The 48,795-nt window shown below is 70.0% G+C and carries 51 protein-coding genes and 1 pseudogene; 33 read left to right on the forward strand and 19 right to left on the reverse strand.

All coding sequences use genetic code 11. The features are described from left to right. Positions 1-196 (reverse strand): annotated as a pseudogene (locus MOX02_RS21530) (phasin family protein); the annotation flags it as partial. 1,209 nt (positions 197-1,405) lie between these two features. Here MOX02_RS21530 and pqqA point away from each other — a divergent pair. From pqqA to MOX02_RS31435, 3 genes are all read left to right on the forward strand, one after another. Beyond that, positions 1,406-1,495: a pyrroloquinoline quinone precursor peptide PqqA gene (gene pqqA / locus MOX02_RS21535; RefSeq protein ID WP_147027854.1), complete on the forward strand. Its 90-nt coding sequence runs from the start codon at positions 1,406-1,408 to the stop codon at positions 1,493-1,495. A 185-nt stretch (positions 1,496-1,680) separates the two neighbouring features. Further along, on the forward strand, positions 1,681-1,914 hold the full coding sequence (locus MOX02_RS21540) for a DUF6894 family protein (RefSeq protein ID WP_147027855.1): 234 nt from the start codon (positions 1,681-1,683) through the stop codon (positions 1,912-1,914). Between the two features lie 83 nt (positions 1,915-1,997). Then, a complete protein-coding gene (locus tag MOX02_RS31435; protein WP_170267950.1) occupies positions 1,998-2,225 on the forward strand; it encodes a hypothetical protein in 228 nt (75 codons plus the stop codon). Positions 2,226-3,114: 889 nt separating this feature from the next. On the opposite strand, the gene MOX02_RS21550 is transcribed toward MOX02_RS31435, so the two are convergent. Next, complete coding sequence (locus MOX02_RS21550) at positions 3,115-3,363, reverse strand: hypothetical protein (RefSeq protein ID WP_147027856.1); 249 nt, start codon at positions 3,361-3,363, stop codon at positions 3,115-3,117. Positions 3,364-3,757: 394 nt separating this feature from the next. Here MOX02_RS21550 and MOX02_RS21555 point away from each other — a divergent pair, with 394 nt between their 5' ends. The 5 genes from MOX02_RS21555 to MOX02_RS21580 all read left to right on the forward strand — a co-directional run bounded on the left by MOX02_RS21555 (position 3,758) and on the right by MOX02_RS21580 (position 7,125). Beyond that, entirely contained in the window at positions 3,758-3,967 is a 210-nt protein-coding gene (locus MOX02_RS21555; protein ID WP_109887670.1) for a cold-shock protein, read from the forward strand. 105 nt (positions 3,968-4,072) lie between these two features. Further along, entirely contained in the window at positions 4,073-4,435 is a 363-nt protein-coding gene (locus MOX02_RS21560; protein WP_238178677.1) for a DUF6481 family protein, read from the forward strand. Positions 4,436-5,141: 706 nt separating this feature from the next. After that, positions 5,142-5,390, forward strand: coding sequence for a hypothetical protein (locus MOX02_RS21570; RefSeq protein WP_238178675.1), 249 nt, complete (start codon positions 5,142-5,144; stop codon positions 5,388-5,390). 206 nt (positions 5,391-5,596) lie between these two features. Beyond that, entirely contained in the window at positions 5,597-6,760 is a 1,164-nt protein-coding gene (locus tag MOX02_RS21575; protein WP_147027859.1) for a sensor histidine kinase, read from the forward strand. Between the two features lie 101 nt (positions 6,761-6,861). Beyond that, the gene (locus MOX02_RS21580; RefSeq protein ID WP_147027860.1) at positions 6,862-7,125 is read left to right on the forward strand and encodes a hypothetical protein; all 264 of its coding nucleotides are present in this window, start codon (positions 6,862-6,864) and stop codon (positions 7,123-7,125) included. Positions 7,126-7,623: 498 nt separating this feature from the next. Here MOX02_RS21580 and MOX02_RS21585 read toward each other — a convergent pair whose 3' ends face one another. From MOX02_RS21585 to MOX02_RS21605, 5 genes are all read right to left on the reverse strand, one after another. Continuing rightward, entirely contained in the window at positions 7,624-8,208 is a 585-nt protein-coding gene (locus MOX02_RS21585) for a hemerythrin domain-containing protein (protein ID WP_147027861.1), read from the reverse strand. Between the two features lie 83 nt (positions 8,209-8,291). Then, positions 8,292-8,876: an NAD(P)H-dependent oxidoreductase gene (locus MOX02_RS21590; RefSeq protein ID WP_147027862.1), complete on the reverse strand. Its 585-nt coding sequence runs from the start codon at positions 8,874-8,876 to the stop codon at positions 8,292-8,294. 25 nt (positions 8,877-8,901) lie between these two features. Next, positions 8,902-10,149 (reverse strand): lytic murein transglycosylase, encoded by a 1,248-nt coding sequence (locus MOX02_RS21595; protein WP_373866774.1) that lies wholly within the window; start codon positions 10,147-10,149, stop codon positions 8,902-8,904. A 31-nt stretch (positions 10,150-10,180) separates the two neighbouring features. Further along, positions 10,181-11,344, reverse strand: coding sequence for a glycosyltransferase family 61 protein (locus tag MOX02_RS21600; RefSeq protein WP_147027864.1), 1,164 nt, complete (start codon positions 11,342-11,344; stop codon positions 10,181-10,183). 140 nt (positions 11,345-11,484) lie between these two features. Next, entirely contained in the window at positions 11,485-11,787 is a 303-nt protein-coding gene (locus MOX02_RS21605; protein ID WP_147027865.1) for a hypothetical protein, read from the reverse strand. 360 nt (positions 11,788-12,147) lie between these two features. On the opposite strand from MOX02_RS21605, the gene MOX02_RS21610 reads away from it, so the two are divergent. Together MOX02_RS21610 and MOX02_RS21615 are read left to right on the forward strand one after the other, a co-directional pair. Further along, entirely contained in the window at positions 12,148-12,753 is a 606-nt protein-coding gene (locus tag MOX02_RS21610) for a sulfite oxidase-like oxidoreductase (protein ID WP_147027866.1), read from the forward strand. Next, a complete protein-coding gene (locus MOX02_RS21615) occupies positions 12,746-13,465 on the forward strand; it encodes a ferredoxin reductase (protein ID WP_147027867.1) in 720 nt (239 codons plus the stop codon). The genes MOX02_RS21610 and MOX02_RS21615 overlap by 8 nt, the downstream gene beginning before the upstream one ends. Before the next feature lie 5 nt (positions 13,466-13,470). Here the strand turns inward: MOX02_RS21615 and MOX02_RS21620 are convergent, their stop codons facing one another. Beyond that, positions 13,471-14,565 (reverse strand): calcium:cation antiporter, encoded by a 1,095-nt coding sequence (locus MOX02_RS21620; RefSeq protein ID WP_147027868.1) that lies wholly within the window; start codon positions 14,563-14,565, stop codon positions 13,471-13,473. A 279-nt stretch (positions 14,566-14,844) separates the two neighbouring features. Between MOX02_RS21620 and MOX02_RS21625 the strand changes: the two genes are divergently transcribed. The 13 genes from MOX02_RS21625 to MOX02_RS21685 all read left to right on the forward strand — a co-directional run bounded on the left by MOX02_RS21625 (position 14,845) and on the right by MOX02_RS21685 (position 29,361). Further along, the gene (locus MOX02_RS21625) at positions 14,845-16,557 is read left to right on the forward strand and encodes a DEAD/DEAH box helicase (protein ID WP_147027869.1); all 1,713 of its coding nucleotides are present in this window, start codon (positions 14,845-14,847) and stop codon (positions 16,555-16,557) included. 409 nt (positions 16,558-16,966) lie between these two features. Next, on the forward strand, positions 16,967-18,079 hold the full coding sequence (locus MOX02_RS21630) for an NAD-dependent epimerase/dehydratase family protein (RefSeq protein ID WP_147027870.1): 1,113 nt from the start codon (positions 16,967-16,969) through the stop codon (positions 18,077-18,079). After that, positions 18,076-19,182: an SDR family NAD(P)-dependent oxidoreductase gene (locus MOX02_RS21635; protein WP_210250396.1), complete on the forward strand. Its 1,107-nt coding sequence runs from the start codon at positions 18,076-18,078 to the stop codon at positions 19,180-19,182. Before MOX02_RS21630 ends, MOX02_RS21635 begins: the two co-directional genes overlap by 4 nt. Then, a complete protein-coding gene (locus tag MOX02_RS21640) occupies positions 19,179-20,471 on the forward strand; it encodes a TIGR04295 family B12-binding domain-containing radical SAM protein (protein WP_147027871.1) in 1,293 nt (430 codons plus the stop codon). The genes MOX02_RS21635 and MOX02_RS21640 overlap by 4 nt, the downstream gene beginning before the upstream one ends. Beyond that, positions 20,462-21,577, forward strand: coding sequence for a glycosyltransferase family 4 protein (locus tag MOX02_RS21645; protein WP_147027872.1), 1,116 nt, complete (start codon positions 20,462-20,464; stop codon positions 21,575-21,577). The genes MOX02_RS21640 and MOX02_RS21645 overlap by 10 nt, the downstream gene beginning before the upstream one ends. Beyond that, complete coding sequence (locus MOX02_RS21650; protein ID WP_147027873.1) at positions 21,574-22,683, forward strand: CgeB family protein; 1,110 nt, start codon at positions 21,574-21,576, stop codon at positions 22,681-22,683. The genes MOX02_RS21645 and MOX02_RS21650 overlap by 4 nt, the downstream gene beginning before the upstream one ends. Beyond that, the gene (locus MOX02_RS21655) at positions 22,680-23,786 is read left to right on the forward strand and encodes a CgeB family protein (RefSeq protein WP_147027874.1); all 1,107 of its coding nucleotides are present in this window, start codon (positions 22,680-22,682) and stop codon (positions 23,784-23,786) included. The genes MOX02_RS21650 and MOX02_RS21655 overlap by 4 nt, the downstream gene beginning before the upstream one ends. Continuing rightward, on the forward strand, positions 23,786-24,895 hold the full coding sequence (locus MOX02_RS21660) for a CgeB family protein (protein WP_373866775.1): 1,110 nt from the start codon (positions 23,786-23,788) through the stop codon (positions 24,893-24,895). Before MOX02_RS21655 ends, MOX02_RS21660 begins: the two co-directional genes overlap by 1 nt. A 15-nt stretch (positions 24,896-24,910) precedes the next feature. Next, positions 24,911-25,957, forward strand: a complete 1,047-nt coding sequence (locus MOX02_RS21665; RefSeq protein ID WP_147027876.1) for a UDP-glucuronic acid decarboxylase family protein — start codon at positions 24,911-24,913, stop codon at positions 25,955-25,957. Positions 25,958-25,959: 2 nt separating this feature from the next. Beyond that, the gene (locus tag MOX02_RS21670) at positions 25,960-27,063 is read left to right on the forward strand and encodes an inositol-3-phosphate synthase (RefSeq protein ID WP_147027877.1); all 1,104 of its coding nucleotides are present in this window, start codon (positions 25,960-25,962) and stop codon (positions 27,061-27,063) included. Further along, complete coding sequence (locus MOX02_RS21675) at positions 27,060-27,653, forward strand: histidine phosphatase family protein (protein WP_147027878.1); 594 nt, start codon at positions 27,060-27,062, stop codon at positions 27,651-27,653. The genes MOX02_RS21670 and MOX02_RS21675 overlap by 4 nt, the downstream gene beginning before the upstream one ends. Further along, the gene (locus tag MOX02_RS21680) at positions 27,650-28,426 is read left to right on the forward strand and encodes a TIGR04290 family methyltransferase (protein WP_147027879.1); all 777 of its coding nucleotides are present in this window, start codon (positions 27,650-27,652) and stop codon (positions 28,424-28,426) included. Before MOX02_RS21675 ends, MOX02_RS21680 begins: the two co-directional genes overlap by 4 nt. Continuing rightward, positions 28,423-29,361, forward strand: a complete 939-nt coding sequence (locus tag MOX02_RS21685) for a glycoside hydrolase 5 family protein (RefSeq protein WP_147027880.1) — start codon at positions 28,423-28,425, stop codon at positions 29,359-29,361. The genes MOX02_RS21680 and MOX02_RS21685 overlap by 4 nt, the downstream gene beginning before the upstream one ends. Before the next feature lie 51 nt (positions 29,362-29,412). Here the strand turns inward: MOX02_RS21685 and MOX02_RS21690 are convergent, their stop codons facing one another. After that, a complete protein-coding gene (locus MOX02_RS21690; protein WP_147027881.1) occupies positions 29,413-29,922 on the reverse strand; it encodes a ferritin-like domain-containing protein in 510 nt (169 codons plus the stop codon). 381 nt (positions 29,923-30,303) lie between these two features. Here MOX02_RS21690 and MOX02_RS21695 point away from each other — a divergent pair, with 381 nt between their 5' ends. The 4 genes from MOX02_RS21695 to MOX02_RS21710 all read left to right on the forward strand — a co-directional run bounded on the left by MOX02_RS21695 (position 30,304) and on the right by MOX02_RS21710 (position 33,999). Next, complete coding sequence (locus MOX02_RS21695; RefSeq protein ID WP_147027882.1) at positions 30,304-31,161, forward strand: manganese catalase family protein; 858 nt, start codon at positions 30,304-30,306, stop codon at positions 31,159-31,161. Between the two features lie 109 nt (positions 31,162-31,270). Beyond that, positions 31,271-32,272 carry an SDR family oxidoreductase gene (locus MOX02_RS21700; RefSeq protein ID WP_147027883.1) on the forward strand — a complete coding sequence of 334 codons (1,002 nt, stop codon included), beginning with the start codon at positions 31,271-31,273 and terminating at the stop codon, positions 32,270-32,272. Positions 32,273-32,442: 170 nt separating this feature from the next. Next, positions 32,443-33,012, forward strand: coding sequence for a PepSY domain-containing protein (locus MOX02_RS21705; protein ID WP_147027884.1), 570 nt, complete (start codon positions 32,443-32,445; stop codon positions 33,010-33,012). A 288-nt stretch (positions 33,013-33,300) separates the two neighbouring features. Continuing rightward, complete coding sequence (locus MOX02_RS21710) at positions 33,301-33,999, forward strand: Crp/Fnr family transcriptional regulator (protein ID WP_147027885.1); 699 nt, start codon at positions 33,301-33,303, stop codon at positions 33,997-33,999. A gap of 19 nt (positions 34,000-34,018) precedes the next feature. On the opposite strand, the gene MOX02_RS21715 is transcribed toward MOX02_RS21710, so the two are convergent. Further along, complete coding sequence (locus MOX02_RS21715) at positions 34,019-35,353, reverse strand: MFS transporter (protein ID WP_147027886.1); 1,335 nt, start codon at positions 35,351-35,353, stop codon at positions 34,019-34,021. Positions 35,354-35,644: 291 nt separating this feature from the next. Between MOX02_RS21715 and cyoA the strand changes: the two genes are divergently transcribed. The 5 genes from cyoA to MOX02_RS21740 are packed head-to-tail and all read left to right on the forward strand — an operon-like array spanning position 35,645 to position 40,644. Then, positions 35,645-36,805, forward strand: a complete 1,161-nt coding sequence (cyoA, locus tag MOX02_RS21720; RefSeq protein ID WP_147027887.1) for a ubiquinol oxidase subunit II — start codon at positions 35,645-35,647, stop codon at positions 36,803-36,805. 46 nt (positions 36,806-36,851) lie between these two features. Then, positions 36,852-38,855 (forward strand): cytochrome o ubiquinol oxidase subunit I, encoded by a 2,004-nt coding sequence (cyoB, locus tag MOX02_RS21725; protein WP_147027888.1) that lies wholly within the window; start codon positions 36,852-36,854, stop codon positions 38,853-38,855. 4 nt (positions 38,856-38,859) lie between these two features. Beyond that, positions 38,860-39,489 (forward strand): cytochrome o ubiquinol oxidase subunit III, encoded by a 630-nt coding sequence (cyoC, locus tag MOX02_RS21730; protein ID WP_147027889.1) that lies wholly within the window; start codon positions 38,860-38,862, stop codon positions 39,487-39,489. Beyond that, positions 39,486-39,887 carry a cytochrome o ubiquinol oxidase subunit IV gene (gene cyoD, locus MOX02_RS21735; RefSeq protein ID WP_147027890.1) on the forward strand — a complete coding sequence of 134 codons (402 nt, stop codon included), beginning with the start codon at positions 39,486-39,488 and terminating at the stop codon, positions 39,885-39,887. Before cyoC ends, cyoD begins: the two co-directional genes overlap by 4 nt. Positions 39,888-39,903: 16 nt before the next feature. Further along, positions 39,904-40,644, forward strand: coding sequence for an SURF1 family protein (locus MOX02_RS21740; RefSeq protein WP_373866776.1), 741 nt, complete (start codon positions 39,904-39,906; stop codon positions 40,642-40,644). Positions 40,645-40,658: 14 nt separating this feature from the next. On the opposite strand, the gene MOX02_RS31780 is transcribed toward MOX02_RS21740, so the two are convergent. The 9 genes from MOX02_RS31780 to MOX02_RS21785 form a co-directional block, all read right to left on the reverse strand. Continuing rightward, entirely contained in the window at positions 40,659-41,096 is a 438-nt protein-coding gene (locus tag MOX02_RS31780) for a hypothetical protein (protein ID WP_174804956.1), read from the reverse strand. A 92-nt stretch (positions 41,097-41,188) separates the two neighbouring features. Beyond that, positions 41,189-42,091: a type II secretion system minor pseudopilin gene (locus MOX02_RS21750; protein WP_238178664.1), complete on the reverse strand. Its 903-nt coding sequence runs from the start codon at positions 42,089-42,091 to the stop codon at positions 41,189-41,191. Next, the gene (locus MOX02_RS21755) at positions 42,088-42,681 is read right to left on the reverse strand and encodes a PulJ/GspJ family protein (RefSeq protein WP_147027891.1); all 594 of its coding nucleotides are present in this window, start codon (positions 42,679-42,681) and stop codon (positions 42,088-42,090) included. Before MOX02_RS21755 ends, MOX02_RS21750 begins: the two co-directional genes overlap by 4 nt. Beyond that, complete coding sequence (locus tag MOX02_RS21760; RefSeq protein ID WP_238178663.1) at positions 42,674-43,078, reverse strand: type II secretion system protein; 405 nt, start codon at positions 43,076-43,078, stop codon at positions 42,674-42,676. The genes MOX02_RS21755 and MOX02_RS21760 overlap by 8 nt, the downstream gene beginning before the upstream one ends. Then, complete coding sequence (locus MOX02_RS21765) at positions 43,075-43,536, reverse strand: GspH/FimT family pseudopilin (protein ID WP_238178661.1); 462 nt, start codon at positions 43,534-43,536, stop codon at positions 43,075-43,077. Before MOX02_RS21765 ends, MOX02_RS21760 begins: the two co-directional genes overlap by 4 nt. Further along, on the reverse strand, positions 43,533-44,186 hold the full coding sequence (locus tag MOX02_RS21770; protein ID WP_147027892.1) for an SCO family protein: 654 nt from the start codon (positions 44,184-44,186) through the stop codon (positions 43,533-43,535). The genes MOX02_RS21765 and MOX02_RS21770 overlap by 4 nt, the downstream gene beginning before the upstream one ends. Before the next feature lie 107 nt (positions 44,187-44,293). Beyond that, positions 44,294-45,040 carry a galactose oxidase early set domain-containing protein gene (locus MOX02_RS21775; protein ID WP_147027893.1) on the reverse strand — a complete coding sequence of 249 codons (747 nt, stop codon included), beginning with the start codon at positions 45,038-45,040 and terminating at the stop codon, positions 44,294-44,296. Next, the gene (locus tag MOX02_RS21780; RefSeq protein ID WP_147027894.1) at positions 45,016-47,289 is read right to left on the reverse strand and encodes an RICIN domain-containing protein; all 2,274 of its coding nucleotides are present in this window, start codon (positions 47,287-47,289) and stop codon (positions 45,016-45,018) included. Before MOX02_RS21780 ends, MOX02_RS21775 begins: the two co-directional genes overlap by 25 nt. 76 nt (positions 47,290-47,365) lie before the next feature. After that, positions 47,366-47,614, reverse strand: a complete 249-nt coding sequence (locus MOX02_RS21785) for a hypothetical protein (RefSeq protein WP_147027895.1) — start codon at positions 47,612-47,614, stop codon at positions 47,366-47,368. A gap of 356 nt (positions 47,615-47,970) precedes the next feature. Between MOX02_RS21785 and MOX02_RS21790 the strand changes: the two genes are divergently transcribed. Next, positions 47,971-48,795: tyrosine-type recombinase/integrase (locus tag MOX02_RS21790; protein ID WP_147027896.1), on the forward strand; the 825-nt coding region annotated here is incomplete at its 3' end.

Genomic DNA, 48,795 nt, shown 5'->3' on the forward strand with positions numbered 1-48,795 from the left:
TCCGCTGCACGATCTGCTTGGTGTTCTCGGTGGCCCGCTCGCTGAGATCGACCATCTTGTTCGCGCCGTCGCGAGCAGCATCCGCGAACTGCTTGCCCTGCTCGGCGGTCCTGTCGATGGTCGCCTTGGCCGTGTCGGCAGCCTTGCCGCTCTGATCGGACTGCTTGCTCTGGTTGGAATTCTGATTGAACGCCATCTTGGCTTCCTTCTCTGCAGGTTATGGATTCAGGGCGCTTATAAATGAGATAATAAGCACATTGATTTGAGGCGGCGAAGCAAATACCTGATAATTCCGCACTGCACCTAAGTAGTGCCATTCGATGTGCTTTCAAGTCCGGGAAATGTATTTTTCTTCGACTTAATTCTTCATAGGGTTCTTGAGCGCCACGCCTGGAGCGTAAGCTTCTGATTGCGTTGCACAATGCGAGAGCAGCTTGAGAAAACAGGGTAAGGATGGCCCGAACCAAGCCGTGATCCGCACTGCCTCTCAGAGACGCGCAAGTGCCCGGATTGCCGTCTGCGTGTGCCAGCGACCGCCCTGTGGCGTCGCGGCCTCGCGCGGTTCAGTTCAGCCACCATAGCCCGTGCGTGGGCCCAAATGCCCCGGTTTCGTTGACCTGTGTGAGCGACGAACACGGGATTGGAGGCTACGGCTCTGGAACACGAGGGAGCGGGATGATGAGCGAACCGATGCCAGTTGATGGATGTCCGCTCATGGGCCGATTGGTCCTGCTTATGGCAGAGGCCCGCCTCCCAAGAGACGCAGCAGGTCGAGAACATTTTCTAGAAGCTCTCGCCGAACTTGAAGTAGAGGCTTCGGAGGCCGACAGAGCCCCGGAAACCGTCTCAGCTATTAGAGCCGTCAGGATGTTAGTTCACATCCCGGACTGCCCGACGAGCAGGCCGCCCAGAGGGCATTAGGCAAGTCGAAGGGGAAGACTTCCACCACCCGCTCCTGTACCCAATGGCAGTTCAACGCAGAGGCTCCTCTCGCTGCTCTTAGAGCGCTGTCCATCCCTCAGCCCTGAGCGACGGCTGCAATAGCCAGAGCACCTTGCCCTTCACAGAAGTTCGGCTGGCCGCCAGTCACAAGCATCAGTTCGCAAAGGCGTCTCGGGTTTCTGGGTCTCATCACGGGGCCGTTTGCGATGATCTTGGCGGCTATTCGGCCCGCCTGAACATCGTACCGGTGACAGGCAATTCTGTTCCGGAGAAGGATCGGAACAATCTATCTTAGAGCCATACAGTTAAGCATAGGTGCGAATAACACGATAATCCTGCGATGGATTCCGCAAAACGCGCGGTTGATTTATTGCCTGAGTGGCCCATATTAAAGTGATAAGGGCGGTGTCGCCGCCTGAATTTCTTATGATCTTCTCAGGAAGATCGATTAAGGAGAAATATCATGGCCTGGTCTGTTCCCGTCGTTCAGGAAGTTTGTGTCGGCATGGAAGTCACCAGCTACGAGTCGGCTGAGATCGACACCTTCCACTAAGCCTCCACTGGGTCGTTTACCCTTCGCCAATCTGATACGTGGGAGCCGCCTCAGGGCGGCTTTTCTCGTTTCAACCACGATCGAGTGCGGAATCATTCGTCACCCAAATCGTATGGAAGTAGACAATCGTTGACCCTTCGCGCCTGTCAGGCCACGCGCTCCGGATTGCTTCTACGGAGAGCCTGGTGGCGCGCTACTTCTTCGACCTCCACGTTGATCGCGCTGTGACGCGGGACGACATAGGCACGGAATGCTCTCATCTCGGCGAGGTCCGCAAAGCGGCTCAACACCAACTGCCGAATGTCGCCCGGGACAAGATCCCCCAGGATGGCAGTCGGCGCTCGATCGTGGTGCTGGTGACCAACGAGGCTGGCGACCCCGTCTACTCGGCCTCGATCAACCAGGCAGGGCTCTGCTGATCCGCCGAGAGCGAGGACAACGGCAAGCACCTGTCCCACGCGCTCAGCGTTGAGAGTGACATCGCCACTCGGGGAATGCCGACGTGCCCGAGAAATTGGATCGCGCCCTGCTCGATGCTGCCGACCGAGACGTGAGGGAAGCCGAACGCCGCCGGAAGCAACAGGCCGCGCTTGTCGCCCAACTGGCCGAGCAGGGCGCGGATGAGGAGATCCTCCTCCTTGCGAGACGGCTGCTGCTAGAGATCGAGCGGACGATCACGATTGCCCACGCGCATCGATCGGTTCTCCGGAGCCTGATCGAGCGCGAGTAGTCCTTGAGTTCTCCGATAAAACACTCACCGGCATGTGGGAGCGCCGGCACTATCTTCGGAACGGGGGCTGGAGCACTGACTGCCAGATTCTCGCTTCCGATCGCTCTGCTAGCCGGGTTGTGCATGACGATCCCAGCCGGGAGCGTGGGCGCCGCCTGAACAGCATCGGCATCTTGCCCGAGCAGGCTCTCAATCTCACGAATCAACATCGATGGCCGGTACGGCTTGGAGACAAAGCGCGCGCCCACCGGCAGGTCGCCCGGGTCCGGGCACATCTTACCAGAGGTGAGGATGATGGCGATGGCAGGCCAGCGCTCGTGAACCAGACGAGCAAGCCGAAGCCCGTCGATGTCGCCGGGCATGCTTCAATCGGTGAACAGCACCCGCACGTCGGCTTGGGCCTCCAGCAAGGTCATGGCCTCCTGGGCATCATGTGCCTCGAACGGCCGAAAGCCTGCATCCGCCAGAATGTCGGTGGCGATCATCCGGACCAGGAGCTCGTCTTCTACAACGAGTATCCCGGGGAGCTTGTTGTCTGTTCTGGAAACCATCGCTACACCTCGACGCCCAAGACGTACCTTCGTCAGGTCGAGGGCTTCTGAGGCCCTCTGGCACGGCGATGATGGTCGCCCGGAGGAACAACCCCGGCGATGGACTGCTTGTAGAGCAGATCGCGGTTGTGCATGCAATCACGCGAGCTTGTGGGCGCATGATATCTTATAATATTGGAGCCCGGACGAGCTCGAAATACGGCTCCGAAGGCAGCTGTTAACTCGTTGATGCGCGTGAAGTTAACTCGTTGATGCGCGTGAAGAAGGGCAGGACCTTCAAAGCACGATTTCGGCCGCATGAATAAAATTGCCTGCGTCGTAGCTGATGCCTGGGTATGTCAGCCCGCCCCGGATGCGATCGACTCGATGCGCTCGGAGGCTCCTGAGGGTGCTATTGCTGCCGCTCTCTGCTTTGTTCCGATGCGATCAGCCAGCAACTGCGCCTGATCTGTCGGAATTCCATACTGCTCAGTAAGCTCCGCTCTAAGTTGAGACAGCTCTTCTGGTGTGAAGTTCTGCTCGCGCACTGCCGCCACCAGCGCATCCGTTGCAGCCATCTTTCTAAGGTCATGCTTGATCTGGACCATTGAAGGCATCGGGAGCTTGCGGCCGAATTTCATCGATCGTTGCATAGTTATTTTCTCGCCTCACAAAGATAGGTGCGGGGAGCCTCAAAGAAGTGAGCCGCGTATTGAAGGCTCTCAGCTTTGTGGCTTCTAAAAGAGAAATCCAGAGAAATGACATCGTTCCATGACATCCGTCAGCCAGGAACTTTTCTTTTTTCTAAGATCGCCTTCGCACGGTTGTAATTGTTCCCTTGATCGCATAGATAACAGGTATCGAACTTCGGCCAGATATCCGGCTGCGCCGCCAGCTTGGGCGCGTGATCTGCATTTCTCCCCTATTTCGACGACGAGCGACCGAGCGCGTGTCTGCATGCGCTTGGCACATCTTATTGCCTAGGAAGATACGGACATACCTATGAGCATCGGCACTGTGAAGTGGTTCAACGGAACCAAGGGTTTTGGCTTCATCCAGCCTGAGGACGGAAGCAAGGACGTGTTCGTCCACATCTCGGCCGTCGAGCGCGCCGGCATGCAGACCCTCGATGAAGGCCAGAAGGTCTCGTACGAGATGGAGACGGATCGTCGGTCGGGGAAGCAGGCGGCCGGCAACCTGAAGGCCGCGTGAGGTCTCCTCCTTACCGTTTAACATCATGGAAGCCGCTCCAGTCGGAGCGACCTTTTCTTTTCTCTCGCCATCAGCGCTCAGCCGCGATGCGCATAAGGAATGTACGTGGGCCAATTCAAAGCCAGCCAGCTCGTTGATCGTCTTGAGGCCGCTGCCAAAGCGCGGCAGGCTGCGGTAGCCCGGTTTCGAGCACGCCCGTCCGCCGCTGACCCGATTGTCCTCGCACGCCAGTCGGCGCGACGCGCGGTCATCCAGGCCCGAGAGGTTCGGGTCAACGAGCGGGAGATGGCTCGTCTCGCAGCCACGGCTCAGCACGAGGCGGAGGCCCTTGCTGCGCGGGAGCGTGAGGCGGCCGAAGCTGCCCGGCAGGCTGCCGAGAAGGTGGAGCGTCTAGCCGCGCTGGCGGCCGAGCAGAAGGCCGCGCGTGATGCACGTTTTGCCGCCCGCAAGGCCAGAGCGCGGTGGTAGAGTGGCCGCGCACCGCGACGTAGCTCAACCAGGAGGATTGCAGATGTCTCACAAGTTCAAGGTTGGTCAGCGGGTTCGGCAGGCCCGGCAGTCCGGCTCCGTCGATAATGGGAGTGCTGCCAGCAGCATCTTCGAAGTCGTTCGGCTCATGCCGGAGGAGCGTTCGGGCGAGCCAGCGTACCGAGTGAGATCGGCGGCAGGCGAGCGCGCCGTGCTGGAAGGCGAGCTCACCCTCGCCTCCTGACCAGAGTGGAGCCAGGCCAAAGGTGCTTGCTGCGGCGGGCTGTCCTGGAGAATCCGCTACCCCAGTGATCCTTCAAGGCGATCGCGCGGCGGGTACAGCTCACGGCGGCTCGCAGGCCGCGGTGCCCGCTTTAGTCCATGATGCGGCCTAGATCCGCACCGCGATCGGGCGCCGGCGTGATATACCCTGTCCGCGGGCTCTAAGCCTCGGAGGTTGAGGTTTCGAGCCCAGCTACGGATGCGCGGGGCCAGCGCAAGCTCTGGCTTGGCCTGCAGGGTCGGCTGAACCGGCCACGTTTCCAAAGTCTGTGAACCGCTGAAGCCCGAAGCATACGGCGAGCAGATGGCTCTGCTACCGGACGATCCCCGCTGCGGCAAAGCCGAGCCCTTTGCGCAGCCACAACCAAGTGCAAAACTGCTCCCGATCAGCGGGCATAAACTTGCGTAACGCCGAGGAGATGTCGTGGATCTGAGCGTAAATCCCACTGCCAATGAGATGGAATGGGAGTTGATCGATCTGCTCGGCCGCTCAATGGGGTGCATCAGGCAGACCGCTCCGAACGCGTTCACCATCCATCCGGAGGGGCATGCACTGACCACTATGGTGGGGATCAGGCTGGGCCCGCACGCCGCCCTCGATGCCGCACTGGCAGAGATCGAGAGGCATACTCGTGGTGTTTGCCGTCGCAATCCGGGGGAGGACGGGGCCTAGCTGTTCGTGTTGTCCAGCAGCGTACTCCGCCGCATCACAGCACGGAGGCCATGTCCTGCCCTTCAGTCCCAAGCATGCGGGAGCCAGCCGGCGGCCTAGAGGGTTGCCGCACGCTCACGAAGCAGCTGACGAGCACCAGAACGGCTTCGCCACCGTCGGCCGTTCAGGAAAGTAGGCAGGATACTAGTCTTGTCCGAGGGTGTGGCATGAATGAATTTCAGCACGACTTGGCTGGCACCCCAGAGCGGACGTTGGCAGAACGGCATGTCGAGGCGATCCGCCAGCACGGCGGGATCTTTGTCGACGCGGTGCGTCTGACCCGCATGCCGATGCTGGTCACGGACGCCACCCTTCCGGGCAATCCGGTCATCTTTGCCAATCAGGCCTTTATCAGCCTCTCTGGCTACCCTCTCGAGGAGTTACTCGGGCAGGATCCGCACTTCATGAACGGTCGGGAGACCGATCCGTTGGCGATCCAGCAGTACGAGGCCGCAATCCGCGCGGGCCGCGACACGAACCTGGAGCTCCTGCAGTACCGCAATGACGGCACCACCTTCCGTGCGATGCTGTTTGCCAGTCCACTCGACGACGGCCAGGGCACCGTCACCAACCACTTTCTCTCCTACCTCGACATCACCCGCCGCTTCGAGGCCGAGGAGAACTTGCAGGCTCTGACGGCAGAGCTGGAGCAGCGCGTGGCAGCACGGACCCGCGAGTTGGAGACGGCAAACGAGCGGCTGACGAAGTTGGCGGCGGAGCGCGAGATGCTGCTGGTCGAGGTCAATCACCGGGCCAAGAACACTCTCTCGATCGCTGCGGCGCTCTTGAGCCTGCAGGGGCGGCGCCATGCCGACCCGGCGGTGCAGGCGCTTTTTGCCGAGACTCAGGAGCGGCTCAATGCGATGGCGCAGGCGCACGACCTGCTGAGCAAATCCGAGAGCGTGCAGCAGGTTGATGTCGGCAGCTACGTTGCCGACCTCTGCGCTGCGCTGGAGGCAATCACTCCAAGCGACGAGCGCATCCGCTTGGACGCCAAAGCCGAAGACGGGATCTTTGTCAGCGCCGATCAGGCCATTCCATTGGGTTTGGCGCTGACCGAGCTGGTCACCAACGCCGTGAAATACGCGTTCCCATCACCCCGCTCCGGCACGATCCTGGCGCAGGTCCGCCGGCCCCGGCCAGGCCGAATTGAGCTGGTGATCCAGGACAACGGGGTCGGCATGGCGGGCGTGCGCGAGGGCTCGCTGGGCTACGGTCTAGTGCGCTCGCTGGTGCAGCAGATCGAGGGCGACATCGATATCCGCAGTGAAGCTGGCGTGACCGTCACCATCTCGTTCCCAGACCTGCCACGAGAGGGGGCGGAAGGTTAGAGGGGGCACCCCCATTCAGGCCTCACGGATCCGCGTGCGGAAAGCGTGAGTGGTCTTCGCGATCCAAGGTCAGCACCTATTTTCATGCGAGGAGCATGCTCATGGACCCTGCCATCGGTAAGCGCGCAGCCGCTGCCCTCGATGCCTATTGGCTGAGAGTCGGCCTGCCTCCCGACGAGGATACGGCCACGCGCGCTCATGCGGCGATCCGGAACCGGCTGCCGGGCGGCGGATACGATCAGAACTGGCAGGCGCTGTTCGAGGATGCGATGGCTGATATCGGCTGCTCTGTCGATTGGGACGGACAGGCGGTGCGCAGCATCACGGTTTGGGGCCGGCCGTCGGTCGCGCGCGGCGAGCGCTGAGACCCCGCCGCGAAGCGCTGGGCTCAGTTGGGGACGGGTCAAGGGTTCTGAGCCATGGTCGCGCTGCCTGCCTCCTCACCGCCCGCGGATACTGCAATGGCCGCTTCGGTGGTGATCTCTGGGCTGGCTAGATGGCGCCCATGGGAGCAAAGCCGGCCATCCGCATTTCGACGATGGACCAAACTTCGGTTGCAGCGTGAAAGCGCCCTTCGGTTGCGTGCAGCAGCAGCCCGTGAAGGAGAAGCACTGAGCGACCGCACGACGCTGCCAAGCCCTCCTCTCTCAAGTAGGCGGGCACACCCCCACGGGCTGGTCGACATCGGGTCACAAAAACGGTACACAATCCGTGGTTCGGCGACCAAACGGGCTCAATGATATCAATGGCTTATGGACCAAAGGGCCGATTCCGCCCCTGGGCACCATTTTCCTGAGACGGATGCCGGTTGCGGCGCGCGGGACGCGAAGACGCCGCGCGCTCGCCGTTCCGGTCGCCTTCGATCAGTTCCGCGCCGGGGTGCCTCTCAGGAGGCCCCGCTGCCACGCGAGATAGGCGAGGCCCGCCGCGGCCGCGCCCACCGTCGCGGTCAGCATCCACTCGCCCGAGCCGAGCTTCGTGAAGGCGCCGCGGCGCTGCGCGCGCAGGGCCTTGAGCTTCGCGCGGACGAAGGCGTGCCGCGCCGCCTCGATCTCGTCGGAGGAGAGGAGGGCGCGCGCCTGCGGCAGCAATTCGTGGGTGTGGCGATGCAGGTGCTGGTCGACGAGGAAGGTCGCGTCCTCGAATCCGTCGAGCCAGCCGGCCGTCCCCGTCAGCCGGAAACGCATCAGCGCGCCGAGCCGCTTCATGAAGGTGCGGTGCTCGCCGCGCAGCGCGTCGACCAGCCCGGCGGTCTTCTCGCGGGTCCGGAGCGGCGCGTAGAGGGCGGCCTCCAGCGCGACCGCGTGCGCCTCGAGCTCGTCCATCAGATCACCGAGAAGGCGCTCGCGGCTGCGGATGACGCCGGAGCCGTTCAGGGCGTAGGGAATGTCCCGGATGAGCTGCGCGATCTTCTCGTGGTCCCGCGCGATCAACTGCCAGAGATCCATACTCGTACTCCTCGCAATGGGATCTCGTAACGGCGGCCGGAACGAGGCGTTCCACCGCGCGGCCTGTCGGGGGAGCGCCGCCTTCAGAACCGCGAGAGCCGGGCGCCAACCGTCGCGAGGAAGCGGCGGCGGCGCTCCGGCGAGCAGGAATCCATGCCCGTCAGCGCGATCCAGTCGAGCCGGCAGCGGGGGGCGCAGAGCGGACGGATGCCGTGGCGGAACACACGCCAGTCCGGCCAGCCGATCAGCCAGAGGAGCCAGCGCGGCGAGCCGTAGGTCGTGACGACAGCGATGCGGCGGATGTCGGTCAGGCGCGGCTGCAGGTCGCCCGGGCCGGCGAGGTGGAAGGCGACGCCGGGCAGCCAGACGCGGTCGATCCAGCCCTTCAGCATGGCCGGCAGGCCGAACCACCAGGTCGGATACACGAGGACGAGGGCCTCCGCCCGGCGCAGGGCGGCGATGTGGGAGGCGAGGGCGCCGCGATCGGCGCCTTCCTCGTAGTAGCGGCCGCGCTCCTCCTCCGACAGGGCGGGCTCGAAGCCCTCGGCGTAGAGGTCGCGCACCTCCACCGCGTGACCCCGGCTCTCCAGGGTACGGATCGCGGCCTCGCGCAGGGCCGCGCAGAAGCTGTCCGTCCGCGGGTGGCAGTAGATGAGCAGGACGTTCATGCGGCGCCTCCCGGGGCCTTGCGCCTCAGGGATCGCCCGCGAGGCGGGCGAGCAGGTCCGCGTCGGCGAAGCCGTCCGGCCTGAGGCCGGCGGCGTCCTGGAAGGCCCGGATCGCCGCGCGGGTCTTCGGGCCCATCTTGCCATCGACGCCGCCCGCCTCGTGCCCGCGCGCAGCGAGCTTGGTCTGCAGGTCGCGGATCTCGTCCGGGCTGAGCGGGCGCTTGTCCCGCGGCCAGTCGCGCGCGAAGCCGCCCCGGCCCCGCAGCCTGTCCGAGAGGTGGGCGACCGTGAGGGCGTAGGACAGGGCGGTGTTGTAGCGCAGGATGACCCGAAAGTTCGGCCGCAGCAGGAAGGCGGGGCCGCCGGCGCCCGCCGGCAGCGCCAACGCCGCGCGCGCCTCCGGGTCGCCGACGGGCCGCCCGTCCGCCGGCTTCAGGCCACGCTCCAGCCACTCCGAGAGCGGCCGCTCCGTGGTCTCGTCCGCGAGGCGGTAATCGAATCCGTCCGGCAGGGACACCTCGAAGCCCCAGCCCTCGCCCGGTCGCCAGCCCGAACTGCGCAGGTAGCTCGCCGTGGAAGCCAGCGCGTCGGGGATCGATCCCCAGATGTCGCGCCGGCCGTCCCCGTCGAAATCCACGGCGTGGTCGCGGAAGGTCATCGGCATGAACTGCGTGTGGCTCATCGCGCCGGCCCAGGAGCCGGTCATGCGCTCCGGGCTCACGTCGCCCTTCGCCAGGATTCCGAGGGCCGCCACGAGCTCGTCGCGCCAATAGCCGCCCCGCTTCGCGTCGCCGCAGGCCAGCGTCGCGAGCGAGCGGATGACCGGCCTGACGATGCCCGGATCCTCGAGCACCGCTCCGTAGGTCGATTCCACGCCCCAGATCGCCACGAGGATGTGCCGGTCGACGCCGTAGGTCCGCTCGATCGTGTCGAGGGTCGGCGCCCACTCGGCGAGCTTCGCGCGGCCGGTCTCGACGCGCGCGTCGGTGACCGTGGCCTCGATGTACTCCCAGATGGGCCGCACGAACTCGGCCTGGCGGTTGGCCGCGGCGAGCACGGCGGGGTCCGGGCCGAGGCGGGACAGCTGCGCCTCGGCGAGCGCCGGGGCGATCCCGCGGCTCTCGGCGAGCGCGCGGAGATCCCGAAGGCAGGTCGCGAACCGCGCGGCTGCGTCCGCTTCCGCATTCGGCTCCGCGCCGGCCGAAGGGGCCTGCGCCGAGGCGGGGCCGAGCGCGGTGAGCCCGAGAGCGAGGGCGAGCAACGCCGACCTCATCTGCGCGCCCTCCCTCATCCGCGCACCCGCCTCATCCGCGCACCCGCGCGAGCACGGAGCGGAGTGCAGGCAGGCTGACACGGCCGGCCCATCCCGGCTCGGCGGCGCGGGCGGGCGGCGCGCCGAGCAGCCGGTCGAGCGCGGCCGGGGGCACGTCGATCAGCCGGTCCCAGGGGAGGGGGCCGAGCTGGGGACCGATCTCGGCGCAGCGGATCTCGCGGTAGCGCAGGCGCCGGGCCTCCGCGATCATCCAGAAGAACACCTCCGCCGCGCCGCAGGGCGTGAACACGACGACCTCGGTCCCCGGACGGCAGAACACGATGTTGGTGAGCGCCGCGCCCATGCAGCCGACGACGCTCCGCGCGCCCTTGAAGGCCGCGACCTGCTCCGCGAAGGAAAGGCCGGCCGCCTCGATCTCCCGAAAGCCCCGCGCCCGCAGGCGGGCCGCGATGGCCGGCTCCACGGCGAAGTCGCGGGTGCGCGAGGGCCGGCGCGTCGCGTAGAGGTCGGCCTGCGGGCCCGGTTCGATCCCGGCGGTCACCGCGTCGAGGCACTGCATGACGATGGGCGACAAGTAGAGGCTGTGCCAGGTGAGGCCGTCGATCACGACGAGCTCGCGCAGGAAGGCCGGGGCGCGCCCGAGCGGCACGATCGCCTCGGAGGGAATCCCCGCGACCTGGAGCGCCGCTGTCGCGACCTGCCGGACCGCCTCCGGCTCGTCGAAGATCAGCACCGGCCAGTCGGCGAGGCCGAGCCGCGTCCGGGCGAGCCAGGCGCGCGGCAGCATCTCGACGATGAAGTGCCCGTAATTGTCGGCGCCGCGGCTCTTGGCGAGAACGCCACGGTCGAGGGCCGGCGCCGAGCCCGCCGAGATGGCGGCCAGGACGGCCGCGTGTCCCCGGCGGATCTGATCGTCCGTGTGGTAGGTCCGCGTCGGCGACAGGAGCTTGCCGGCACCGTCGAAGACCAGCCCCTCCTCGGCGACGTAGACGTCGGTGAGGCGGTAGGCGAGGACGTCGCGGCCCGGATGGATCGAGGCGGACCAGAGCGACTCGAGGGTCGGGCGGATCGCGTCGGGGACCGGCGCGAGGCAGGTCAGGTGCGGATAGGCGTAGTAGGAATTGGGGCAGGGGATCGCGGCGATCCGCGCGGCCTCCGGCGGATGGACGATCAGTTCCTCGATCGGGCCCGACAAAGCGTGGCTGTCCCTGCATGCAACCGAGCGGCAAATGCCGTCTTGGCCGCTTTATGCCCTCTCGCGCAACAGGAAGCGACCGCCGGAGCCGCGCACGGCGTGCTCCGGCGGTTTCCGGACCGAACACGGCCCGAGAAAAATCACTCGCAGACGCGGACGCGGCGGAAGAACACGTCGCCGTAGCCGTCCACGTAGCGGCGGCGCTCGAAGTGGCAGACCGGACCCTCGTCCTCCACGTAGACTGGCGGCGGGGCGCGGTAGACGGGGCGGCCCGGATAGTAGCCGTTCTGCGAGGACGCGATGGCTCCGCCGACGGCGAGGCCGCCGAGCACGCCGAGCGCCGCGGCGCCGCCGGGGCTGATTCCGTCCCGGGCCTGGGCGGCCGGCACCGCGGCGACGGCGAGGCCACCGGCCACAAGCGCCGTGGTGAGAAGCCTGAACATGGTTCGATCTCTCCTGTGGGGCGGACACCCGGGGACCCGGATCGGCCGCGAAGACTGAGAAGAACAGCAACGCTATTGGGGCGATAGTTCGGCACGGGATGAACCGGCCGCACGAAACGTACGGCGCCCGGGTGATCAACCTTGGCTGTTCCAACCCTACGGCCGGTCGATCCGCGCGCAGGGGCGCCAGCGCACATCCCGGCGCCTCGGTCGGTGATGCTCCCCGCAAGCCACAGGGTCGGAGGCGCGAAAGCGCGCGAAGCGGCCGCGGCGCGCTTGACCTTCGGGCCGGTTGCGGCTCGAACCGGAGGGCGTCGCGGGCGTTCGCGCCGGAGACGTCGATCCGAGGACGAGGCTGCCATGGCCACACGAGGCTTCACCGGGCGCAGGCCCCCCGAGGCGACGCGGGAGCGGCTGCCGCCCGGGCAGTACCTCACCGAGGACTTCCCCGTGCTGCAGCTCGGGCCGACGCCGCGCATCGATCTCGCCACCTGGCGCTTCACCCTGCGGGACGGCGCCAAGCCCCTGAAGAGCTGGAGCTGGGAGGCGTTCGAGGCGCTGCCGCGCACGACCTGGCAGGGCGACATCCACTGCGTCACCAAGTGGTCGAAATTCGACACCGCCTGGGAGGGCGTCACGGTCGACGACATCCTGGCGGATGCCGGGGTCGCCGCGCCGACCGAATTCGCCCTGGCGGAAGGCTACGACGACTACACCACGAACGTGCCGGTGGCCGACCTCCGCGGCGGCCGGGCCATGGTGGCGACGCGCTACGCGGGCGCGCCGATTCCGCCGGATCACGGTGGGCCCGCCCGGCTCCTCGTGCCGCACCTCTACTTCTGGAAGAGCGCCAAGTGGGTCAACGGCCTGCGCTTCACGAAGAAGGACGAGGCGGGCTTCTGGGAACTGCGCGGCTACCACATGTACGGCGACCCGTGGCGCGAGCAGCGCTTCACCGGTGACTGAGCGCGCCGCCCTGCGCTGGCAGGAGGCCGAGATCGCCGCGATCGAGCCGGTCACGGGCCGCGTGAGGAGCTTCCGCTTCCGGGTCGACTTCGCGGAACGCTTCCGGCCGGGGCAGCACGTCGACGTGCGCCTCACGGCGCCGGACGGCTACCAGGCTCAGCGCAGCTACTCGATCGCCTCGGCCCCGGACGCGTCGGGGACGATCGAGCTGATGATCGAGCACCTCGACGAGGGCGAGGTCTCCGGCTTCTTCGCGAGCGTCGCCGAGGTCGGCGACCGGATCGAGCTGCGCGGGCCGATCGGCGGCTCCTTCGTCTGGACCGGGCGGGACGCGGGCCCGCTGCTCCTCGTCGGGGGCGGCTCCGGCGTCGTGCCGCTCCTCGCCATGCTCCGGCACCGGGACGCCGCCGCGCCGGACGTGCGGGCGCTCCTTCTCTACTCGGCGCGCACCCGGTCCGAGATGATCGCCCGCGAGGAGCTCGAGGCCCGCGCCCGCGACGAGCCCGGCTTCACGCTGATGCTCGCCCTGACCCGCGAGCCGGGCGGCCGCCGCATCGACCGCGCGCGAATCGACGCCGCGCTCGGCGCGCTGGGGGCGCCGGCCCACGCCTTCGTCTGCGGCAGCAACCCGTTCGTCTCGGCGGCTTCCGACCTCCTGCTCGACGCCGGCGTCCCGCCGGGCGTGATCCGGACGGAGCGCTTCGGTGGCTGAGCCGGTCAGGGGCTGAAGATCAGCACGAGGTAGACGAAGAACACGATCAGGTGCACCGCGCCCTCCAGCACCGTCGTGCGCAGGCCCGAGAAGGTGAGGGTGCTGAGGATCAGCGTCACGGTCAGGAGCGTCATCTCGGTCGGCTTGAGGCCGAGCACCACGGTCTGCCCCGTGAGGAGCCCCACCGCCAGGATTGCCGGCACGGTGAGCCCGATCGTCGAGGTGGCCGCGCCGAGGCACAGGTTGATCGCGCGCTGGAGCTCGTTGCGGGCGATCGCCTTGAGGGCGGAGATCGCCTCCGGCGTGAAGACGATCGCCGCGATGAGGACGCCGCCGAGCGCCGAGGGCGCGCCGAGCGCCGCGATGCCGTGGTCGAGGATGGCGGCGAGGCTCTTCGAGAGCAGCACGATCGGCAGGATGTTGGCGAGGAGGAGGCCGATGTGCGTGAGGATCGTGCCGGCGCCGGGCCGCTCGCGGGCCTCCTCCGCCTCGCCCGGCTCGCCGGCCGCATCCATGAAGAAGTCGCGGTGCCGCCCGGTCTGGATCAGCAGGAACACGATGTAGAGAGCCACCGTGAAGACCGAGAAGGTGATCGCCTGCAGGCGGGTCAGCGTGCCGTCGGTGGTCGAGGTGGTGAAGTTCGGGATGATCAGCGCGATCGTGCTGAGCGGGATCAGCACCGCCAGGAAGGCCGAGGCGCCCTGCAGATTGTAGGATTGCTGATGGTGGCGCAGGCCGCCGATGAGCAGGCCGAGCCCGACGACGCCGTTCAGTACGATCATCAGCACCGCGAACATGGTGTCGCGGCCGAGCGTCGGCGCGTCCTTGGCCGAGAGCATCACGGCCGAGACGAGCGCCACCTCGATGATCACGATGGACAGGGTCAGGATCAGGGTGCCGAGCGGCTCGCCGAGCATCTCGGCCAGTTCCTCCGCCTCGTGCACCACCCCGAAGGCCGACCAGACGATCGTGGCGAGGAGCCACAGGAACAGGCCGGTCGCCCAGAGCGGCGAGGCGAGATCGCCGAGCCAGTCCTTGCCGAACCACGCGAAGGCGCCGACCGTCGCCCAGGCCACCGCCAAACGCAGCATTCCGCTCATCGGCCCATCCGTTTCCCTGAGCCGCCCGTCCGCGCGGGAGGCAGGGCGTTCTGCCATCGGAGGCCCGGGGGCGACAGGTGCGGCCCCGAGAAAAGCGGCCTTCCGGTCACCTGATCACGAAACCGTGCTTGTGCGGCGCAACCGGCCCATGCAGCGCCGGCTGTGGTGCCGGCCGCCGGCCCGGAGTAGAAGCACGGGTTCCGCAACCGATTCGAGACCGGCCGCACCCGTCCCCGCACCGCGGGGCTCCGGACGAGCGCCGCCCCTGAAAGTCCGCCCTTGCCTTTCCCGACCCTGCCCGCCCCGATCGCGCGGGCGCTCACCGAGCGCGCCTATCACGAGCCGACGCCCGTTCAGGCCGCCGTCCTGGAGGCCGCGGCCGAGGCCCGCGATCTCCTCGTCTCCGCTCAGACCGGCTCCGGCAAGACCGTGGCCTACGGGCTCGCCGTTGCCGGCACGCTGCTCGGCGATGCCGAGGCGCTGCCGCCGCCGGCCGCGCCGCTCGCCCTGGTGATCGCGCCGACGCGCGAGCTCGCCCTGCAGGTCCACCGCGAGCTGTCCTGGCTCTACGCCGGGGCCGGCGCGCGCGTCGTCGCCTGCGTCGGCGGCATGGATCCGCGTCGGGAGAGCCGCTTCCTGATGGAGGGCGCCCACATCGTCGTCGGCACGCCGGGCCGCCTGCGCGACCATATCGAGCGGCGCAACCTCGCCACCGAGGCGCTCCGCGCCGTAGTGCTGGACGAGGCCGACGAGATGCTCGACCTCGGCTTCCGGGACGACCTCGAGTTCATCCTCTCGGCGACGCCCGCGGAGCGCCGCACGCTGCTGTTCTCGGCCACGATGCCGAAGGCCATCGCGACGCTCGCCGAGCGTTACCAGCGTGACGCCCTGCGGATCGCCGTGAAGGGCCAGGAGCAGGGCCACGCGGACATCACCTACCGGGCCGTCCGGGTGGTGCCGCGGGAGATCGAGCACGTGGTGCTCAACGTCCTGCGCGAGGCCGACGCGCCGACCGCGATCGTCTTCTGCAACACCCGCAACGCCGTGCGGCACCTGCAGGCGGTGCTGACGGAGCGCGGCTTCTCGGTGGTGGCGCTCTCGGGCGAACTCGGGCAGGGCGAGCGCAACGCGGCGCTCCAGGCGCTGCGCGACGGCCGGGCCCGGGTCTGCGTGGCGACGGACGTCGCCGCCCGCGGCATCGACCTGCCGACGCTCAGCCTCGTCATCCACGCCGACCTGCCGCACGACGCCGAGGTGCTTCAGCACCGCAGCGGCCGGACCGGCCGCGCCGGCCGCAAGGGCACCAGCGTCCTGCTCGTGCCGAACGCCCGCCGCCGCCGGGCCGAGCAGATGCTCGCCATCGCCAAGATCGTGCCGGAATGGAGCGGGCCGCCCACGGCGGACGAGATCCGCCGCCTCGACGGCGAGCGCATGCTCTCGGACCCGTTCTTCACGGAGGCCCCGGTCGAGGAGGATCTGGCTCTCGCCGACCAGCTCCTGGCGCAGCTCTCCCCGAAGGATCTCGCCGCCGCGCTCGCCCGAGTCTACCGCGCCCGCCTGCCGGCCCCCGAGGACGTGACGGATCCGGGCGAGGTGCCGGGCCGCCGCGGCTCCTCGAACCCGCGCTTCGACCCGATGGACGCGGAGCGCATCGCCGCGATGGGCCCGGCGGTCTGGTTCCGGCTCAATCTCGGTCGGCGCGACAACGCCGACCCGCGCCGCCTGCTGCCGCTGCTCACCCGCCGCGGCGGCGTCGACCGGCAGGAGATCGGCGCGATCCGCATCTTCGAGCGGGAGACGAAGTTCGAGGTCCGAGGCGGCGCGGCCTCCCGCTTCGCCGCGACCTTCGCGCGCAACGGCTCCCCGGAGATCCAGGTCGAGGCGCTGGGCGGCGAGGCCGCACCCGCCGACCGGCGCGGCCCGAAGGGCCTCAAGAGCCCGCGGGCCGGCAAGCACGCCCGGGTGGCCGGCAAGAAGCCCCGCACGACCTGAGGAGGCCGGCGCGCCGCGCCGCCGCTTCCGTACCGGACCGGCCGCGTCCTGACCCCGAATGTGCGGGTCGGGGTCGCGGCCGTTCGTCATTTTCAGGCCTCGGCCGCTCCGTGCGGGGCCGCCCGCGAGCGCGCGTGCCGGAGGCGTCGAGCGCGCCGCCGCACGCCTCCGCGTGCCCGCGCGGCGCCACCGACGCCCGTTGCTCACGCAACAACTCTGGTCGCCCGAACGCGTCGTAAAAAGATGAGGAACAAAGATCCTCGTCCGAGATTTCCCGCATAGGTAGTCATGCGGAAGAAAAGCTGCGTCACTGAGACGATCTTCTGAAATTTAACGCAGGTTAATAAGCGCACCTCTCGTTTTTTGCTGCATATCAACGATCGAACACGATCAGGGGCATCGATAAAGCGTGAAGGACCTTGCACTTATCACCGGCGGGGCCGGGTTCATCGGCCGCCATCTCGCTGCCGAGCTGCTGCGCCGCGGCTATCGCGTGCGCATCCTCGACAGCCTGATCGACCAGGTCCACGGCGGCCGCGACACGCTCGCGGGGCTCGACCCGGCCATCGAGTTCGTCGCGGGCGACGTGCGGGACGGAGAAGCGGTGGCGCGGGCGCTGAGCGGTGCCACGCACGTCGTCCATCTCGCCGCCGAGGTCGGCGTCGGGCAGAGCATGTACGCCGTCGAGCGCTACGTCTCGGTCAACGATTGCGGCACCGCCACCGTGTTCCAGGCGCTCATCGACGCGCCCGTGAAGCGGGTCGTCGTCGCCTCGTCGATGAGCATCTACGGAGAGGGGCTCTACCGCGCCGCGGACGGGCGGACGGTCGAGGACGCGGTGCGCAAGGCCCGCGCCCCGGGCGAGCCCTGGGACCCGACCGGTGCGGACGGGCGCCCGATGGTGCCGGCGCCGACGCCGGAATCGAAGCAGCCGGCGCTGGCCTCGGTCTACGCGCTCACGAAGTACATGCAGGAGCGCCTGACGCTGACGCTCGCGCCCGCCTACGGCATGGAGGGCGTCGCGCTCCGCCTCTGGAACGTCTACGGGCCGGGGCAGGCCCTCTCGAACCCCTACACCGGCGTCCTCGCGATCTTCGCCTCGCGCCTGCACAACGGCCAGCCGCCGATGATCTTCGAGGACGGCGAGCAGCGGCGCGACTTCGTGCACGTCGAGGACGTGGCGCAGGCCTTCGTCCTGGCGCTGGAGCACCCGGCCGCCGCGGGGCAGGTCTACAACGTCGGCAGCGGGCGGGACCGCTCGGTGAGCGAGGTGGCGCGCCTCCTCGCGCGGGCGATGGGCCGCGGCGGGATCGAGCCCGAGGTGACCGGACAGGCGCGGGCCGGCGATATCCGCCACTGCATCGCCGACATCGGCAAGATCCAGCGCGAGCTCGGCTACGCCCCGAGGCGCGACTTCGAGGAGGGACTGGCGGAGCTCGCCGCCTGGGTGGCCGAGCAGGAGGCGGTGGACCGGGTCGCGGAGGCGCGCCGCGAGCTCGAGGCTCGGGGGCTCGTCGCGTGAGCGCGCCCGCGAACGCGAACCGGGACGGCGGCCGGCCGGCCCTCGTCACCGGCGGCGCCGGCTTCGTCGGGGTGAACCTCGCCGACGCGCTGGCCTCGGAGGGGCAGGAGGTCATCGTCTACGACGCGCTCGCCCGCGCGGGCGTCGAGGCGAACCTCGCCTGGCTCCGCCAGCGCCATCCGGGCCGCATCACCGCGATCCTCGCCGACGTGCGCGACCGGGGCGAGCTCGCCCGCGCCGTGGCGGAGGCGGGCGCGGTGTTCCACTTCGCCGCGCAGGTCGCCGTGACCACGAGCCTCGTCGCCCCGCGCGAGGACATGGAGGTCAATCTCGGCGGCACCCTCAACCTGCTGGAGGCGATCCGGGCGCGCAGCGCGCCGGTGCCGCTCCTCTACGCCTCCACCAACAAGGTCTACGGCGATCTGCCGGACATCGATCTCGCCCTCGAGGGCGACGCCTACCTGCCGACCGATCCGGGCCTGCGCGCCCGCGGCATCGGGGAGGATCGGCCGCTCGACTTCCACACGCCCTACGGCTGCTCGAAGGGCGCCGCCGACCAGTACGTGCTCGATTACGCCCGCAGCTACGGCGTGCCGACCGCCGTGATGCGGATGAGCTGCATCTACGGCCCGCGCCAGATGGGCAACGAGGACCAGGGCTGGGTCGCTCATTTCCTGATCCGCGCCCTGCAGGGCCAGCCCGTCACGCTCTACGGCGACGGGCGGCAGGTGCGCGACATCCTGCACGTCCGCGACGCCGTGGCCGCATACCGCGCCGCCCTGGCGCGGATCGACCGCGTCTCGGGCCGGGCGTTCAACCTCGGCGGCGGCCCGGAGAACGCCGTGAGCCTGCGCCAGCTCCTCGCCCATCTCGGCACCCTGATCGGGCGCCCCGTCGAGACCGAGTTCGGCAACTGGCGGCCGGGCGACCAGCGCTACTACGTCTCGGACACGCGCGCCGTCCGCGAGGCGCTGGCGCTTCCGCCCGCAACGCCCTGGCGCGAGGGCGTCGGCATGCTCGCGGGCTGGCTGCGCGAGTGGCTGTCGGCGGAGCGCAACGCCGCCGAGCCGGCCCGGCCGCGGCTCAGGGAGGCGGCTCTATGAGGGTCGCGCTCGTCAACCCGCCCTGGGACTACCGCAACAGCATCTATTTCGGCTGCCGCGAGCCGCATCTCGCGCTCGAACTCGGCTACGCCGCTTCCCTGCTGCGCGCGGCCGGGCACGAGGCGATGATCGTCGACGCGCATCTCGACGGCCTCGACGCGCGGGCGGCCGCCGACGCCGTCGCGGGTTTCGCGCCCGGCATGACCGTGGTGACCACGGCGCCGACCTACCTGTTCTGGCGCTGCGCGCCGCCGGAACTGCGGGTGCCGCGCCTCTTCCTCGACGCGCTCGGCGCGCGGGGCGGGCGCACCGTGGCGGTCGGCCCGCACGGGTCCGCGACGCCCGGGACGACGCTGACGAAGCTCGGCTGCGACGTCGTGGTGCGCGGCGAGTGCGAGGAGATCGTCGCCCGCCTCGCCGACGCCGAGAGCCTGCGCGGCGTGCCCGCGCTCGCCTACCGGGAGGGCGATGAGATCGTCGTCACCGGACCGCCGCATGCCTGCCGCTTCACGGACCTGCCCGCCCTGCGCTGGCCCGACGCCTGGGTGGCGCGCCACCGTCACCACCACCACCGCTTCGAGGCGGCGCCGGACGGCCCCGGCGCCGAGGTCGAGGCGTCCCGCGGATGCCCCTACACCTGCAGCTTCTGCGCAAAGATCGACTTCCGGGACAAGTACCGCCGCCGCGACCTGACGCTCCTGCTCGAAGAGGTCGACGGGCTGATCGCCCAGGGTGCCACCTACCTCTACTTCATCGACGAGATCTTCCTGCCGCAGAAGCCGCTGCTCGAGGCGCTGGTCGGTCGCGATGTCCGCTTCGGCATCCAGACGCGGATCGACCTCTGGAAGTCGGACATGCTCGACCTCCTCGGCGCGGCGGGCTGCGTCTCGATCGAGGCCGGCGTCGAGAGCCTGACCGAGGAGGGCCGTGCGCAGCTCGACAAGAACTGCCGCGCCTCGACCGACGAACTCGCCGAGCGGCTGATCCACGCCCGCCGGACGGTGCCGTTCGTGCAGGCGAACCTGATCGCGGTGGCGGGCGACGATCCCGACCTCGTCGCCGCCTGGCGGGACCGCCTGCGCGGTCACGGCGTCTGGGCGAACGACCCCGTGCCGCTCTACCCCTACCCGAGTTCTCCCGATTACAGGCGCCTGTGGGGCGAGCCGGACGGCGCGGCCTGGGAGCGGGCGCACGCGCATTACCTCGGCCAGTTCGACCGCTTCAGCGACATCCAGGAGGAGCGGCCCCTGCCGCTGGCCGAGCTCGAGGCGGCCTGCGGATGCCGGTGAGATCATCCCACGTCCTGATGAGCGCCGACGCGCTCGGCGGGGTCTGGCCCTACACGCTGGACCTCGCGGAGGGGCTCGGCCGGGACGGCTTCCGGGTCACCGTGGCGCTGATGGGTCCCGCGCCGGCGCCGGAGATCATCGCGGCGGCCGAGGTGGGCACGGGCGCCCGCTTCTGCATCACGGACCTTCCCCTCGACTGGACGGCGGACTCGGCAGGCTCCGTGACCGAAGCGGCGGCGGCGTTGGCGCGGCTCGCCCGCGAGGCAGGCGCCGATCTCGTCCATCTCCACAGTCCCGCCCTCGCCGTGGCGGCCTTCGACGTGCCCGTGGTCGCCGTGTGCCATTCCTGCGTGACGACGTGGTGGGCGGCCTGCGGCTCCGGCCCGCTGCCGGACGATCTCGCGTGGCGCGGCGCTCTCGTCGCGCGCGGCTGCCGGGCGGCGGACGCCCTGCTCGCGCCGACCTCCGCGTTCGCCGAGGCGACGCGGGCGGCCTACGGCCTTACCCAGCCGCCGCGGGTGGTGCGAAACGGCCGGAGATCGTCGTGCCGTGCGGCGGTCGGCGAGCCGGCCCCGCACGCCTTCACGGCCGGCCGGCTCTGGGACGGCGGCAAGAATGCCGCCCTGCTCGACCGCGTGGCGGCCCGGACCCGCTGGACGATCCGCGCGGCCGGGCCCGTCGAGGGACCGAACGGGGAGCGCCTGGCGGCCGGACATCTCCGGCTCCTCGGCCGGCTCGACGATGCGGGGATCGCGCGGGAGCTCGCGCGGCGGCCGGTCTTCGTCTCGCTCGCCCGCTACGAGCCGTTCGGACTGGCGGTGCTGGAGGCGGCCGATGCCGGCTGCGCCCTCGTCCTGTCCGACATCCCGACCTTCCGCGAGCTCTGGGACGGCGCCGCGCTCTTCGTGCCCCCCGAGGAAGAGGCGGCCGCGTCCGCCATCGCGTCGCTCGCGGACGATCCCGGCCGGCGCGCGGCCCTCGGCGCGGCGGCGCGATCTCGCGCGGCCGATCACAGTCTCGCCGCGATGGTGGAGGGGGTCTCCGGTGTGTTCCGCGGGCTCCTCGCGGGCCGGCCGGCGCGACACCTGCGCGAGGCGGCCGCATGAGGATCGCCTACTTCACCCACTCCCTTTCCTCATGCTGGAACCACGGCAACGCGCATTTCCTCCGCGGCGTCCTGCGCGAGCTGATCGCCCTCGGGCACCGGGTCGAGGCGCACGAGCCCGCTGGAGCCTGGAGCCTGGAGAATCTTCGGCGCGACCACGGCGAGGCCGGCCTCGACCGGTACCGGGCCGCCTATCCGGACCTGTCGTCGCTCACCTACGGCGAGGACGGCCTCGCCGTGGAGCGGGCCGCGGGCGCCGACCTCGTGATCGTGCACGAGTGGAACGAGCCGGCCCTGATCGCGGCGCTCGGGCGGTCGCGCAAGCTCGGGCATGTCGGGACGCTCCTGTTCCACGACACCCATCACCGGGCGGTCAGCGCCCCGCAGGAGATGGCGGCCTTCGATCTCTCCGGCTACGACGGGATCCTCGCCTTCGGCGCGGCACTCGCCGAGGTCTACCGGGCGCAGGGCTGGGGCGGGCGGGCCTTCGTCTGGCACGAGGCCGCCGACACGCGCCTGTTCCGCCCGCCCGAGCCCGGCGCGCGGCAGGGCCTCGTCTGGATCGGCAACTGGGGCGACGGCGAGCGCACGCAGGAACTGGAGACCTTCCTGTTCCGGCCGGCCCAGGCCGCCGGGCTGCCCCTCGACATCTACGGCGTGCGTTACCCGGAGGCGGCGCGCGCGACGCTGGCGCGCTACGGCGCGCACTATCACGGCTGGGCGCCGAACGCCGCCGCGCCCGACCTGTTCGCCCGCCACCTCGTCACGGTGCACGTGCCGCGCCGCTTCTACGTGAAGGCGCTGCCCGGCATCCCGACCATCCGGGTGTTCGAGGCGCTGGCCTGCGGCATCCCGCTCGCATCCGCCCCCTGGGAGGATGCCGAGGGCCTGTTCACCGCCGGCGCCGACTACCTCGTCGCGCGGGACGGCGCCGCGATGGAGCGCCACCTGCGCGCCCTGCGCGCGGATGCGGACCTGCGCGATGCCCTGAGCGCCCACGGCCTCGCGACGATCCGGGCAAGGCACACCTGCCGCCACCGCGCGCAGGAGCTTCTCGGCATCGCCGCCGGCCTCGGCACCGCCGACACGATGGAGGCCGCGCAGTGAGAATCGCCTTCTACGGATCGTCCCTCCTCTCGTCCTACTGGAACGGCGCGGCGACCTACTACCGCGGCCTCCTGCGCGACCTCGCCGGGCGCGGCCACCGCATCACCTTCTACGAGCCCGACGCCTTCGACCGGCAGCAGCACCGCGACATCGACCCGCCGGACTGGGCGGAGGTGCGCGTCTATCCGGCCACGCCCGAGGCGATGCGCGCCGTCGTGGCGGAGGCCGCTTCCGCCGACGTGGTCGTGAAGGCGAGCGGCATCGGCGTGTTCGACGACGCGTTGCTGGAGGGGGTCGTCGCGGCCTCGCGCCCGGAGGCGATCCGCATCTTCTGGGACGTGGACGCCCCCGCCACGCTCGCCGAGATGCGCGCCGACCCCGGCCACGCGCTGCACCGCGCGATGCCGATGCTCGATCTCGTGCTCACCTACGGCGGCGGGCCGCCGGTCGTCGCCGCCTACGAGGGCTTCGGTGCGCGTGCCTGCGTGCCGGTCTACAACGCCCTCGATCCGGAAACGCACCACCCCGTGCCGCCGGACCCGCGCTTCTCGGCCGACCTCGCCTTCCTCGGCAACCGGCTCCCGGACCGCGAGGCGCGCGTCGAGACCTTCTTCCTCGTGGCGGCGGCGCGGCTGCCCGAGCGGTCCTTCCTGATCGGCGGGAACGGCTGGGAGAGCCGCGGGCTGCCGACCAACGTGCGCCACCTCGGGCACGTCTACACGCGCGACCACAACGCCTTCAACGCGACCCCGCTCGCCGTGCTCAACATCGCCCGCGAGAGCATGGCGGCGGTCGGCTTCTCGCCCGCGACCCGCGTGTTCGAGGCGACCGGCGCCGCCGCCTGCCTCATCACCGACGCCTGGGAGGGGATCGAGCTCTTTCTCAAGCCGGGCGAGGAGGTTCTCGTCGCGCGCGACGGTCGCGACGTCGCCGAGCACATCGCTGCTCTCACGCCGGAGCGCGCCCGCGCGATCGGCGAGGCGGCGCGCGCCCGCATCCTCTCCGAGCATACCTACGCGCGGCGCGGGCTGCAGGTCGACGCGATCCTGCGGGACGAAGCCGCCCGCAAGGCCGCGGGCACGCCCCGGCGGAGCGTCGCCTGATGGGCGCCCCGCTCAACCTCGTGGTCCTGGGCCTCAGCCTGTCCTCCTCCTGGGGCAACGGCCACGCGACGACCTACCGGGCGCTCCTCAGGGCGTTCGCCGCGCGCGGCCACGACGTGCTGTTCCTGGAGCGCGACGTGCCCTGGTACGCGGCCCATCGCGACCTGCCGGAGCCCGATTTCTGCCGCCTCGTCCTCTATCCGGACCTCGCGGGCCTCGACGCGCATCGCGCGGCGATCGCGGGCGCGGACGCGGTCGTCGTCGGGTCCTATGTGCCGGAGGGCATCGCGGTCGGAGACCGCGTCCTCGCCTGGGCGCGTGGCGCGCGCGCCTTCTACGACATCGACACGCCGGTGACGCTCGCCGCCTTCCAGGCCGGTACCTGCGCCTACCTCGCGCAGCCGCAGATCCGCGGCTACGACCTCTATCTCTCCTTCACCGGCGGCCCGACCCTGGCGCGGCTGGAGCGCTCGTACGGCTCGCCCGCGGCGCGCGCGCTCTACTGCTCCGTCGACCCGGACGCGCACCCGCGCCTCGACCGCGAGCCGGCCTATGACCTGAGCTATCTCGGCACCTACAGCCCGGACCGGCAGCCCACCCTGGAGCGGCTTCTCCTGGAGCCGGCGCGGCGGGCGCCGGACCTCCGCTTCGCGGTCGCGGGTCCGCAATACCCGGGCGACATCGCCTGGCCCGCGAACGTCGTCAGGATCGACCATCTGCCGCCCGAGCGGCACGCCGACTTCTACGCGTCGAGCCGCTACGCCCTCAACGTGACCCGCGGCGACATGATCCGGGCGGGCTGGAGCCCGAGCGTGCGCCTGTTCGAGGCGGGCAGCATCGGCACGCCGCTGATCAGCGACCGCTGGGACGGGCTCGGCGACATCCTCACGCCGGGCCGCGAGATCCTCTGCGCCGACACCGCCGACGACGTCCTCGCCGTCCTGCGCGGGCAGTCGGAGGCGGAGCGCCGCCGCGTCGCCGCGGCGGCGCGGGCGGCGATCCTCTCCCGGCACAGCGCCGCGCACCGGGCGGCGGAACTCGAAGGGCATCTGCGGGAGGCGTCCGGGCGGCGGGCGCCCTCGATGCCCGCTCTCGAAACGGTTGAGTGAGCGAAGGGTCGGACGATGAAGAACAGCGGAGAGAACAGGGCACTCGTCGCGGGAGGGGCCGGCTTCATCGGTTCGCACCTGGTCGACGCGCTGCTCGGCGAGGGCCTGCGCGTGACCTGCCTCGACTCGTTCCTCACCGGGCGGCGTACCAATCTCGCCCACCTCGCGCGGGAGCCGCGCCTCGACCTCGTCGAGGCCGACGTGACGGAGCCGCTGCCCGACCTGCCGCGCTTCGACTGGATCTTCAATCTCGCCTGCGCCGCCTCGCCGCCGCACTATCAGGCGGATCCGCAGCACACGATGATGACCTGCGTGGTCGGATCCCACCGGATGCTCGAATGCGCGCGCTCGACCGGCGCCCGCTTCCTCCAGGCCTCGACCAGCGAGGTCTACGGCGACCCGCAGGTGCACCCGCAGGAGGAGAGCTACTGGGGGCACGTCAACCCGACCGGCCCGCGCGCCTGCTACGACGAGGGCAAGCGCTCCGCCGAGACCCTGGCTTTCGACTACCGGCGCCGCTACGGCCTTGACGTGCGCGTCGCGCGGATCTTCAACACCTACGGGCCGCGCATGCGGGCCGATGACGGGCGCGTCGTCTCGAACGTGGTTTGCCAAGCGCTGGCGAACGAGCCGATCACCGTCTACGGCGACGGCGAGCAGACCCGCTCCTTCTGCTACGTCAGCGACCTCGTCGACGGCCTGATGCGGCTGATGCGCCGGGAGACCGCGCCGGACGGTCCCGTCAACCTCGGCAACCCCCGCGAGATGACGGTGGCGGAGCTCGTCACGCTGGTGAGCCGGATGACGGGCACGCGCTCGCAGATCGTGCGCCGTCCGCTGCCCGTGGACGACCCGCAGCGCCGCCGGCCCGACATCACCCGGGCGGAGCGTCTGCTCGGCTGGGCCCCGCGGGTCGCGCTGGAGAGCGGGCTCGAAGAGACGATCGCGTGGTTCGCCGGGGAGGTGGCGCGGCGGGACCACGTCCCCGTCGTCGGCGCCGCCCGCGGCGGTGCCGCCCGGCCCCGGCTGGAGCCCGCGCTGCACAGCATCGCGCAGGGCTGACCATGCCCCGCGATCCCGTCCGCGTCGGCATCGTCGGTGTCGGCAACTGCGCCTCCTCCTTCGTGCAGGGCCTGCACCACTACCGGGCCGCCGGCCCGGAGGAGGCCGTGCCGGGCCTGACGATGCCGGATCTCGGCGGGTACCGGGTGGGCGACGTCACGGTGGTGTCGGCCTTCGACGTCTCGGCCGCCAAGGTCGGGCAGGATCTGGCACGGGCGATCCTCGCGGCGCCGAACAACACGCACCGCTTCGCCGAGGTGCCGGAGACCGGCGTCATCGTCCGGCGCGGGCCGACGCTGGACGGAATCGGGCGCTACCTCGGCGACGTCATCGCGGAATCGCCCGAGCCGGTCGCGGACGTGGCGGCGGAACTGGAGCGCACGCGCACCCAGGTCCTCGTCTCGTACCTGCCGGTGGGCTCTCAACGCGCGAGCGAGTTCTACGCGCGCTGCGCCCTCGATGCGGGCTGCGCCTTCGTCAACTGCATTCCCGTCTTCATCGGCTCGGACGAGGCGTGGCGGCGCCGCTTCGAGGAGCGGCGGCTGCCGCTCGTCGGCGACGATATCAAGAGCCAGGTCGGTGCCACCATCGTGCACCGCGTCCTCGCCAACCTCCTGCGCGAGCGCGGCGTGAAGCTGGAGCGGACCTACCAGCTCAATTTCGGCGGCAATTCCGACTTCCTCAACATGCTGGAGCGCGAGCGGCTGGAATCCAAGAAGCTCTCGAAGACCCGCGCGGTCACGAGCCAGCTCGAGACGCCGCTGGCGCCGGGCGACATCCATGTCGGCCCGAGCGACCACGTCCCGTGGCTGACGGACCGGAAATGGGCGCATATCCGCCTGGAGGCGACCGGCTTCGGCGGCGTGCCGCTGAACCTCGAACTGAAGCTCGAAGTCTGGGACTCGCCGAACTCGGCCGGCATCGTCATCGACGCCGTGCGCTGCGCGCGCCTCGCCCTCGACCGTGGCATCGGGGGCGCCCTCGTCGGCCCGTCGAGCTGGTTCATGAAGTCGCCCCCCGTCCAGTTCACGGACGCGGAGGCGCACCGGCGGATGCTCGCCTTCGTCGCGGGCGAGGCGGACGGGCGCGCCGGAACCGGCGCATGAGGCGGGTGATCCTCGTGCGCCACGCGAGCCACGACCGGCTCGGGCGCATCCTGTGCGGGCGCATGCCCGGCGTGTCCCTGAGTGAAGAGGGACGCGCCGAGGCCGGCGCGCTCGCCCGGCTCCTCGCGGCCTGCGGCGCGGGGCGCCTGCTCGCGAGCCCGCTGGCGCGCGCGCAGGAGACCGCCGCAACGATCGCCGAGAACCTGAATTTGAGCATCGAGACCGCGGCGGAGCTCGACGAGATCGATTTCGGCGCCTGGACGGGCCGCGCCTTCCAAGACCTCGCGGACGATCCCGCCTGGATGGCCTGGAACACGGCCCGCTCGGACACCCGGCCGCCCGGCGGCGAGAGCATGGGCGAGGCTCAAGGGCGCGCCGGCGGCCTCCTCGACCGGCTGGCCGGCGAGGAGGGGCCGCCCGCGATTCTCGTCAGCCACGGCGACGTGATCCGCGCCGCGATCCTGCGCCTTCTCGGCCTGTCGCTCGACGCCTACGACAGCCTCGTGGTCGATCCGGCGTCCCGCAGCGAGGTCGCCCTCTGGCCGGGCGGCGGCCGGCTCGTCTCCCTCAACGAGAGGTGCGCGCCATGAGCGAGGCCGAACTCGCGGACCTGCGCCGCAGCGTCGAGGCGCTCGGGCCCTGGTTCCACAACATCGACCTCGGTGAGGGGGTCTGGACGGCGCCCGGCCACTTCCTCGGCGACTACCCGGCGGTGAAGTGGCGCCGCTTCAGCGACGCCCTGCCGGCGGACCTGACCGGCCGGAGCGTCCTCGACATCGGCTGCAACGGCGGTTTCTACGCGATCGAGATGAAGCGGCGCGGCGCCGAGCGGGTCGTCGCGCTCGATTCGGACGAGCGCTATCTCGCGCAAGGACGCTTCGCCGCCGAGCGCCTCGGCTACCGGATCGAGTTCCGCAACCTGTCGGTCTACGATGTCGGCGCGCTCGCCGAACGGTTCGACGTGGTGCTCTTCATGGGTGTGCTCTACCACCTGCGGCACCCGCTCCTCGCCCTCGACCTGATCCGCGAGCACGTGGCGGGCGATCTCCTCGTCTTCCAGTCGATGCTCCGCGGCTCGCCCGCCATCGAGCCTGTACCGGAGGATTGCGATTTCTGGGACATGGACCAGTTCGAGCGGCCCGGCTACCCGCGGCTGCACTTCGTCGAGCGCGCCTACGCGCACGACGTGACGAACTGGTGGATCCCGAACCGCGCCGGGATCGAGGCGATGCTGCGCGCGAGCGGCTTCACCATCGAGGGCCGGCCGGAATCCGAGGTCTATCTGTGCCGGTGCGCCGAGCGGCCCTACGGGGCGGAGGCGGCGTATCCGGCGCGCGGCGCGCAGGGGGGTGGGGCACGATGATCGAAGCGGTGATGCTCTGGAACGAGCCCAACAACAAGTCGCACTGGGACCCCGTGCTCGATCCCGACTGGTTCCTGTTCTCCGAGATGGTGAAGGACGCCGGTCACGCGATCCGGGCGGTCAACCCGGCACTGCCGAGGGTGCTCGGCGGGATCTCGCCGATCGACCCGCACTTCATCCGCCGCATGGAGGGCCAGGGCGTGCTGGCGGCCGTCGACGCTGTGGCGGTGCACGGCTTCCCGCTCGACTGGAACCTCTGGCCGATCCACGCATGGCCGGAAAAGATCGAGGAGATCCGTGCCGTGACCGGGCTTCCGGTCTGGGTCTCCGAGGTGGGCGTGTCGAGCTTCGGTGCCGAGGAGGTGCAGGCCTGGGGCTGCGAGCGCACGGCCGAGCTGCTGAAGGGCCGGGCGCCGCGCATCCACTGGTACAGCCTCTACGACCTGCCGCGGGAATGGGAGGCGACGACGAGACACAAGGAAGCCGAGGGCTCCTCCTACTACCGCCACTTCCACATGGGCCTCCTGCGCCAGGACGGCACGCCGAAGCTCGCGCTCGACGCCTTCGCCCGGCACGCGCCGGACCTCGGGCTCTGCCAGTGGTTCCACTTCGAGGATCACCGGCTCGACGAGGCGGTCGCCTGGATGAGGCGGCTCGGCGTCACCTACCTGCGCACCGGCCTCTCCTGGGCCGACAGCTTCCGCCCGAACGCCCTCGACTGGTTCGACCGCCAGATGGAGGCGCTGGCGGATTTCGACGTGACGGTCACCTTCTGCTTCACGCCGGAGCATCGCGGCATTGCCCCTCACCACACCAGCGCGCCGCTGGTGCGGGAGGAGTTCGCCGAGTTCTGCGCGGCGATGGTCCGCCGCTACGCACCGGGGCAGACGGTCGCGGCCGACGCCGGCGAGATCATGCTTCAGGGAGCGCTCTGAGCCGGGCGGCGCCCGGCCAGCATCCCTCGATCGAAGGCCGGAGTGGCCGGCTTACCGGTCCGCCTTGTCGCCCGCGACGGTCAACTCGACGTAGCGGCGCGTCGTCGGGCCGACGAGCTCGCGAACCTTGCGCGCCATCGCCTCCTCCTCGCGCAGCGACTGCTGGAACCCGGTGATGCTGCCCTGTTGCCCGGCGGTCTCGCAGATGGTGAGCAGCGACTCGTAGGCGGCGATCTCGAAATTCTCGAAGGCGTGGTTGGCGTACGCGTTCTTCAGGATCTCGTCCTGGGCCGGCGTGTGGCCGAGCGCCATCATGTTCCCGACGAAGCCGAGGATGCCCTCCTTGATCGCGGACGGGCTCTCGGAGACCGCCTGCAGCGCCTCTTCCAGGCGCGCGCGCTGGCCGTGCGTCTCCTCGATGTGGCGGCGCAGGGCATCCTCCATCTCGGGGTAGCGCTGCAGGCGCTCGACCTGCCGCTCCATGATCTGCAGCGCCTGCATCTCGAGAGCGTGCGTGTTCTTCAGCGCGGTGATGTAGATGTCGCGTGCGTCTAGAGCCATTCCAATCATCCTTGTCAGATGTCGTGGATTTCGAGAGCGCAAATCCGCACGCACCGGAAAGTTCCGTCATTGCCTGCCAAGCAGAATGGCAAAGGTATAGCTTGTCTTTTCAAAATTGATCCAGGTTAATATGCCAAACATCGAAAAAAATCCCGGAACAACGTCGGACGAGCGAGATTTTCCCGGAGAAACCCGCGGCCGCCCGGTCGATCATCGGGGCCTTCCTCAGGTTCGGATCCACGCATGCTTCGTCACGGCACGCTTGCCCGCGGGGCCGACGTCGCGGCGGCGGGGCTCCGGCGCGCCTGAGCGGGGCCCGAGCGGCCGAGGCGGACGGGCTCACTTGGAGCACCGGCGGGCGCATCAGCAGGAGCCGTACCCATGTACTATTTCGACAAGCGCACCCAGTACCCGGTGAAGGTCGACAGCCCCGATCCGATCTACGCGCGCATGCTGCAGCAGGCTATCGGCGGCATCGAGGGCGAGATCCGCGTCTGCATGCAGTACTTCTTCCAGGCCTGGGGCGCCCGCGGCCCGACGACGAAGTACCGCGACATGATCCTCAACACGGCCACCGAGGAAATCGGCCACATCGAGATGCTGGCCACCGCCGTCGCCCTGAACCTCGAGAAGGCCCCGACGAAGGTGCAGGAGGCCGGCGCGGCCGACGCGATCGTCGGCGCCGTGATGGGCGGCGAGAACCCGCGCCACGTGGCCGAGGGCATGCTGCACAAGACGCTCCTGTCCACGGGCATGGCCGCGTTCCCCGGCAACTCGGACGGCCTGCCCTTCGACATGAGCCACGTCTACGCGAGCGGCAATCTCGCCGCCGACATGTACTGCAACGTGGCCGCCGAGAGCACCGGCCGGGTGCTCGCGGTCCGCCTCTACAACGCGACCAACGACCCGGGCATGCGGGACATGTGGAGCTTCCTGATCGCGCGCGACACCATGCACCAGCAGCAGTGGCTCGCCGTCGTCGAGGAGCTCGGCGGCAAGGAGGGCAACCTGCCGATCCCGAACAGCTTCCCGCAGGAGAAGGAGAATCAGCAGTACAACTACGCGTTCTTCTCCACCTCGCACGACGGCTCGCCGCCGCCCGAGGGCCGCTGGACCAGCGGACCCTCCCTCGACGGCAAGGGCAACTTCAGCGTCGTCCAGAACGCGCCGATGGGCGAGGAGCCCGTGCTCGGCCCGGCGCGCCCCGACAGCGGCGCCCAGAGCCAGCAGATGGGCTGATCCCGTCGAGGCCGCCGCGCCCGAGGTCCGACGGGCCTCCGCGGCGCGGCGGCGCTCCCCCGTCGAACACATCCGTCACGGCCCGCGGGCGACCGAAGAGGACCCTTCCATGAGCGCTCACAAGCCCCTGAACCAGCAGGTGATCGTCGTCACCGGCGCCTCGAGCGGCATCGGCCTCGCCACGGCCCGGATGAGCGCCGGGCGCGGCGCCCGCGTCGTGCTCGCCGCCCGCAACGGCGAGGCGCTCGACGCGGTGAGGGCCGAGATCGAGCGGGGCGGCGGCGTGGCCGAGCCCGTCGTGGCCGACGTGAGCGACCGTGCCCAGGTGCAGGCGGTCGCCGACCGGGCGATCCAGCGCTTCGGCCGGATCGACACCTGGGTGAACAATGCCGGGCTGTCGATCTTCGGCCGCCTGGAGGAGGTCGACGACGCCGACAGCCGGCGCCTGTTCGACACGAACTTCTGGGGCGTCGTCCAGGGCTCGCTCGTGGCGCTGCCGCACCTCAAGCAGAGCGGCGGGGTTCTGATCAACCTCGGCAGCGTCGCCTCCGACATCGCCTTCCCGCTCCAGGGCATGTACTGCGCGACCAAGCACGCCATCAAAGGCTTCACGGACGCGCTGCGCATGGAGCTGGAGGAGGAGGGCGCGCCCGTCTCCGTGACCCTCATCAAGCCGGCGGCGATCGACACCCCCTTCGCGGAGAACGCCAGGAACTACACCGACCGCCAGCCGAAGCTGCCGCCCCCGGTCTACCGGACGGAGGAGGTGGCGGAGGCGATCGTCCACGCCGCGACGCACCCGCAGCGCGACATCTACGTCGGCGGCGGCGGGCGCCTGATGAGCGCGGCCCAGAGCATCGCGCCGCGCACCTTCGACCGGATCGGGCGCACCATGGTCGGCCAGCAGCTGCGCGACGAGCCGGCCCGCGAGCGCGACGGCACCCTGTACCGGGCGGGACACGGCGGGCGCACCAGCGGCGACCACCCCGGCTACGTCATGCGCCGCAGCCTCTATACCCGCAGCGTCCTTCACCCGGTGACGGCGGCGGCCGTGGTGGCGGGGCTCGGCCTCGCCGCGACCGGACTGATGGGCGGCCGCCGCCGGCGTTGAGGCGCGGTCGGGGCTGAGCGGAGACCGACGCGCGGGATCGTGCGGCTCAGGAATGAAGACCTGGGCCGCCCCGGTCCGGCGCCGCACCGTCGTGCCCAGACGTGCCGCAACCAAGGCGAGCGGACGGGCGTTCCTGAGGGCAGAAACAAATCCTCTCAAGGACGCACGCCATGCTCACACGTCTCGCCACCGCCGCCGGTCTCCTGGCCCTCTCGACCGGCCTCGCCCTCGCCCAGGCGCCCGCCGCCACGGGCACCACGCCGCCCGCCAGCCAGGCGAGCAGCGACATGAAGGAGTGGCAGGTCGCCAAGACCGCGAAGGTCGGGCTCGCCCAGGCCCTCGCCACGGCCGAGAGCCAGGGCGACAAGGGCCGTGCCATCGACGCCGACTTCGAGAAGGCGGACGGCAAGAACCCGGCCCACTACAGCATCAAGGTCGTCTATCCGGACGGCAAGCTCGTCGAGTACGGCATCAACGCCGATACCGGCGAGGTCTACAAGAACGAGAACCAGCCGATCGAGCGCTACTTCACGCGGCTGAAGACCGCCGACTTCCAGAACGCCAAGACCTCGCTGAAGGACGCGCTGGCCATCGCAGAGCAGAAGGCGGGCGGCGGCAAGGCCTACGAGGCCGAGGTCGAGCGGGACGGCAACTCGGTCCAGTACGAGATCTCGGTGGCGCTCAACGACCGCTCGCAGGAGGTCAAGGTCGGCCCCGACGGCAAGGTCGTGGGCGACTGATCCCGAGGCTCCATAACGCGCCCGCCATCGGCCGTGCCGGTGGCGGGTGTCAGAAATTATCAACTTTCGCTAGTATCACCCGACCCTTTCCGGTGCGGCCCGGTCGGCAGCACCGCGAATCGCTGCTGCCACGCTCGGCGTGCGGCCGAGGTTGATAACCGCGCATACCACCTATGGTAGCGTGGCTATTGTTGCCGCGAAGGATGCCAAGCTATGCTGTCTCCCGAGGCGGCGTGTGGTCGGGCGTTGAGCAATCCTTTCATCCGGAAGCTGGAGCATGCCGGCCCCTTGTCGCCGGACGAACGGCAGGCTCTTTCCCGGCTGACGCTCGACGCGCGCACGCTCGCGGCGCGGCAGGACATCCTCCCCGGCCAGGACGTCGAGCGCGTCTACCTCGTGATGAGCGGCATCGCCTGCCGCTACAAGACGCTGTTCGACGGCACGCGCCGCATCGTCTCGTTCGTCCTGCCGGGCGACCTCTGCCGCATCCCGCCCACCAGCCGCCAAAGCTCCGAGTGGCGCGTCGGGCTCCTCACCCGCTGCTCGGTCGTCGATGTATCCCGGGCGGCGCTGCAGGAACTGATGGTCCGGCATCCGGGCCTCAACCGCGCCCTGTGGTGGCTCGCTTTGGCCGAGCTGAACCGGTCGCGCGAGTGGCTCGTCAACGACAGCAGGCCGGGCGTGCAGCGCCTCGCCCATCTCCTGTGCGAGCTGCTCGCCTGCCTGCAGGCGGTCGGCCTCGGCGAGGAGAACGGCTGCGAGCTCGCGCTCTCCCAGGTCGATCTCGCCGACGCGCTGGGGATCTCGCACGTCCACATCAACCGCGTCCTGCAATCGCTGCGCAAGCAGGACCTGATCGTCTGGCAGCGCCACCGGCTCGTGGTGCCGGATGTGGAGCGCCTGCACGACTTCGCGGATTTCGACCCGGCCTACCTCGATTTCGGCGGCCTTTCGACCGTTATCGACCCGCTGCCGGCGGGCGACTGACCCCGCTCGGCGGCACGGCTCAGGCCGTGCGCGCCTCCAGCTTGTTGAGGCCGAGCGCCACGAGCGTCGCGAGCGCGCCCGAGAGCAGGTAGAGGCCGACGCAGGCGAGCCCGTAGCGGCTCGACAGGCTAAGGACCACGAGGGGCGCGAAGCCGGCGCCCACCACCCAGGCGAGATCGGAGCTGAGCGCCGAGCCGGTGTAGCGGTAGCGGGTGCCGAAATTCGACGACACGGCGCCGGCCGTCTGCCCGTAGGACAGGCCGAGCAAACCGAACCCGACCACCACGTAGACGGTCTGCCCGGCCATGCTGTCGCCGAACAGGAGGGGCGCCAGGATGCTGCCAAGGGCGAACAGCGCGATCATGCCGGCGCAGATCGCCAGCATGGTGCGCCGCCCGATCTGGTCGGCCATCAGGCCCGAGGCGAGGATCGCGCCTGCCGCCATGGTGGCGCCCGCGAACTGCACCATCAGGAACTCGCCCGCCGAGCGCTGGGTGAACAGCGTGATCCAGCTGATCGGGAAGATCGTGACGAGGTGGAACAGCGCGAAGCTCGCCAGCGGCACGAAGGCCGCGATGAGCACGTGGCGCCAGTGCACCCGCAGCAGGTCGGAGACCGGCACCGGCTCCAGTTCCTGCTTCTGGAGCAGGTGCACGAACTCGTCCGTGGCCACGAGGCGCAGCCGCGCGAACAGGGCCACGACGTTCACCGCGAAAGCGACGTAGAACGGGTAGCGCCAGCCCCAGTCGAGGAAATCCTCGGGGCCGAGATTGGCCAGGAAGAACGAGAACAGGGCGCTCGCCAGCATGAAGCCGAGGGGCGCGCCGAGCTGCGGCATCGCCGCGTACCAGCCGCGGCGGTTCTCGGGCGCGTTCAGCGCCAGCAGGGAGGCGAGGCCGTCCCAGGCGCCGCCGAGGGCGAGGCCCTGGCCGATGCGGAAGGCCGCGAGCAGCACGATCGCGGCGCGGCCGAGATGGTCGTAGCTCGGCAAGAAGCTGATCGCGGCCGTCGAGAAGCCGAGAAGGAGCAGGGCGACCGTCAGCTTGACGCCGCGGCCGTGGCGCCGGTCGACCTCCATGAAGATCACGGAGCCGATCGGGCGGGCGACGAAGGCGAGCGCGAAGATGCCGAACGCGTAGAGCGTCCCCGTCAGCGGGTCGGCGATGGGGAAGAAGACCTTCGGGAAGACCAGCACCGAGGCGATGCCGAAGACGAAGAAGTCGAAGAACTCGGAGGTGCGGCCGATGATGACGCCCATGGCGATCTCGCTCGGCGCGACCTTGTGGTCCGTCGAGACGAGCCGGGCGTCGCGCTCGTTCGCATCGGAGGAGGGCAGGGCGTAGTCTGAGCTCATCGTCGGCGGGTCGCTCTGTGGCGCGGGGGTGAGCCGGCGCTTGCGGCAACGGGATCTGTGATGCGGGCGGGCCGGGCGAGCACCGCGGCGCAGCGTCCTCATGCACGCGAATGGCCCGCGCACATATCCGGCGGCATCAACCCAGCCATGCCCGTGGCGCCCGCCGCTGAGACATCCGCGCACTTGCCTCACGGCCGTGCTGCAGCGCAGTAAACCGCTGTGTTCCCGGGGCGCATCCGCGCGCCGCATCCGGACCCACGCGCCGTTCCGGCTCTCCTTCGATACGATCCGATGCGCCTCAGACAGCTTCGCGCCCTCGCGCTGGTCCCCCTGCTCGGCCTGCTCGCCGGCTGCAACATGGTCGTGATGCAGCCCTCGGGCGACATCGCGGTGCGCCAGCGCGACCTCGTCCTCGCCTCGACCGGGCTGATGCTGCTGATCATCCTGCCTGTGATCGCCCTGACGCTGTTCTTCGCGTGGCGCTACCGCGCCTCGAACACGCAGGCGACCTACGATCCGGACTGGCACCACTCGACCCAGCTCGAGGTCGTGATCTGGGCGGCGCCGCTGGCGATCATCATCGCGCTCGGCGCGCTCACCTGGATCAGCACGCACACGCTCGACCCCTACCGGCCGCTCTCGCGCCTCGACGGGTCGCGCCCGCTGCCGGCCGACGTGAAGCCGCTCACGGTCGAGGTCGTCGCGCTCGATTGGAAGTGGCTGTTCTTCTACCCCGAGCAGGGCATCGCGACCGTCAACGAGCTCGCCGCCCCGGTCGACGTGCCGATCACCTTCAAGATCACCTCGGCCTCGATCATGAACTCGTTCTACATCCCGGCGCTGGCGGGGCAGATCTACGCCATGGCCGGCATGGAGACGAAGCTGCACGCCGTGATCAACAAGGCCGGGATCTACGACGGCTTCTCGGCGAACTACAGCGGCTCCGGCTTCTCGCGGATGAACTTCAAGTTTCACGGCCTCGACCGCGCCGGCTTCGACGCCTGGGTCGCCAAGGCGAAGGGCGAGGGCAGGGCGCTCAGCCGCGAGGCGTACCTGAAGCTCGAGAGGCCGAGCGAGCAGGAGCCCGTGCAGCACTTCGCCTCCGTCGAGGACGGGCTCTACCGCGCGATCCTCAACATGTGCGCCGTGCCCGGCAAGATGTGCATGAGCGAGATGATGCACATCGACGCGATGGGCGGCGCCGGCAAGGAGAGCCAGCACAACCGCGAGCGCCTCGAGTACGACAACCGCCACGCCGTCGCGGGCCACGAGGGCGAGGCCGCCACCGTCCCGGCCTCGGGCCGCCCCGCCAAGGGCGACGTGCAGCCCGAGGGCATGAAGCCCGACGCGCAGGACCCGGCCGCGAAGGGCCGCGGCGAGGCGCCGGACGCGACGCCCGACCATTCCGGCCATCGGCACGGCGCGCCGGCACCGGCGCAGATGAACCACTGAGCCGGCGCCTCAACGGCCGCCGCACCCCGCCAACGAGCGAAAACCCATGTTCTCGAACCTGGACCTTCAGAAGCTGATCTTCGGGCGCCTGACGCTCGAGGCGATCCCCTACCACGAGCCGATCCTGATCGTGACCTTCCTCGGCGTCGTCCTCGGCGGCGTCGCGGTGCTCGGTGCGATCACCTACTTCCGGTTCTGGGGCACCCTCTGGCGCGATTGGATCACGAGCGTCGATCATAAGAAGATCGGCATCATGTACGTGATCCTCGCGCTCGTGATGCTGCTGCGAGGCTTCGCCGACGCGCTGATGATGCGCGCCCAGCAGGCCATGGCCTTCGGGGCGAACGAGGGCTACCTGCCGCCCCATCACTACGATCAGATCTTCACCGCCCACGGCGTGATCATGATCTTCTTCTTCGCCATGCCGCTGGTGACGGGGCTGATGAACTACGTGGTGCCGCTGCAGATCGGCGCCCGCGACGTCGCCTTCCCGTTCCTCAACAACTTCAGCTTCTGGATGACGGTGAGCGGCGCCCTCACCGTGATGGCCTCGCTCTTCGTCGGCGAATTCGCCCGCACCGGCTGGCTCGCCTACCCGCCGCTCTCCGGCCCCGCCGCGAGCCCGGGCGTCGGCGTCGACTACTACATCTGGGCGCTGCAGATCGCCGGCATCGGCACGCTCCTGTCCGGCATCAACCTGATCGCCACCATCGTGAAGATGCGGGCGCCGGGCATGACCATGATGAAGATGCCCGTCTTCACCTGGACGGCCCTGTGCACGAACGTGCTCATCGTCGCCGCCTTCCCGATCCTGACCGCCGTCCTCGCCCTCCTGTCGCTCGACCGCTACGTCGGCACGCACTTCTTCTCGAACGACCTCGGCGGCAACCCGATGATGTACGTCAACCTCATCTGGATCTGGGGCCACCCGGAGGTCTACATCCTCATTCTTCCGGCCTTCGGCATCTTCTCGGAGGTGGTCTCGACCTACTCGGGCAAACGCCTGTTCGGCTACGCCTCGATGGTCTACGCCACGGTCGTCATCACGATCCTCTCCTACCTCGTCTGGCTGCACCACTTCTTCACGATGGGCTCGGGCGCGTCGGTGAACTCGTTCTTCGGGATCACGACGATGATCATCTCGATCCCGACGGGCGCCAAGATCTTCAACTGGCTGTTCACGATGTACCGCGGGCGCATCCGCTTCGAGGTGCCGATGCTGTGGACGGTCGGCTTCATGGTGACCTTCGTGGTCGGCGGCATGACCGGCGTCCTGCTCGCGGTGCCGCCCGCCGACTTCGTGCTCCACAACTCGCTGTTCCTCGTGGCGCACTTTCACAACGTGATCATCGGCGGCGTGGTGTTCGGCCTGCTCGCTGGCATCACCTACTGGTTCCCGAAGGCGTTCGGCTACAAGCTCGACCCGTTCTGGGGGAAGGTCTCGTTCTGGTGCTGGCTGACCGGGTTCTGGTTCGCCTTCATGCCCCTCTACATTCTGGGACTGATGGGCGTGACGCGCCGCCTGCAGCATTTCGACGACCCGTCGCTGCAGATCTGGTTCGTGATCGCGGCCTTCGGCGCCTTCCTGATCCTGTGCGGGATCGTCTCCTTCGGCATCCAGCTCGTGGTGAGCTACCTGAAGCGGGAGGAGCTGCGCGACCTGACGGGCGACCCGTGGGGCGGGCGCACGCTCGAGTGGTCCACCTCCTCGCCGCCGCCGGAGTACAACTTCGCCTTCACGCCCGTGATCCACGATCACGACGCGTGGTGGGACATGAAGAAGCGCGGCTACAGCCGTCCGCTCCAGGGTTTTCGCCCGATCCACATGCCGAAAAACACCGGCACCGGCTTCGTCCTCGGCGTCCTCAGCGTCGCCTTCTCCTTCGCGATGATCTGGTACATCTGGTGGCTCGCCGCCCTGACCTTCGTGGCGATGTTCGTCGTCACGATCGTCCACACCTTCAACTACAACCGCGACTTCTACATCCCGGCCGACGCCGTCGTCCGGGCCGAGGATGCGCGCACCGCGATGCTCTCGGGACGGGCCTGACGCCATGGCGACGCACGCAGCGACGACTCACGACGTCGCCGAGGCCCCGGCCTTCCACCTGGAGGAGGACCACCATCCGGAAGGCAGCACCATGCTGGGCTTCTGGATCTACCTGATGAGCGACTGCCTCATCTTCGCGGTCTTGTTCGCCACCTACGCCGTGCTCGGGCGCAACTACGCGGCCGGGCCCTCCCCGAAAGACCTGTTCGAGCTGCCGCTGGTGGCCCTGAACACGTCCATGCTGCTCTTCTCCTCCATCACCTACGGCTTCGCCATGCTGGAGATGCAGCGCGAGCGGCAGGGGGGGACGCTCGGCTGGCTCGCGGTGACGGGGCTGTTCGGGCTCGCCTTCGTCGGGATCGAGCTCTACGAGTTCGCCCACCTGATCCACGAGGGCGCCACGCCCCAGCGCAGCGGCTTCCTCTCCGCCTTCTTCGCCCTCGTCGGCACGCACGGCCTGCACGTCACCTTCGGCACCATCTGGCTCGTCGTCCTGATGGTGCAGGTGCGCCAGCGCGGCCTCGTCATCGAGAACCAGCGCCGGCTGATGTGCCTGTCGATGTTCTGGCACTTCCTCGACGTGGTCTGGATCGGCGTCTTCACCTTCGTCTACCTGATGGGAGTGCTGCAATGAGCGCCGGCGCGGACACGCACCACCACGGCCACGGCGCCGGCAGCGTCGGCAGCCACGCCACGTTCCGCGGCTACATGACGGGCTTCGTGCTGTCGGTCCTCCTCACCGCCATCCCGTTCTGGCTGGTGATGGCCGACGTGCTCGGCGACAACCGGCTGACGAGCCTCGTGATCATGGGCTTCGCGGTCGTGCAGATCGTCGTGCACATGATCTACTTCCTGCACATGGACACGAAGTCGGAGGGTGGCTGGACCTTCCTGGCGCTGATCTTCACCCTGACGCTCGTCGTGATCACGCTGATCGGCTCCCTGTGGGTGATGTACCACCTCAACGCCAACATGATGCCGATGTCGGGCCACGACATGCAGCAGCACGTGCCGGCGGCCCCGTCCCGCTGAGGGCACGGCGCGCCCGATGACCCGCATGCCCTTCCGGCGCCGCTCGCGGGCGGGCCTCGCGCTGATCGGGCTCGCGGCTCTCCTCATCGTCGCCGGGCTCGTCGGGCTCGGAACTTGGCAGGTGCAGCGGCGGGCGTGGAAGCTCGATCTGATCGCCCGCGTCGACGCGCGGATCCACGCGGCGCCCGTCGCGCCACCGGCGCGGGCCGCGTGGCCGCAGGTCGGGCCGGAGGACGCCTACCGGCGCGTGCGCGTCGCCGGCACCTTCCTGCACGACGAGGAGACGCTGGTTCAGGCCCTGACCGAGCGCGGCGGCGGCTTCTGGGTGCTGACGCCGCTCCGGACGGCTGACGGCAGCCTGATCCTGATCAACCGCGGCTTCGTGCCGGGCGACCGCCGGGACCCGGCGACGCGCCGGGACGGGCAGGTCGGCGGCCAGACGGCGGTGACGGGGCTCCTGCGCCTCACCGAGCCGCACGGGGGCTTCCTGCGCGCGAACGACCCGCAGGCCGGCCGCTGGTACTCGCGCGACGTCGCGGCCATCGCCGCGGCGCGGGGGCTGACCGGCGCGGCACCCTACTTCATCGACGCCGACGCGGCGCCCAATCCCGGCGGGCTGCCGGTCGGTGGCCTCACGGTGGTCGCCTTCCGTAACGATCACCTCGTCTACGCGCTCACCTGGTACGCGCTCGCCCTGATGGTGGCTGGTGCCACCGCCTACCTCTTCGTCGACGCGTCGCGCCGCCGGCCGGAGTAACGAGCATGCCGCGGTCAGGCCGGGCGCATCGGCCCGGCGCGGCCAACCCCCTCAACGGTCCTGCGCTGCCCGTCGCGGGCCGGCCGGCCGATCAGGCGGCGGGCGATGGACGGGATCGCCGGTCGCCGGCCGGTCCGGCGCGCCCCGAGGCCGGGCTCCGGCGGCATGACGGCGCGCTCGGCCTGCGGGGAGGGGAGCATCGCCACGCGGTCGAGGAACGGCCTCGACAGCGCCAGCCCGGACAGGACCGAGGGCGACAGGATCGTCCCGCCCTGCGTGGTGATCCAGGGCGCGCCCGCATCCGCGTCGAGCACCGCGAACGCCTCCGCCAGCGCTTCCCTGAGGCTCTCGACCTCCCGCGGCTCCACCGCCTTGATCTCCACGCCGTGCGGCCACAGCGTGAGCAGCGCCGGCCGGTCGAGGTCCTCGTCGCCTATCGGGTACACAGACACCGGCACCTCCGGCTGCGCGATCTCACGTCTCAGGAGACGATGAGCACGCGGCATGCCAGACTGGCCGGGTGGTCAACACGATGTGATACCGCTCAGCCCGCCTCGATCGCCGCCCGGATCGCCGCGCAGGCGGGGTGCGGGATCGCGGCGGCCGAGATTACCGTCGTGTAGCGCCACGCGAGAAGGCCCGTGCCCATCGCGCGCCCGTTCACCGCGAGCATCGCGGCGCGGCCAGCCCGCGCGCCGGCGGCGTCCTCGGCGACGACGCGGATCTCGTAGACCTGGTGCGCGGAGGCGAAGGGGCGCAGGGCATCGGCCGACACGGTCGCCGAGAGGGCGCGTATCGGGGCGAGCGCCGGGTCGAAGCCGCCGCCCGGGTTGTACACCGTCACCGCGGGGCGCAGGCGCGCCGCCATGTCCTCGGTCATCGAGGGAAGCTGGTCGAGCTCGTCGATCGTCGCGAAGGGGCCGTTGCGCGGTCCGTAGGCGAGCCCGCGCGACCGGTATTGCGGCGCCTCCGCGCCGCCGCCGGGCTCCGGCACGTCGTCCGGGTCGCGATAGTCGACGATCTCGGCCGCGATCGTCGTCGCGTCGCGGTCGGGGATGCCGAGGGCGCGGAAGGCGTCCTCCATCAGTGTGCGCGGCGCGGTGCCGAGGTCGATCAGGCCGGCCTGATCCTGCAGCGTCACCTGCACGCGGACGCCGCCGGAGAGCCCGCAGGCCACGGCCGTGCCGTTCTCGGGGAGTCCGAGCCCCGGCAGGCGGCGGCCGCGCTCGACGAGGAGGCTCACCGCGGCGAGCCGAGCCACCCCGTCTGCGAGCCCCTGGAGCCGCAGCGCGTTGAGCCGGCTCGCGGTCACCGCGACGCGGGTCTGGACGAGCTGCGTGGCGGCCATTGCGCCCGCGGCGACCGCCATCAGGACGGCGAGCACCATCGGCAGCACGAAGCCGGCCGCGCCCGCCGAGCGCCCGGCCGGGGCGGGTATCCGCCTCACGAGGCGGTCCCCACCGGCACGACGAGCGGCGGCCAGCGCCGCCGGTCCCGCGGCGGGAAATCCACCGTGATCTCGACGAGGGCGGGGGTACGGTCGCGCCGCGCCCACGCCGCCTGCCAGCGCTGCTGACCAGCGGCGTCCGCCGCCCCGAAAAACTGCAGGCGCAGGCCCGCCACCCGGTCGAGCAGGAGTTCCGGCTCGCCAGGGACCTCGCTGCCGTAGGCGAGGCCGCGCATCTCCACGAGGTCGAAGCCGGCGTCGGCACGGGGCTTCAGGGCGAGGGCGACCCGAAGCTCGGCGCCGCGCTCGGCCTCGCGGTTGCCCGCGATCACCGCCACCATCCGGTCCGGCGCGCCGAGGAACGGCGCGCGGGTGCCGTCGCTGCGCCGGGCGGCGGGCTCAGAGAGCATCCGGCGCAGGTGCTCGCGGACCACCTGCACGTCCTCCTGGGCGCCGCTCCGCGCGGCGCGCGCCGCGACGGTGCCGGTCGCCTGCAGCGCCTGGACGAGCAGAACCGCGATCAGCGTCATCAGCGCGAGCGAGACCAGCATCTCGACGAGCGTGAATCCGGATTGCCGGGTCTCAGCCACCGCCGAGCCCTCCGGCGATCAGGGTCGCGTAGACGAGGCGCCCGTTCGGGCCGCCTTCGAGGAGGCGGACCCGCCAGAGCGGCGGCAGGTTGCGCCAGCCGAGCGCCGCGCTCGCCTCGACGACGTCGAGCGTCCAGGGCCGCCCGTCCGAGAAGCGCCCCTGCTCGCGGCCGGCCCGCAGGGTGCCGGCGGCGGCGCGCAGGAGCACGATGCCCTCCGCCTCGTCGACCAGGACGTCGGCGAGCTCGACCTGGCTGCCGCGCCGCGCCGTCTCGCCGCCGATCTGCAGGGCGACGAGCGTGCCGAGCGAGACGAGCGCGAAGGCGACGAGCACCTCGACGGGGGTGAAGCCGGCCCGCCGGTCCGCGGGCAGGCCGGGGCCGCGGCGCGCGCTCACGGCGCCTCCTCGGCGCGGCGGACCGCGCCGGTCACCCGGCTGACCACGAGGCGCCGCGTGCCTGCCGCGCCCGCGAGGAGGATTCGCCCGCCGGTGGAGGTCCCGCCCGGCAGGAAGCGGATCTCGCCGGGCCCGGCGCGGCTCAGGGGATCGGCTTCCACGGCGACGCGCAGGGACGGCATCAGCAGGCTCGGCGCGCCCCGGCGCGAGCTGAGGAAGCTGTTGCTGCGCGCGTCGAAGACGATCCGCGTGCGCCGCCCGGTGCGCAGGGCCTCGGCGCGCAGGAGGCCGAGCTCGCCCGCGAGCGCGTCGACGGCGCCGTCGAGGCGCCGGCCGGGCAGGGCGGCGCCGATCGAGGGGATCCCGATCGCGGCGGCGAGCGCCAGCACCGCCAGCACCACGAGCATCTCCACGAGGGAGAAGCCCGCCTCCTGCTCGGGCGCGGTCCCCGGCCTCACGGGGTCGGAGGGGCCGGAGGAGCGGGAGGCGGCGCGAGGAAGGCGGTGAGCCGCTCTGCGAGCGCGTCCGGCCCCTTCCCGGCACCGACCCGGTCGACGATCACCCCGTCGCCGTCGATGAGGTAGATCGCGGCCGTGTGGCCGTAGGCGTAGGCGCCGTTCGGGAAGTCGGTGCGGCGCGCGACCACCCCGAAGCTGCGGATCGCCTCGTCGACCGCCGGGCGCGCGCCCGACAGCGCGACGATGCGCGGGTCGAAGCTCGCCATGTAGCGCGCCAGCACCTCGCCCGTGTCGCGCTCGGGATCGACCGAGACGAAGTAGACCTTCAGGTCGGGCGCGCCGGCAGGCAGCCGGGCCAGCGCCAGGGAGACCTCGGACAGCGTGGTCGGGCAGATGTCCGGGCAGTGCGTGAAGCCGAAGAACAGCGCGTAGGGCTTACCGGAGAGGTCGTCGGAATCGACCGCGGCGCCGTCGGGCGCGGCGAGCCGGAAATGGCCCGCGATCAGGCTCGACGGGACCGCCTGAGGCGGGGTGATGGCCTCGACGCCCGCGGCCGGCGGTGCGTCGGGCGGAATCCGGGTCTCGGCGCGGGCTCCGAGCCCGAGCGCGAGGAGCGAGAGGACGGCGAGCAGGGCACGGTGCGGGAGCATGGTCAGCCTTCGGCGGATGGGGAGGGTCGGCGCGCCCGCAGGGAGCGGCGCGGCGAAACGCACGCGGTACGCTGGTCTCTGCGGCGGCCCCGGCGGGGGCCGCCGCGCTACTGGATGCGCACGACCCTGGCGACGCTCGGCACGCCCTTCTCGTCCATGGCGAAGAGCATCCAGGGTCCCGGCAGAAGCACGCCGGAATCGGTGGGCAGCCGCAACTGGTAGCTCGTGCCGCTGCTGCTCGCCGGCGTCAGCGGCACCCGGCGCTGGTCGTTGTCGGTGGAGTGCGACACCGAGTTCAGCCGCACCAGCGCGAAGCTCGCGGCCGGCCGTTCGGTCGTGACGGCGATCGTCGCGCCCCGGGCGGCGGCCGCGGGCGCACCCGTGATGACCGGCCGGCTCGCGGGCTTGCCGTCCTCGGCGAACAGGTAGGGCGGCGACAGGATCTCGATGTCGGGGTGATCGCCCGCGCAGCCTCCGCAGGCACCGCCGCCGGCCGCCAGCACGCGGGCATCGGGCAGCAGGAGCGCGATGCTGTGATAGCCGCGCGGAACCTTCATCGGCGCCAGACGCCGGAACTTGCCCGTCGTCGGCGACCAGAGGTCCGGCATCATCACGTTGCGCACGTCCTGGTAGGACAGGAGGATGTTCATGCCGCCGAGGATCACGACCTCGCCCGAGGGCAGCACGACGCTGTTGGCGAAGCCGCGCGGCGAGGGCATCGGCGCCTGCTTGGTCACCGTGACCGGGCTGCCGACCCCCTTCGAGATGTCGATCACGTAGGCGCCGTCGTTGCCGGGCTGTCCGGCGTAGACGAGCGATCCGCCGACCTTCAGGATCTTGCCCACGTCGTACATGACGGCGTTGCCGTTGAGCGAGACCGGGTCGTCGCCCCGGATGCCGGCCGGGATGATCCCGCCCTGACCTGCGTGACGATCCAGTGCATCTCGCGGCTCGGGCCGGCCTTGAAGACCAAGCCGCCGGTCTGCGCGTAGAGCCACATCTGGTTGTCGTAGAACCCGACCTCGCCGCCCGGGATGGCGAGCGCGTTGCCGTCGATGCCGGGTGAGACGCGCCAAGCGCCGGTGTTGGGTGACCAGATCTCGCCGTACTTGTTGTTCTGGGCGACGGCGAAGGAACCGCCGACCGTGAAGGCCTCCCCCGTCGACAGCGTCGTCGCGCCGTTATAGCTGCGGGCGATATTCAGGGAGGGGCCGCGCGACCAAGCGTCGGTCGCGGGATCGTAGATGCTCGTGTTGTTGCCCGTGAGGCCGCCCACGACGACGAGACGTCCGTCGGGCAGCGTGCTGGTGCCCGGACAGAACATGTTGTGCCCGAAGGCGGTCACCGCCTTGATGCTGGTGGCGTTGGTCGCCGGGTCGAACAGCGCCGTGTAGGTCCAGGGCCGGGTCGAATCGCCGGACTGGTTCGGGCTCGGGCCGGCCCAGAGCATCAGCTTGCCGTTGGCCAGCACCGCGCCGGCGGCCGCGACGAGTCCGATGTTGACGGGCGGCGCCCACGAGGAGGGCGCCGCCCGTCCGATCAGGGTGAAGCGCTCGTAGTCGGCGCCGATGCAATCGAACTGGTTGAGGGGCGCGCCCGGCTCGCGCGAGCCGGACACGACCGTGACGCATCGGCCCGAGTTCAGATTGACGATCTCGACCCACTGGTCGAGCTTGCGGATCTGCCAGAAGCCACCCTTCATGGCGCTGGCACAGCCCTGCTGGACCATGAACGGCCCGTTGGCCGTGTTGCCGCCGCTGGCCCAGAGACACGAGCCCGTCGCGGCGTTCTTGATCCGGTAGCCCTGCGCGCCCGCGGACACGAAGGTCCAGGTCTGGGCATCGGTGTCGCGGCAGATGTCCTGGACCAGGGTGACGCCGTCATTTGCGGACGTGCCGGGAACCTGGACGCACATGCCGGACTGCCGGTTGACCAGGGCCACGGGCTCGGTCGGCGCGGTCTCGCCGGGGGGCGTGCCCTGGGCGGTGCCGGACCCGGATCCACCCGTGCCGGTCCCGCCGCCGCCCGTCCCGCCCGACGATCCCGTTCCCGTGCCGCCGCCGGTCGAGGTGGTGCCGCCGCTCCCCGAGGTGGTGCCGCCGCCGGTGACAGTGGCGTAGGTCGGGCTCCAGCTCTGATTGTCCGCGCCCGTGCAGGTGCGCTGCGCGATCGCCGCGCCGCCTTGCGTGCCCTCGGCCGCCAGGCACCGCCCCGAGATCACCGAGACCAGCGCCGTGCCGCTCGCCGTCTTCGAGACACGCCAGCGGTGCTGCGCCGCTTGCGGCACGCAGTCCCACTGCATGATCCGGGCCCCGTCCTCCTGCTTGGTCGGACCCGCGTTGTCCAAACACTTGCCCGTACCCGCATTCACCACGAGGACCTCGCCCGCGTAGCCCGAGGCGCGCAGGGACCAGGTCTGGGCCGTCCGGCCCGTGCAGGCCTCCTGCGTCAGGTAGGCGAAGTTGGCGCTCGCGTCCCCCTGCACGGTCAGGCACAGCTTGGCGCTCGCCGCCGCGATCGGCGCGGGCGTGCTCGTCGGCAGGTCGGCCGCCGCGCTGGCGCCGCCAGTGCCCGTGCCCGAGGTCGCGCTCGGGCTCCAGTTCTGGCTGGCCGCGCCCGTGCAGGTGCGCTGGCTGATGCCCGCGCCGGCGCTCGTCGCGCCCCCTTCCACGCTCAGGCAGCGGCCCGAGGCGACGCTGACCAGCGCCGTGCCGGCAGCATTGTTCGAGAGGGTCCAGCGCTGCTGCGGGGCCTGAGGCACGCAGTCCCACTGGATGATGCCGGCCCCGTCCGTGGTCTTGTCGGCCTTGTCGTTGTCCAGGCACTTGCCGGTTGCGGCGTTGGCGACGAGGACCTGGCCGGCGTAGCCCGAGTCGCGCAGGGTCCAGCTTTGCGCTGTCCGGCCGGTGCAGGCGTCCTGGGTCAGGTAGGTGAAGTTGGCGCCGGCATCGCCCTTGAGCGTCAGGCAGAGCTTGGAGTTGCCCGCCACCAGCGGCACCGGCGTGCCGGTCGGCAGTGCTGCCGTCTGGGCGCGCGCCGGGCTCGTTCCGAAGTTGAACAGTACAGCCAGAAATACAACCAATAATTGAGCGCTTATCAGCATGGCCGCAGCTTCCGATCGACAGTCGATCACTGTCGATGGCGGGTTAAAATTCTATTAAATGCGGGTGTGTGTCTGATCAGAGTGGTGAACGCGCAATTCCGGCGACATCGGTCGAGCGCATGCTGTCCGGCGCGAACGGCATCCAAGCGTTGGGGCGAAGCACGCGGGGACCGGCGGACATCAGGTGAGCCGAGCCCTGCAACGTGCGCGGCACCCCGATCCGCGGCGATCGACAAGACTTTCCGGTCTTCGGCGGCCCCAACGCGCCGAGCTCGCTGCCGATGTCGGTCCACCGGCCATTGCCGAGCGTGAACGCCTCGCCCATCCTCGAGGTCGGCGCGCCAGCGAGGGTTCCGATCGCTTGGCGCAGACCTGCTCTCGGCGAGCGCCGTCCGCGAGCGCCGGATCTCGACGCGTGTGCCGCGCATCGGATGGGCATCAACCGCTATCGGCAATCGAAGGCCGAGCGGCCGTATGTCAGTCTGTGAGAAAGTGAGATGGCGCGCCCGAAAGGATTCGAACCTCTGACCCCCAGATTCGTAGTCATGTAAAACATAGTATCATTGGCGATTGTAAGCGATCGTAAGCACGCTTTCTCATCTTTAGCACCAGTATTTTGACATTATGGTCTATCTCTGGTAGTTTCAGGATGCTTACGACTGATTACGGATAGACACTAAGATGCGCCTCAGCCGGCAGAGTCTCGACGCGATCAAGGTCCCGCCTGGCAAGTCCTACGTGCTCGAATGGGATGACGCGGTCCCGGGCTTCGGCGTGCGCGTAAATGCTGGCGGAACGCGCGCGTTCGTCGCTCAGTACCGCAATTCGATGGGCGTCACGAAGCGCGTAAGCCTTGGACGTGTTGAAGCCATGACGGTGGACGATGCTCGACGCCTCGCCCGCAGCACCCTCGCCAAAGCCCTTACTGGGATCGATCCTGCTGAAGAGAAGGCCAAGGCCAAAGCACAGGCAGCTACGACGCTAAGCACGATCGCGGATGCCTACCTGAAGGCCGCTGAGACCCGGCTGAAGGCACGTTCGCATCAAGAGGTCGCACGGCACCTCCGGAGCCACTGGGGGCCGTTGCGGGCCGTTCCGGCACACGCAATCAAACGCGTGGACGTTGCAGCTCGGCTTCGTGAGATTGCCGAACAAAGCGGCCCCATCGCAGCCAACCGCGCTCGCGCCTCTCTCTCGGCGATGTTCACATGGGCGATGGGGGAGGGGACCGTCGAAACCAATCCGGTCGTAGGCACGAACAAGGCAGCCGACGAGCGATCTCGCGATCACGTACTCACCGATGCCGAGCTTGCAGCCGTGTGGCACGCGTGCGGCAACGACGATCACGGCCGCATCGTCAAGTTGCTGAGCCTGACCGGTCAGCGCCGGGACGAGGTTGGCGGTATGAGAACGAGCGAAATAGATCTCTCCGCCGCCACGTGGAGCCTGCCAGCGGCGCGCACGAAGAACAGCCTGCCACACGACGTTCCCCTCTCCGCGCTAGGG

Source organism: Methylobacterium oxalidis (assembly GCF_007992195.1).
In the GTDB taxonomy this organism is placed as follows: domain Bacteria; phylum Pseudomonadota; class Alphaproteobacteria; order Rhizobiales; family Beijerinckiaceae; genus Methylobacterium; species Methylobacterium oxalidis.

Coding starts and splice junctions, on each gene's coding strand:
- pqqA (WP_147027854.1), top strand. CDS start 1,406: ATGGCCTGGTCTGTTCCCGTCGTTCAGGAAGTTTGTGTCGGCATGGAA.
- MOX02_RS21550 (WP_147027856.1), bottom strand. CDS start 3,363: ATGGTCCAGATCAAGCATGACCTTAGAAAGATGGCTGCAACGGATGCG.
- MOX02_RS21555 (WP_109887670.1), top strand. CDS start 3,758: ATGAGCATCGGCACTGTGAAGTGGTTCAACGGAACCAAGGGTTTTGGC.
- MOX02_RS21575 (WP_147027859.1), top strand. CDS start 5,597: ATGAATGAATTTCAGCACGACTTGGCTGGCACCCCAGAGCGGACGTTG.
- MOX02_RS21580 (WP_147027860.1), top strand. CDS start 6,862: ATGGACCCTGCCATCGGTAAGCGCGCAGCCGCTGCCCTCGATGCCTAT.
- MOX02_RS21585 (WP_147027861.1), bottom strand. CDS start 8,208: ATGGATCTCTGGCAGTTGATCGCGCGGGACCACGAGAAGATCGCGCAG.
- MOX02_RS21590 (WP_147027862.1), bottom strand. CDS start 8,876: ATGAACGTCCTGCTCATCTACTGCCACCCGCGGACGGACAGCTTCTGC.
- MOX02_RS21595 (WP_373866774.1), bottom strand. CDS start 10,149: ATGAGGTCGGCGTTGCTCGCCCTCGCTCTCGGGCTCACCGCGCTCGGC.
- MOX02_RS21605 (WP_147027865.1), bottom strand. CDS start 11,787: ATGTTCAGGCTTCTCACCACGGCGCTTGTGGCCGGTGGCCTCGCCGTC.
- MOX02_RS21610 (WP_147027866.1), top strand. CDS start 12,148: ATGGCCACACGAGGCTTCACCGGGCGCAGGCCCCCCGAGGCGACGCGG.
- MOX02_RS21620 (WP_147027868.1), bottom strand. CDS start 14,565: ATGAGCGGAATGCTGCGTTTGGCGGTGGCCTGGGCGACGGTCGGCGCC.
- MOX02_RS21640 (WP_147027871.1), top strand. CDS start 19,179: ATGAGGGTCGCGCTCGTCAACCCGCCCTGGGACTACCGCAACAGCATC.
- MOX02_RS21645 (WP_147027872.1), top strand. CDS start 20,462: ATGCCGGTGAGATCATCCCACGTCCTGATGAGCGCCGACGCGCTCGGC.
- MOX02_RS21650 (WP_147027873.1), top strand. CDS start 21,574: ATGAGGATCGCCTACTTCACCCACTCCCTTTCCTCATGCTGGAACCAC.
- MOX02_RS21660 (WP_373866775.1), top strand. CDS start 23,786: ATGGGCGCCCCGCTCAACCTCGTGGTCCTGGGCCTCAGCCTGTCCTCC.
- MOX02_RS21665 (WP_147027876.1), top strand. CDS start 24,911: ATGAAGAACAGCGGAGAGAACAGGGCACTCGTCGCGGGAGGGGCCGGC.
- MOX02_RS21670 (WP_147027877.1), top strand. CDS start 25,960: ATGCCCCGCGATCCCGTCCGCGTCGGCATCGTCGGTGTCGGCAACTGC.
- MOX02_RS21675 (WP_147027878.1), top strand. CDS start 27,060: ATGAGGCGGGTGATCCTCGTGCGCCACGCGAGCCACGACCGGCTCGGG.
- MOX02_RS21680 (WP_147027879.1), top strand. CDS start 27,650: ATGAGCGAGGCCGAACTCGCGGACCTGCGCCGCAGCGTCGAGGCGCTC.
- MOX02_RS21685 (WP_147027880.1), top strand. CDS start 28,423: ATGATCGAAGCGGTGATGCTCTGGAACGAGCCCAACAACAAGTCGCAC.
- MOX02_RS21690 (WP_147027881.1), bottom strand. CDS start 29,922: ATGGCTCTAGACGCACGCGACATCTACATCACCGCGCTGAAGAACACG.
- MOX02_RS21695 (WP_147027882.1), top strand. CDS start 30,304: ATGTACTATTTCGACAAGCGCACCCAGTACCCGGTGAAGGTCGACAGC.
- MOX02_RS21700 (WP_147027883.1), top strand. CDS start 31,271: ATGAGCGCTCACAAGCCCCTGAACCAGCAGGTGATCGTCGTCACCGGC.
- MOX02_RS21705 (WP_147027884.1), top strand. CDS start 32,443: ATGCTCACACGTCTCGCCACCGCCGCCGGTCTCCTGGCCCTCTCGACC.
- MOX02_RS21715 (WP_147027886.1), bottom strand. CDS start 35,353: ATGAGCTCAGACTACGCCCTGCCCTCCTCCGATGCGAACGAGCGCGAC.
- cyoA (WP_147027887.1), top strand. CDS start 35,645: ATGCGCCTCAGACAGCTTCGCGCCCTCGCGCTGGTCCCCCTGCTCGGC.
- cyoB (WP_147027888.1), top strand. CDS start 36,852: ATGTTCTCGAACCTGGACCTTCAGAAGCTGATCTTCGGGCGCCTGACG.
- cyoC (WP_147027889.1), top strand. CDS start 38,860: ATGGCGACGCACGCAGCGACGACTCACGACGTCGCCGAGGCCCCGGCC.
- cyoD (WP_147027890.1), top strand. CDS start 39,486: ATGAGCGCCGGCGCGGACACGCACCACCACGGCCACGGCGCCGGCAGC.
- MOX02_RS21740 (WP_373866776.1), top strand. CDS start 39,904: ATGACCCGCATGCCCTTCCGGCGCCGCTCGCGGGCGGGCCTCGCGCTG.
- MOX02_RS21770 (WP_147027892.1), bottom strand. CDS start 44,186: ATGCTCCCGCACCGTGCCCTGCTCGCCGTCCTCTCGCTCCTCGCGCTC.
- MOX02_RS21775 (WP_147027893.1), bottom strand. CDS start 45,040: ATGTACGACGTGGGCAAGATCCTGAAGGTCGGCGGATCGCTCGTCTAC.
- MOX02_RS21780 (WP_147027894.1), bottom strand. CDS start 47,289: ATGCTGATAAGCGCTCAATTATTGGTTGTATTTCTGGCTGTACTGTTC.
- MOX02_RS21785 (WP_147027895.1), bottom strand. CDS start 47,614: ATGGGCGAGGCGTTCACGCTCGGCAATGGCCGGTGGACCGACATCGGC.